The organism is Rhodovulum tesquicola (genome assembly GCF_024128855.1).
GTDB lineage: Bacteria > Pseudomonadota > Alphaproteobacteria > Rhodobacterales > Rhodobacteraceae > Rhodovulum > Rhodovulum tesquicola.
Genome location: NZ_JAMYDV010000001.1, coordinates 57,672 through 115,342, shown reverse-complemented (window position 1 = coordinate 115,342; position 57,671 = coordinate 57,672). Strand labels below are relative to the sequence as shown.

General features: G+C 67.6%; 45 protein-coding genes and 1 tRNA gene (2 of these 46 cut by a window edge). 20 read left to right on the top strand and 26 right to left on the bottom strand.

Annotated elements, in window-relative coordinates; translation table 11 throughout:
• The 5 genes from dapB to qhpR form a co-directional block, all read left to right on the top strand.
• A protein-coding gene (dapB, locus tag NHN26_RS00465) for a 4-hydroxy-tetrahydrodipicolinate reductase (protein WP_253087569.1) crosses the window boundary here: on the top strand, positions 1 to 508 show its 3' portion. Its footprint begins 302 nt before the window's first position; 508 of the gene's 810 nt are visible here — the last part of the coding sequence; the start codon falls outside the window, past its left edge; the stop codon is at positions 506 to 508.
• Between the two features lie 163 nt (positions 509 to 671).
• The gene (locus NHN26_RS00460; RefSeq protein WP_253087568.1) at positions 672 to 1,172 is read left to right on the top strand and encodes a TRAP transporter small permease subunit; all 501 of its coding nucleotides are present in this window, start codon (positions 672 to 674) and stop codon (positions 1,170 to 1,172) included.
• A complete protein-coding gene (locus NHN26_RS00455; protein ID WP_207894006.1) occupies positions 1,162 to 2,484 on the top strand; it encodes a TRAP transporter large permease in 1,323 nt (440 codons plus the stop codon). Before NHN26_RS00460 ends, NHN26_RS00455 begins: the two co-directional genes overlap by 11 nt.
• A gap of 27 nt (positions 2,485 to 2,511) precedes the next feature.
• Positions 2,512 to 3,600 carry a TRAP transporter substrate-binding protein DctP gene (gene dctP, locus NHN26_RS00450; RefSeq protein ID WP_253087567.1) on the top strand — a complete coding sequence of 363 codons (1,089 nt, stop codon included), beginning with the start codon at positions 2,512 to 2,514 and terminating at the stop codon, positions 3,598 to 3,600.
• A 161-nt stretch (positions 3,601 to 3,761) separates the two neighbouring features.
• Positions 3,762 to 4,733, top strand: a complete 972-nt coding sequence (gene qhpR, locus NHN26_RS00445) for an AraC-like transcriptional regulator QhpR (protein ID WP_253087566.1) — start codon at positions 3,762 to 3,764, stop codon at positions 4,731 to 4,733.
• Here the strand turns inward: qhpR and NHN26_RS00440 are convergent.
• The 6 genes from NHN26_RS00440 to peaA are packed head-to-tail and all read right to left on the bottom strand — an operon-like array spanning position 4,628 to position 11,469.
• On the bottom strand, positions 4,628 to 6,373 hold the full coding sequence (locus NHN26_RS00440; RefSeq protein WP_290442738.1) for an ABC transporter ATP-binding protein: 1,746 nt from the start codon (positions 6,371 to 6,373) through the stop codon (positions 4,628 to 4,630). The two genes, qhpR and NHN26_RS00440, sit on opposite strands and share 106 nt — an antisense overlap.
• Entirely contained in the window at positions 6,370 to 7,053 is a 684-nt protein-coding gene (gene qhpE / locus NHN26_RS00435) for a subtilisin-like serine protease QhpE (RefSeq protein WP_253087565.1), read from the bottom strand. Before qhpE ends, NHN26_RS00440 begins: the two co-directional genes overlap by 4 nt.
• A 3-nt stretch (positions 7,054 to 7,056) precedes the next feature.
• Positions 7,057 to 8,133, bottom strand: coding sequence for a quinohemoprotein amine dehydrogenase subunit beta (peaD, locus tag NHN26_RS00430; protein ID WP_253087564.1), 1,077 nt, complete (start codon positions 8,131 to 8,133; stop codon positions 7,057 to 7,059).
• A gap of 5 nt (positions 8,134 to 8,138) precedes the next feature.
• Positions 8,139 to 8,486, bottom strand: a complete 348-nt coding sequence (gene qhpC / locus NHN26_RS00425) for a quinohemoprotein amine dehydrogenase subunit gamma (protein ID WP_132695822.1) — start codon at positions 8,484 to 8,486, stop codon at positions 8,139 to 8,141.
• Positions 8,483 to 9,913 (bottom strand): quinohemoprotein amine dehydrogenase maturation protein, encoded by a 1,431-nt coding sequence (gene peaB / locus NHN26_RS00420; RefSeq protein WP_253087563.1) that lies wholly within the window; start codon positions 9,911 to 9,913, stop codon positions 8,483 to 8,485. The genes qhpC and peaB overlap by 4 nt, the downstream gene beginning before the upstream one ends.
• Before the next feature lie 5 nt (positions 9,914 to 9,918).
• Complete coding sequence (gene peaA, locus NHN26_RS00415) at positions 9,919 to 11,469, bottom strand: quinohemoprotein amine dehydrogenase subunit alpha (RefSeq protein WP_253087562.1); 1,551 nt, start codon at positions 11,467 to 11,469, stop codon at positions 9,919 to 9,921.
• A 220-nt stretch (positions 11,470 to 11,689) separates the two neighbouring features.
• Here peaA and qhpG point away from each other — a divergent pair, with 220 nt between their 5' ends.
• Entirely contained in the window at positions 11,690 to 12,982 is a 1,293-nt protein-coding gene (gene qhpG / locus NHN26_RS00410; RefSeq protein WP_253087561.1) for a flavin-dependent monooxygenase QhpG, read from the top strand.
• On the opposite strand, the gene queG is transcribed toward qhpG, so the two are convergent.
• The 5 genes from queG to NHN26_RS00385 form a co-directional block, all read right to left on the bottom strand.
• Positions 12,976 to 13,989 carry a tRNA epoxyqueuosine(34) reductase QueG gene (gene queG, locus NHN26_RS00405; protein ID WP_253087947.1) on the bottom strand — a complete coding sequence of 338 codons (1,014 nt, stop codon included), beginning with the start codon at positions 13,987 to 13,989 and terminating at the stop codon, positions 12,976 to 12,978. The genes qhpG and queG overlap by 7 nt on opposite strands.
• Before the next feature lie 26 nt (positions 13,990 to 14,015).
• A complete protein-coding gene (gene fzlA / locus NHN26_RS00400) occupies positions 14,016 to 14,681 on the bottom strand; it encodes an FtsZ-binding protein FzlA (RefSeq protein ID WP_253087560.1) in 666 nt (221 codons plus the stop codon).
• Between the two features lie 54 nt (positions 14,682 to 14,735).
• On the bottom strand, positions 14,736 to 15,476 hold the full coding sequence (gene mtgA, locus NHN26_RS00395; protein WP_253087559.1) for a monofunctional biosynthetic peptidoglycan transglycosylase: 741 nt from the start codon (positions 15,474 to 15,476) through the stop codon (positions 14,736 to 14,738).
• A gap of 102 nt (positions 15,477 to 15,578) precedes the next feature.
• Positions 15,579 to 20,117: a glutamate synthase large subunit gene (gene gltB / locus NHN26_RS00390; protein WP_253087558.1), complete on the bottom strand. Its 4,539-nt coding sequence runs from the start codon at positions 20,115 to 20,117 to the stop codon at positions 15,579 to 15,581.
• 149 nt (positions 20,118 to 20,266) lie between these two features.
• Positions 20,267 to 21,700, bottom strand: coding sequence for an NAD(P)-dependent oxidoreductase (locus NHN26_RS00385; RefSeq protein WP_253087557.1), 1,434 nt, complete (start codon positions 21,698 to 21,700; stop codon positions 20,267 to 20,269).
• A gap of 225 nt (positions 21,701 to 21,925) precedes the next feature.
• Between NHN26_RS00385 and NHN26_RS00380 the strand changes: the two genes are divergently transcribed.
• Positions 21,926 to 22,729: an undecaprenyl-diphosphate phosphatase gene (locus tag NHN26_RS00380; RefSeq protein WP_253087556.1), complete on the top strand. Its 804-nt coding sequence runs from the start codon at positions 21,926 to 21,928 to the stop codon at positions 22,727 to 22,729.
• On the opposite strand, the gene NHN26_RS00375 is transcribed toward NHN26_RS00380, so the two are convergent.
• A complete protein-coding gene (locus NHN26_RS00375) occupies positions 22,726 to 23,712 on the bottom strand; it encodes a complex I NDUFA9 subunit family protein (RefSeq protein ID WP_253087555.1) in 987 nt (328 codons plus the stop codon). The genes NHN26_RS00380 and NHN26_RS00375 overlap by 4 nt on opposite strands.
• A gap of 137 nt (positions 23,713 to 23,849) precedes the next feature.
• Between NHN26_RS00375 and NHN26_RS00370 the strand changes: the two genes are divergently transcribed.
• Together NHN26_RS00370 and NHN26_RS00365 are read left to right on the top strand one after the other, a co-directional pair.
• Positions 23,850 to 23,936: transfer RNA gene (locus tag NHN26_RS00370), tRNA-Leu, on the top strand.
• 86 nt (positions 23,937 to 24,022) lie between these two features.
• A complete protein-coding gene (locus tag NHN26_RS00365; protein WP_253087554.1) occupies positions 24,023 to 24,628 on the top strand; it encodes a DUF6538 domain-containing protein in 606 nt (201 codons plus the stop codon).
• On the opposite strand, the gene NHN26_RS00360 is transcribed toward NHN26_RS00365, so the two are convergent.
• The gene (locus tag NHN26_RS00360) at positions 24,561 to 25,487 is read right to left on the bottom strand and encodes a hypothetical protein (protein WP_253087553.1); all 927 of its coding nucleotides are present in this window, start codon (positions 25,485 to 25,487) and stop codon (positions 24,561 to 24,563) included. The genes NHN26_RS00365 and NHN26_RS00360 overlap by 68 nt on opposite strands.
• 580 nt (positions 25,488 to 26,067) lie before the next feature.
• Here NHN26_RS00360 and NHN26_RS00355 point away from each other — a divergent pair.
• The gene (locus NHN26_RS00355) at positions 26,068 to 26,397 is read left to right on the top strand and encodes a hypothetical protein (protein WP_253087552.1); all 330 of its coding nucleotides are present in this window, start codon (positions 26,068 to 26,070) and stop codon (positions 26,395 to 26,397) included.
• An 88-nt stretch (positions 26,398 to 26,485) separates the two neighbouring features.
• On the opposite strand, the gene NHN26_RS00350 is transcribed toward NHN26_RS00355, so the two are convergent.
• Complete coding sequence (locus NHN26_RS00350) at positions 26,486 to 27,064, bottom strand: recombinase family protein (protein WP_253087551.1); 579 nt, start codon at positions 27,062 to 27,064, stop codon at positions 26,486 to 26,488.
• A gap of 402 nt (positions 27,065 to 27,466) precedes the next feature.
• Here NHN26_RS00350 and NHN26_RS00345 point away from each other — a divergent pair, with 402 nt between their 5' ends.
• A complete protein-coding gene (locus tag NHN26_RS00345; RefSeq protein WP_253087550.1) occupies positions 27,467 to 28,504 on the top strand; it encodes a hypothetical protein in 1,038 nt (345 codons plus the stop codon).
• A 329-nt stretch (positions 28,505 to 28,833) separates the two neighbouring features.
• Here the strand turns inward: NHN26_RS00345 and NHN26_RS00340 are convergent, their stop codons facing one another.
• Positions 28,834 to 31,437 carry a hybrid sensor histidine kinase/response regulator gene (locus tag NHN26_RS00340; RefSeq protein WP_253087549.1) on the bottom strand — a complete coding sequence of 868 codons (2,604 nt, stop codon included), beginning with the start codon at positions 31,435 to 31,437 and terminating at the stop codon, positions 28,834 to 28,836.
• Positions 31,438 to 31,576: 139 nt separating this feature from the next.
• On the opposite strand from NHN26_RS00340, the gene NHN26_RS00335 reads away from it, so the two are divergent.
• Both NHN26_RS00335 and pbpC read left to right on the top strand, forming a co-directional pair.
• Positions 31,577 to 37,015, top strand: coding sequence for an alpha-2-macroglobulin family protein (locus NHN26_RS00335; RefSeq protein ID WP_253087548.1), 5,439 nt, complete (start codon positions 31,577 to 31,579; stop codon positions 37,013 to 37,015).
• Positions 37,012 to 39,036 (top strand): penicillin-binding protein 1C, encoded by a 2,025-nt coding sequence (pbpC, locus tag NHN26_RS00330; protein ID WP_253087547.1) that lies wholly within the window; start codon positions 37,012 to 37,014, stop codon positions 39,034 to 39,036. The genes NHN26_RS00335 and pbpC overlap by 4 nt, the downstream gene beginning before the upstream one ends.
• A 9-nt stretch (positions 39,037 to 39,045) precedes the next feature.
• On the opposite strand, the gene NHN26_RS00325 is transcribed toward pbpC, so the two are convergent.
• Entirely contained in the window at positions 39,046 to 39,867 is an 822-nt protein-coding gene (locus tag NHN26_RS00325; protein ID WP_253087546.1) for an ABC transporter permease, read from the bottom strand.
• 118 nt (positions 39,868 to 39,985) lie between these two features.
• Here NHN26_RS00325 and cysQ point away from each other — a divergent pair, with 118 nt between their 5' ends.
• From cysQ to NHN26_RS00290, 7 genes are all read left to right on the top strand, one after another.
• Positions 39,986 to 40,771: a 3'(2'),5'-bisphosphate nucleotidase CysQ gene (gene cysQ / locus NHN26_RS00320; protein WP_435594164.1), complete on the top strand. Its 786-nt coding sequence runs from the start codon at positions 39,986 to 39,988 to the stop codon at positions 40,769 to 40,771.
• Positions 40,771 to 41,571 carry a 3-deoxy-manno-octulosonate cytidylyltransferase gene (locus NHN26_RS00315; protein ID WP_253087544.1) on the top strand — a complete coding sequence of 267 codons (801 nt, stop codon included), beginning with the start codon at positions 40,771 to 40,773 and terminating at the stop codon, positions 41,569 to 41,571. Before cysQ ends, NHN26_RS00315 begins: the two co-directional genes overlap by 1 nt.
• A 258-nt stretch (positions 41,572 to 41,829) precedes the next feature.
• Complete coding sequence (locus tag NHN26_RS00310; protein WP_253087543.1) at positions 41,830 to 42,732, top strand: UTP--glucose-1-phosphate uridylyltransferase; 903 nt, start codon at positions 41,830 to 41,832, stop codon at positions 42,730 to 42,732.
• Between the two features lie 107 nt (positions 42,733 to 42,839).
• Positions 42,840 to 43,826: a glycosyltransferase family 2 protein gene (locus NHN26_RS00305; RefSeq protein ID WP_253087542.1), complete on the top strand. Its 987-nt coding sequence runs from the start codon at positions 42,840 to 42,842 to the stop codon at positions 43,824 to 43,826.
• 111 nt (positions 43,827 to 43,937) lie between these two features.
• On the top strand, positions 43,938 to 44,924 hold the full coding sequence (locus tag NHN26_RS00300) for a glycosyltransferase family 2 protein (RefSeq protein WP_253087541.1): 987 nt from the start codon (positions 43,938 to 43,940) through the stop codon (positions 44,922 to 44,924).
• Complete coding sequence (locus NHN26_RS00295; protein ID WP_253087540.1) at positions 44,921 to 46,618, top strand: beta-1,6-N-acetylglucosaminyltransferase; 1,698 nt, start codon at positions 44,921 to 44,923, stop codon at positions 46,616 to 46,618. The genes NHN26_RS00300 and NHN26_RS00295 overlap by 4 nt, the downstream gene beginning before the upstream one ends.
• Before the next feature lies 1 nt (position 46,619).
• A complete protein-coding gene (locus tag NHN26_RS00290) occupies positions 46,620 to 48,056 on the top strand; it encodes a nodulation protein NodH (RefSeq protein WP_253087539.1) in 1,437 nt (478 codons plus the stop codon).
• Position 48,057: 1 nt separating this feature from the next.
• On the opposite strand, the gene NHN26_RS00285 is transcribed toward NHN26_RS00290, so the two are convergent.
• The 10 genes from NHN26_RS00285 to NHN26_RS00240 form a co-directional block, all read right to left on the bottom strand.
• Positions 48,058 to 48,522, bottom strand: a complete 465-nt coding sequence (locus NHN26_RS00285; protein WP_253087538.1) for a PTS sugar transporter subunit IIA — start codon at positions 48,520 to 48,522, stop codon at positions 48,058 to 48,060.
• A gap of 58 nt (positions 48,523 to 48,580) precedes the next feature.
• Positions 48,581 to 49,144: a ribosome hibernation-promoting factor, HPF/YfiA family gene (hpf, locus tag NHN26_RS00280; RefSeq protein ID WP_253087537.1), complete on the bottom strand. Its 564-nt coding sequence runs from the start codon at positions 49,142 to 49,144 to the stop codon at positions 48,581 to 48,583.
• Between the two features lie 92 nt (positions 49,145 to 49,236).
• Positions 49,237 to 50,493 (bottom strand): RNA polymerase factor sigma-54, encoded by a 1,257-nt coding sequence (locus NHN26_RS00275; protein WP_253087536.1) that lies wholly within the window; start codon positions 50,491 to 50,493, stop codon positions 49,237 to 49,239.
• Positions 50,494 to 50,503: 10 nt separating this feature from the next.
• Complete coding sequence (lptB, locus tag NHN26_RS00270) at positions 50,504 to 51,268, bottom strand: LPS export ABC transporter ATP-binding protein (RefSeq protein ID WP_253087535.1); 765 nt, start codon at positions 51,266 to 51,268, stop codon at positions 50,504 to 50,506.
• On the bottom strand, positions 51,265 to 51,765 hold the full coding sequence (locus NHN26_RS00265) for an LptA/OstA family protein (RefSeq protein WP_253087534.1): 501 nt from the start codon (positions 51,763 to 51,765) through the stop codon (positions 51,265 to 51,267). Before NHN26_RS00265 ends, lptB begins: the two co-directional genes overlap by 4 nt.
• A 16-nt stretch (positions 51,766 to 51,781) precedes the next feature.
• Positions 51,782 to 52,390: a hypothetical protein gene (locus tag NHN26_RS00260; protein WP_253087533.1), complete on the bottom strand. Its 609-nt coding sequence runs from the start codon at positions 52,388 to 52,390 to the stop codon at positions 51,782 to 51,784.
• Between the two features lie 3 nt (positions 52,391 to 52,393).
• Positions 52,394 to 53,353 (bottom strand): KpsF/GutQ family sugar-phosphate isomerase, encoded by a 960-nt coding sequence (locus NHN26_RS00255; protein ID WP_253087532.1) that lies wholly within the window; start codon positions 53,351 to 53,353, stop codon positions 52,394 to 52,396.
• A 7-nt stretch (positions 53,354 to 53,360) separates the two neighbouring features.
• The gene (locus NHN26_RS00250; RefSeq protein WP_253087531.1) at positions 53,361 to 53,972 is read right to left on the bottom strand and encodes a ribonuclease D; all 612 of its coding nucleotides are present in this window, start codon (positions 53,970 to 53,972) and stop codon (positions 53,361 to 53,363) included.
• A gap of 234 nt (positions 53,973 to 54,206) precedes the next feature.
• Positions 54,207 to 56,711 (bottom strand): hypothetical protein, encoded by a 2,505-nt coding sequence (locus tag NHN26_RS00245; protein ID WP_253087530.1) that lies wholly within the window; start codon positions 56,709 to 56,711, stop codon positions 54,207 to 54,209.
• Positions 56,708 to 57,671, bottom strand: partial view of a hypothetical protein gene (locus tag NHN26_RS00240; protein WP_253087529.1) — the 3' portion only. It continues 452 nt past the right edge of the window; the window shows 964 of its 1,416 coding nt (coding positions 453-1,416); its start codon lies off the right edge, out of view; it ends in the stop codon at positions 56,708 to 56,710. Before NHN26_RS00240 ends, NHN26_RS00245 begins: the two co-directional genes overlap by 4 nt.

Sequence of the window (57,671 nt, the reverse complement as noted above, 5' to 3'; positions counted from 1 at the left end):
CACCACCGGATTCGGCCCCGAGCATCTGCACAAGATCAAGGCCGCCGCCCGCCATGCCGTGATCGTGCGCGCCGGCAACATGAGCCTTGGCGTGAACCTGCTGGTGCAACTGACCCGCAAGGTCGCCGCCGCGCTGGATGCCGATTTCGACATCGAGGTGGTCGAGGCGCATCACCGCCACAAGGTCGATGCCCCCTCGGGCACCGCGCTCATGCTGGGCCAGGCCGCGGCCGAGGGGCGCGGCGTCGCGCTGTCCGAGGTCTCCGAACGCGGCCGCGACGGCATCACCGGCGAACGCGGCCGCGGCGCCATCGGCTTTTCCGCGATCCGGGGGGGCGATATCGTGGGCGAACATGACGTGATCTTCGCCGGGATGGGCGAACGGATCGTGCTGCGCCATGTCGCGACGGATCGCGCGGTCTTCGCCCGCGGCGCGCTGCGCGCCGCGCTGTGGGGGCAGGACCGCAAGCCCGGCGAATACGACATGCTGGACGTGCTGGGTCTCTAGACGGCGCGTCCCGGGGGCCGGACCCCCGTTGACAGCGGCGCGCCAAAGGGTCTTTCTGAACACACGTTCATTTCCAGAAGGCGGAACCCGGGGAGGGGGGAATGCTCGGCAGGAACAGCGACAGGCCCGGCCCGGCCGAACGGGGCCGCGCAGGGGGGCGGACATGCTGATCCGCGCCATCGACGGGCTGAACGAGTTCGTGGGCCGCACGGTCGCGGTGCTCGCGCTCGGCTTCGCCGCCGTCATCATCTACGACGTCTTCATGCGCTACGCGCTGAACAGCCCGACGCGCTGGGCCTTCGACGTCTCCAAGCAGATGTTCGGCTTCTACTTCATCCTGCTGGGCGGCTATGCGCTGCGCCATCAGAGCCATGTGCGCGTGGACCTGCTGACCGAACACATGCGCCCCGGCACACGGCGCTGGGTCGATATCGCGGGCTACCTGATCTTCTTCTTCCCCTTCGCCTGGATCTTCTTCCGCCGCAGCTGGGATTTCGCCGCCCGGTCCTGGGCGCAGGGCGAAACCACCTATGGCGCGGTGCAACTGCCGGTCTACCCGCTCAAGGCGGCGATGTGCGTGGCGGCGGGCCTGCTGCTGCTGCAAGGCATCTGCGAAGTGCTGAAACTGCTCCTCAACCGCACGGAATCGCCCCATGGGACCTGAGCTGATCGCCCTCCTGATGTTCGGCCTGCTGCTGCTGGGGCTCTTCATGGGGCACCCGCTGGCCTTCGTGCTGGGCGGCGCGGCCGTGATCGGGGCCTTTGCGGCGGGCAAGCCGATGGTGCTGGGGATCGTGGTCAACCGCGTCTTCGGCGACGTGCTGGACAATTACACGCTGATCGCCATTCCGCTGTTCATCCTGATGGCGCGATTCCTGTCGGATTCCGGCGTCACCGACAAGATGTTCGAGACATTGCGCCTGTTGCTGGCCGGGCTGCCGGGCGGGATGGCGCTGGCGGTGGTGTTCATCTCGATCCTGCTGGCGGCCACCACCGGCATCATCGGCGCCTCGATCACGGTGATGGGCTTCATGGCGCTGCGCCCGATGCTGCAATACGGCTACAGCCCGACCATGGCCTCGGGCCTGATCGCGGCCTCGGGCTGCCTGGGCATCCTGATCCCGCCCTCGATCATGCTGATCCTGATGGCCAGCTATTCGCCGCTGTCGGTGGGCGAGCTGTTCGCGGGCTCCATGATCCCCGGCGTGCTGCTGGGCCTGCTCTATGCGGCCTGGGTCATGCTGGTGGCCTTCCTGCGCCCCGACATGGCGCCGCCCGTGCCCGCCGACGACAAGATCTCCCGCGGCGCGCTGTTCCGCATGCTCCTGCTCGAAGCGGTGCCGCCCCTGCTGCTGATCCTCGGCATCCTCGGCTCGCTGCTGGCGGGCATCGCCACCGCGACCGAAGCCTCGGCCATCGGCGTGTTCCTGGCGCTGATGATCGTCGTGGCGCGGCGCAGATTCGCGCTCAAGACCTTCTACAGCGCGCTGATCGAGACCGCCCGCACCTCGGCGATGATCCTGTTCATCGTCATCGGCGCCACCGCCTTTACCGGGGTCTTCAACATCACCGGCGGGCTGCGCGCCACGCAGGAGATCATCCGCGCCCTGGAAATGGAACCCTGGATGCTGATGACGATGCTGCTCTTCATCGTCTTCCTGCTGGGCGCCTTCCTTGACTGGACCGGGATCGTGCTTCTGTCCTTCCCGATCTTTCTGCCCATCGTGCAGGAGCTGAACATCGACCTTCTGTGGTTCGTGGTGCTGATGGCTGTGGTGCTCCAGACCTCGTTCCTGACGCCGCCCTTCGGCTATGCGCTGTTCTATCTCAGGGCGATCGCCCCCCCCAGCGTCAGGACCGCACAGATCATCGTGGGGGTGCTGCCCTTCATCGGGCTGATCCTGCTGATGTGCCTGGCCGTGGCGATGTTCCCGCAACTGGTGACCTGGCTGCCCGGGCAGTTCTACGGACGCTGAGACGACCAAAACCGGAGGAGAAAGACCATGAAGACCAAGACCACCCTGTTCACGGGCGCCGCCCTTGCGGCAAGCCTGTCGGTGCCTGCCATGGCCCAGGAGACCTGGACCATGACCACCACCTGGCCCTCGTCGCTGGAACTGATCGAAATCGACCGCCATTTCGCGGATCTCGCCAACAAGCTGACCGCGGGCGAGCTGACCATCGACTTCTACGAGGGGGGCTCGCTGGTGCCTGCGGGCGAGGTGTTCGGCGCGGTCGAAAGCAACACGATCCAGGCCGGCGGCGACTGGCCGGGCTACTGGGCCGGGCGCGATGCCGCCTTCTCGCCGCTGGCCACCACCGCCAGCCTGTTCAACGCGGTGGACTATGTGAACTGGATCCTCGAATGGGGCGGCGCGGCGCTTTATGACGAGATCTACGGCAATTACGGCATGGTCTACCTGCCCTATGGCGTCACCAACAACGAATCGGGCTTCCGCACCAATTCGCCGATCCGCACGCTCGAAGACCTTCAGGGCAAGCGGCTGCGGCTCTCGGGCCTCGAACAGGGCAGGATCCTCGAACGGCTCGGCGGCAGCCAGGTGTCCATGGCGGGCGGCGAGATCTACCAGGCCCTCGAACGCGGCGTGATCGACGGCGCGGAATTCTCCACCCCGAATGTGGACTGGTCGGGCGGCTTCCAGCAGGTGACGAAATACTGGGCCACGCCCGGCTGGCACCAGTCGGCCTCGGTCTTCGGGGTGATGATCAACAAGTCCGCCTGGGACGCCCTCGCCCCCGAGACGCAGGAAAAGCTGCGCGTGGCGGCCAATGCGACGCTGTTGTGGTCGCTTGCCTTCACCGAACGCCGCGCGACCGAAGCCTATGCCCAGTTCGACGAGGCGGTAGAGATCACCCGCTATGACGACGAGACGCTGGCCCGCGTGCAGGAAATCGCCAACGAGGTGATCGTCGAAACCGCCTGCGCCAACCCGAACTCGGCCAGGGTCTATCTCAGCCAGCTCGAATACCTGGCCGATTATGCCCAATGGCGCGACGCTTCCGCGCCCTTCAACCTCGGCCGCACGCCGAACGGCCCGGATATCGAGGCGATTCGCGCCTGCGCCAACTGACCGAACCCACTCGCGAAACGGGGGTCCGCAGCGATGCGGGCCCCTTTTTCGTGCAGTCGCGCCCGGATCGCGCGCCGGACCTGCCCTTGGGTCAACAAATTCGTAGGCCGCCACGGCCCCAAGCGGTTAACGTCTTCGTGAACGCCCGACAGGTCACACCCATGGACGCGTCCTGGATCCTCAGCCGCCCCTATACCGCGCTGGTCGCTCCCGCCCCGGCGCCCGACGACCCCGCACCCGCCATGGCGCTGGCCGAGTTCGTCTCGGGGCTGGAAGGGATGCGCGCCGACAGTTCCGATCCGCTGGTCTCCTGGCGCCAGGGCCTGTCGCTTGCCTTTGCCGATCTCGGCCCGCTGGGCGAGGCGGTGGCCCGCGCCACCACCCTTGGCGCCGCGCTGCGCTGTCTGGCGCAGGGCTTTCCCGCGCTGCAATCCGGCACACGCGCCCGGTTCGAGGTCGAGGGCGACATCGCCCGCTTCACCTATCGCGTGCTCGATTGCCGGATCTGGCCGCGCCGGGCCGATTCCGAACTGACGCTTGGTTTCGTCGCCCGCATCGCCGGGCATTTCGGCGCGCCCCCCACCGCCCTCAGCGACATCGCCTTCGAACACGCGCCCTGCGCACGCACCGCCCCCCTTGCCGCCGCCCTGCGCCGCCCGCCCCGCATGGCTGCGCCCGAAAACGCCATCGCCTTCCCGGTCCGTATGCTCGACCGCCGCGCCCCCGCCCCCGAGGGCTCCTTCCCCGAGGCGGTGCGCATGCTCGACCGCACCATCGCCGAGCATCGCCGCTCCGAACGGCTGTCCTCGCGGGTGCGCTTCGCCATCTTCGACCGGATCGGCCATGCGCCTGTCGATCAGGACGCCATCGCCCGCCATCTCGGCCTGTCGCGCCGCTCCCTGCGCCGCCATCTCGATGCCGAGGGCACCAGCTTTGCCGACCTTCTTGCCGAATGTCGCCGCGCCTGCGGCCACGCCATGCTGACCCGCACCGCGCTGCCGCTCAGCGAGATCGCGCTCGCGCTGGGCTATTCCGACCAGACCGCGTTCTCGCGCGCGTTTTCCCGCTGGTTCGGCGAATCGCCGCGCGAATTGCGCCGCTCGGGCGGGCGCGAGGAAAGCGTGATCCGCTGATCGAACGGCCCCGCGCGCGCCGGTCCCGCATGGGCGATGAAGACCCGCGTCCGGTCCGCGTAATGCGCCTCCAGCGCGTCCAGAATCCGCCGGGCAGAGGCCGCATCGACCTCCGACAGGCTTTCATCCAGGATCAGCACCCGGAACGGCAGCAACAGCGCGCGGGCCAGCGCGATCCGCTGCCGCTCGCCGCCCGACAGGTTGGCCCCCGTCTCGGTCAGCATCAGGTCCAGCCCCGCCCCCTGCGCCCGCACCCAATCGGCCAGGTCGGCCTGTTCCAGCACCTGCCACAGCCGGGCATCCGATGCCCCCGGATCGGCCAGCCGCAGGTTGTCGCCCAGGCTCATCGCCAGCAGCGTCCCGCGCTGCGGCACCAGCGCCACGGCCCGGCGCAGCGCCACGGGGTCAAGCCCCCGCACATCCACCCCGTCCAGCCTGACGCAGGCCCCCGGCGCGGGGGCCGCCAGCCGCAGCGCCAGATGCATCAGGCTGGATTTCCCGGCCCCCGAGGCCCCGTCGATCAGCACCCGTGCCCCCGCCGGGATCGTCGCGCTGACCGGCGCGTGATCCGCCATCGCCGCCCGCGCCGCCTCGAAGCCCAGCACGGCCCCCGGCGGCAGCGGCCTGCCCGGCGCCTCGGTCGCCTCGGCATCCATCAGGTCCGCCAGACGCCCCGCCGACACCCGCGCCTGCGCCTGCGCGTGATACAGCCCCAGCAGGTTGCGCAGCGGCCCGGTCAGCATCCCGATATAGGCCAGGAACGCGATCAGCGCGCCGATCTGCCAGTCGCCCTGCACCACCCACAGCCCGCCGATCAGCAGCACCGACAGCCGCACCCCCGCCGCGATCACCTGCGGCACCGCGCCCACCAGTTCCAGCCAGCGCCGCTGGCGTTCCAGCGCCGCGATCTGGCTTGTCTGCAACGGGTCCAGCGCCTCGGCCCGCGCACCGCCCGCGCCCAGCGCGCGCAGCGTGGGCAGGCTCGACAGGCTTTCGATCACGAAGCTCGACACCGCGCCGCGCATCTCGCGCACATCCTCGGCCCGCGCGGTCGTGCGCCCGCGTGCCCAGGCCAGGAAGGCCAGCTCCAGCGGCGCCGCCAGGATCGGGATCAGCGCCAGCCGCCAGTCCAGCACCACCAGCATCACGCCCCCGCCCAGCAGCCGCAGGATCGAGCCGAAGGCCGCCAGCAGCCCGTCAAAGGCGAAACGCTGGATCTCGGCCGTGTCCCCGTCGATCCGCGCCGTCATCTCGCCCACGGGTTTCGGCGGCGCCAGCGGATCGCGCAACAGGCTGGCCCGCATCGCCTGCCCGCGCAGATCGGCCAGCATCCGCGCCGAGAACCGCAGATGCAGCAGCGCATTGACCACGCCCATCGCCAGCGCCGCCAACCCCACGCCGAACGCCGCCAGGGCCCAGGTCCAGACCGCCTGCGCATCGCGCGCCACCAGCCCCTCGTCGATGAACTGCTTGGTCAGCCACGGCGTCGCCAGCCCCAGCACCACCGCCAGCAGCGACACCGCCAGCACCAGCGCGATGCCGCCCGAGGCCCGCGCGATCACCGGCCCCAGCCAGCCCGCCGCGCCCGGCCCGAAGAAGACCCGCGCCGCCCCCCGGCCGAAGCGTGCCGCCGCGTTCATGCGCAGCCCCGGCGTTCTGGCCCGTGAAACCGCGCCGCGCCCGTCAGCGCGTCCCGCGCCGCCGCGCCATCGGCAAACCGTGCCCCCGCCGCGATCCGCGCCGCCAGATGTCCCGCAACCCGCGCCGCGGCAAGGCTCGCGCCGCCCTGTCCCGTCCCGCCCTGTTCGGGCGATCCGCACCAGGCCCCGATCACGCCGCCCGCCAGCGCCGAAAGCCCGTCCCAGTCGCAGCGCGCATCGCCCGTTGCCGCGATCACGCCGGGATAGGCCGCCGGATAGCATGGCCCCCCCCGGGCAGGCGCCGCCGCGACCACGATCCGCCCCGCCGCCACCGCCGCCAGCGCCGCACGGCGCAAGGGCACCCGGTCCGCGGCCAGCCCCAGGCTCAGGCAGATCACATCCACCGACAGCGCGTCCGCCTTCTGCCCCGCCAGCCAGTCCAGCGCACCGGCCACCTGAATCGCGGTCGTCACGGGGCGGTCCTGAAACACCTGCGCATGAACCATTCGCGCCTCGGGCAGCGCGCGCCGGATCACATCGGCCACCGCCGTTCCATGCCCCAGCAGGTCAGGCCGCGCCGCGACCCAGGTGCCATCGGGCAGGAACAGCCGCCCCCCCACCAGATCCCCGGCCGGGCCGCCGCTGTCGATCACGCCGACGATCGGGGGGCGGCCCGTCACCGCCTACTCGTCGCGCGTGAACAGCCGCACCGAGGCCAGCGACATCGAATAGCCATCCGGCAGGTCGATCTGGCCCTTCTTCTCCAGCGTCTCGGCATCATAGACCCCGATATTGCCCAGCGTGCCGCCGATATAGACGGTGCTGCCATCGCTCGAGACATTCACCGAGTAATAGCTGTGCGGCAGGTTCACCCGCTTGATCGGCGCCCGCGTCTCCAGATCGAAACTGGCCAACTGGTTGTAGACCCCGAAGATGCGCCGCTTCTCCGGATCGGCCGCGGTCGAGAAATAGAAGATGTCGGTCGCTTCCGCATCCTTCATCACCATCTCGCCGGTCTCCAGATCCAGCGTCAGAAGCCCGGTGCGATAGGCTTCGGGATCGGCCGGGTCGCCGCCCTCGCGGAAGGTGTAGAAGGGTGTGGTCACCATCCCCGCCACCTCGAATTGCGACCAGGCATCCAGAACGTCGGGCTGGACATATTCGCCCTTGCCCCAGCCATGGATCGGCAATTCATCCACCTTCTGCCCGGTCGCGCCGTCGAAGACATGCATCTCGCGGCCCATCCCGTAGATCCGGCTGCCATCCTTCGAATAGGCGATCACGGTGACCTGCCGCGGCGCCTCGGCCCGGGCCTTCAGCGCGCCCGTCGCCGCGTCATACAGCGACAGCCGCGTGGGCCGCACCTCGAAATGGTTCTTGAAAAGCCCCACGGGGCTTTCATAGACCGCCAGCGTCGTGCCATCGGGCGACAGGTCCATCCCGAACAGCGCCTTCACCCGCTCCTGCTCGGTGCCCAGGATCAGGCGCTGCACTTCCTCGCCGCTTTCCAGGTCGATCTCGACGATCTCCTCGTTCTGCGCGACGATCACGAAGGCGCGGCGCCCATCCGCGCTGACCACGGGCAGGCTGGGCAGCGGCGCGGCCATGTCGATGGTGATGACCTTGTCCACCGCCATCTCCTCGGTATCGACGATCACCAGCCGGTCGGGCCGGGTCGGCGCGATCAGGTAGTCGCGGGCCAGCGCGGGCGCGGCGGCAGCCAGCAGGGCAGGGGCCAGCAGGGCAGTCAGCGTCTTCATCCTCGTCACCCTTTCAGCCGGGGAAAGACCGATTGCAACTGGCGCCAGTCCGCTTCCGAGGCGGGCGCGTTCTCGGTCCAGTTCGGATAGGTGGTCATCGTGTCGGGCACCTGCGCGGGCCACCAGCAGGGATCGGCGCAGCCGTAAAGATCGGCCTCCATCGGCTGGCACAGGTTGGCGACACCGCCAAAGGCGTCGATCTCCCAGCCCGGATCGAACGAGGTGGTGCAGCCCACCAGCGCGTTCATGGCCAGCACTTCCTCGGCGCTGCCCTCTGCGGGCGCGGCGGCTTCGGCCTCAAGGGCCTCGTCCATCGCCTTGGCCCGGGCATTGGCGGGGGTCAGGTGTTTCATTGGGCTCTCCTCGGCTGAAGATGGCGACGGAAGAAATCGGGATTGGCCTGCATGATGCGGGTATAGGCGGCGATCCCGAAATCGACCCAGTCCCGCATCAGGTCGCAATAGTGATAGACCGGCGCGAACGGATCGCCCTGCCGCGCATAGGATTCGTGATAGCACCCGCCCGCGCAGATCGACCGGATCCGGCAGGTCCGGCAGCCATGGCCGCTGCGATCCTGCGCCCCCTCGATGAAGCCTGCCAGTCGCGGCACGTCGATGCCGGTCTCGACATTGCCATAGGTCGGCTGGTCCGACCCGACGAAGCGGTGGCACAGATGCAGATCGCCCGCCTTGTCGACCGCCAGCATTCCCAGCCCGGCCCCGCAGGGCACCGCCTTTTTCGTGCCCTGCGCGATGTCCGTCAGCAGCTGGTGCATGTTCGAGAAGCCGATATTCTCGCCCCGTATCGCGGCCTCGACATAGCGCCGCCCGAGCGTCTTCATGTCCTCGAACACCTGCCCCAGCGCAGCACCTTCCAGGTTGAAGACCGATACCGGGCCGGATGTCGCCGGGCCGAATCCCACCTCGGCAAAGCCCAGATCGCCGCGCAGATGGTCATGGATCGCCAGCACATCGGTCACCCCGCGCGTCAGCGTCACCCGCGCGCCCACGGGACGCGAGCGATACCGCCCCAGCAGCATCCGCACATTCCGCGCCACCGCGTCATAGGTGCCCCGCCCGCCCACGTTCCGCCGGTTCACGTCATGCAGCGCCTTGGGGCCGTCCATCGACACGGTCAGCCCGAAGCGATGCGCATCCAGCCAGTCCACCAGCGCCTCGGACAGTAGCGTGCCATTCGTGGTCAGCGAGAAATCGACCGTCTTGCCCAGCTCCGCCGCCCGCGCCTCGGCATGGTCGACCACCTGCCGGATCAGCGCGATATTGGTCAGCGGCTCGCCCCCGAAGAAGACGACATTGACCCGGTCCCGCGCCGATGCCTGCCGCAGCAGCAATTCGAACGCCGCCACCGCCGTCTGGAAAGTCATCTTCTCGCCCTTGGCGGGCGTCGTCAGATCCTCCTTGTAGCAATAGGTGCAGGCCAGGTTGCAGCCCGTATTGACGTTCAGAACGATCGTCGACAGCGGCACATCCTCGACCCTGGCGATCCGGATCGGCGCGGCAGGCGTGGCCGCATCGCGCAGGATGTCGAGGGCCACGAAACTGGCGACGCAATCGGCCAGCGCGCCGGGCGCATGCCGTCCGCCCAGTTCCGCCCGCAGCGCCGCGGCATCCGCTACGCCCGACCGCGCGAACAGGTCGAACACATCGCGCGCCACCGCGTCCATTTCATACAGCCCGGTCGAGGGCACATGCATCAGCATCGCGCGCCCGTCCACCTCGACCCGGTGGGCATTCTCGGGGATGAAGGCCAGCATTCCCATCGCGCTCACCTTATCGGCGGATCGACGAAACGCTGGACCGTGGCGTAAAGCTGCGCGCGCCCCTCCAGCACCTCGCCCGCCTGTTCAAGCCGGGCCACCACCCACAGATTGCCCGCATTGTTCGTCATCATCGGCCGTTCCGGGTTCGGCCCCGCATCGCCCGGCGTAAACCGGCCCGTGCCGTCGATCACACCGGCAAAGCGCGCATCCTCCATCGCCGCGGCCACCTCGTCGAAATTCTCGGTGCTCCAGTCGGCGGGGAAATGGCCCACCAGGATGTCGTCCTCGGTACCCGGCTCGCCATCGGGACCGTTCAGATAGCCCAGCACCTCGAACTGCGCGGGCACCTTGGCAATCGGCCCGTCATTGCCGCCCACGCGCGAGATCGTGACCTCGGGCACCACCGCGATCCGGTCCAGCCGGTCATACAGAACCAGCGGCGCGGCCAGATCCCCCAGCCCAAGCGTGACAGGCCCCACCGCCGCCTCCTCCCCGGCGGTCACGCGCAGCACGACCTGCGTTGCGCTTTCCGACACCAGTTCGGCACTGACGCCTTCGGGCAGCACCGGCGCGCCCGACAGCCCCACGCCGGTCAGCGTGACCTCGGCCGCCTCGCCCAGCCGCAGATGGCCGGGGCTGATGCCCAGGATACGCGGCGCGGCATCCTCGCGCGCGGCCAGCATCCGCGCCCCGATCACGTCGCTTTCGGCATCGAACCAGCGCCCCGACAGCGCCCCATCCGCGCCCAGCGCCATGACCTGCCGGATCTCGGTCTCGCCATCCGACAGCGTCGCGCGCCACTCGCCCGCGCCATAGACCAGCCCCTGCCCGTCGAAATGCGCGTGGCTGCCATCGGCAAAGCCCATATCCAGATGCACCTCGTAGCCCGCGCCCTCGGCCATCACATGCATCGTCCCGGCATAATCGCCCCGCCCCGGCATCCGCCCGGCCACACTCCAGGCCCCCGACAGATCGGCGGCCACGGGCGCCGGGGCGTCGCCCAGCCCGTAAGTCCCGGCCAGGAAATCCAGCACCTCGCTCATCGCAAGGCCCCACCAGTCGCGATCACGCGCCAGCGCCTGGTATTCCAGCGTCGGATACTGCCCCAGATGGAAATGGATCATATGCGCCCAATCCTCGCGCGTGCGCCGTTGCAGCGCGACCCGGGCAAAGGAATGGCAGCGCGCGCACATCTCGGCCAGATCCTGGGTCGGTGCCAGATCCACCGAAACGGGTTCCTGTTCCAGGATATAGCGCCAGCCCTCGGTCTCCGCGACCGACAGCCCGCGCGTGTCGGCCAGATGGCGCACCATCGCCGCGCGCTCCTCGCCCGACAGCCGGACCCCGTGATTGCGCATCATCCGCACCAGCGTCATGTCCCAGCCTTCGGGCGTGCGGCGGCCATCGTCGATTCGCGGCAGGCTGCCATCGGCGCGCGGCGCGTGACAGGTGGTGCAGACGCGGTCCAGGATCTCCTGCGGCTCCATCGCAAGGGCAGGCAGCGCCAGCGCCAGCGCGGCGCAGGTCGACCAAAGGGCGGGGGCTGTTCGGCTCATCGGTGGCATGTCCCTGTTGCTTTGTCGGTGTCGCGCTCTTGATGTCGCGTGGCGCTTTGCCGCGCCGATCAAATCCTTGCCAAGCTCCGGCCGCATTTCTTGACATTTCCGGACAACCTCGCGCCGGGCGGGATGGATGCCGCAATGCGAGGCATCGCAGAATGTGCTATGTCTGCGCCGGTGGCGCCTTTGGTCCGCGAACAGGCAGCAGGGAAACCGGATGACGCAAACCCATGATCTGATCGTTCTGGGCGGGGGACCGGCCGGGGCGGTCGCCGCCTGGCTGGCCGCGCGCGACGGGCTGGACATCGTGCTGATCGACCCCTGCACCGCCGAGGACCGGATCGAGGGGATGAGCCCGCGGCTGCATCGCTGGCTGGACGGGCAGGGGTTGCTGGCCGGGTTCGCGGGGCTGGTCGGCCCGCTTTCGCGGATCAGCCACTGGGCCGCGCAGCCCACCAATGGCAATGCCGAATGGATCGTCCACCGCCCCGCGCTGGACACCCATCTGCGGCAGGCCGCCGTGGCGGCGGGCGCGCGGCTGATCCCCGGCACCGCCCGGGTCGAGGCCACCGGCCCCGAGGGCGTCACGATCCATCTCGACGGGGGCGCGCGGCTGACCGCAAGGCAGGTCTTCGACGCGCGCGGGCGCAAGGCCCATGCGGGCATCCGCGACATGCGCCGCGCACCCGCCACGCTGTCGATCTCGGGCTGGGCCGCGGCGGACCGCGCCGCGCCGCGCGGCGTGCGCGTGGTGCCCATCGCGCAAGGCTGGCTCTGGATCGCGCAGGGCTGGCCGGGCCGGGCCTGGGTGCAGTTCGTCACCGATGCGCAGGGCGACGCCCCGCCCGGCGCGCGCTTCGCCGCCGCCATCGCCGCCGCCACCGAAACCGCATCGCTGCCCGCCCTGCAGCCCGAGGGGCCGCTGGTGATCCGCGACTGCGCCCCCGCGCTGCCCCCCTTTACCGGCGATCTGGCCGTGCTGACCATCGGCGATGCGGCGGCGGCGGGCGATCCGCTCTCCGGCCATGGCCAGTTCTGGGCGGTCTCGGGCGCGCTGTCGGCAACCGCCGTGCGCCGCAGCCTCGCCGCCCGCCCCGGCCCGGAAACCGAGGCGCTGGCCCGCCGCTTCCTCGCGGACCGGCTGACCGAGACCTTCCTGCACCAGGCCCGCGTCGGCCGCGAATTCGCCCGCCAGGTCGCCGACCATGCCGATGCGCCCTTCTGGGTCCGCCGCCGCGACTTTCCCGACGATCTGCCCCTGCACCCGCAAGACAACGGCTTTCGCATCGACCGCGCCGTGGTGGTGGCCGACAACCTGCTCGAGGAACGCGAGATCCTGCGCACCCCCGCCACGCCCGCCGGCATCGCCTGGTTCGGCTCGATCCCCGCGGCCGAGGCATGGCGCGCCCTGCAAGACCGCGTGCCCTTGCCCGATCTCGTCGCCCGCTGGGGCAAGGCCGCCGAACATCTGCCCGACTTCCTGATGCAGGAGGCCGCGCCGCCTTACTGAGCCCGCGACAGCCGCGCCACCGCCCAGCGCGCGGCCTCGGCCACCGTCGGGTCCGGGTCGCAAACAAGGCTCTGCACGGGCTCGATCAGCGCCCTGTCACCCGAATTTCCGATGGCATAGCAGACATTGCGCACGAACCGATCCCGCCCGATCCGCTTGATCGGCGAGCCCGCGAACAGCGCCCGGAACGCCGCATCGTCCAGCCCCGCCAGATCGGCCAGCCTCGGCGCGACCAGATCGGGGCGGGCGGCATATTTCACCTCGCGCGCGGCCACCGCGAACTTGTTCCATGGACAGACCCCCAGGCAATCGTCGCAGCCATAGATCCGGTTGCCCATCAGCGGCCGCAGGCCCTCGTCCACCGGCCCCTTGTGCTCGATCGTCAGATAGGAAATGCAGCGCCGCGCATCCAACTGGAAGGGCGCTGGAAAGGCGCCGGTAGGGCAGGCATCCAGACAGGCGGTGCAACTGCCGCAATGCTCGGCCCCGGGCGCATCGGGCGGCAGTTCGACCGTGGTGAAGATCGCGCCCAGAAAGAACCAGTTGCCCAGACCCTGCCCCAGCAGGTTCGTGTGCTTGCCCTGCCAGCCCAGCCCCGCCGCCTGCGCCAGCGGCTTTTCCATCACCGGCGCGGTATCGACAAAGACCTTGATCTCCGCCCCCGGCGCCGCGTCGATCAACCAGCGGCCCAGCCGCTTCAGCCGCTTCTTCAGCACGTCATGGTAATCGCGGTTCTGCGCATAGACCGAGATCGCGCCGCGGTCGGGCCGCGCCAGCACCGCCAGCGGATCATGCGCCGGGGTATAGGGTTCGGCCAGCATCACCACCGACCGCGCCGCAGGCCACAGCGCCGCCGGATCGCCGCGCCAGCCCATGCGCTCGGCCATCCACCCCATCTTGCCATGCCAGCCCCGCTCGACGAACGCGGCCAGCCGCGCGGCGGCCTGCGGTATCGCATCGGGGCGGCAGACCCCCATCGCGGCAAAGCCCTCGGCCCGGGCCTGCATGGCAAGACGCTCTTTCAGCGCCCCGCTCAAAAGTCGAGATTGGCGTAGTGCCGGGGCGGCGGAAAGCCCGGCACCTGATCCGCCAGGATGCTGCGGAAGGCCGGGCGCGACTTGATCTTGGCATACCAGTCCTTGACCGCCGCATTCCGGTTCCAGTCCACATCCGAGATGTAGTCGAGGCTCGACAGATGCGCAGCCGCCGCGAAATCGGCCAGCGTCATCACATCCCCCGCCAGCCAGCGCCGCTGATCCAGCAGCCAGCCCAGATAGTCGAGATGGAACTTGATCGCCTGCGATCCCGCCTTGACCGCCCGGCTTTCGGGATAGCCCTGACCCATCACCTTCTTGTTGACCCGCTCGTAAAGCAGTTTCGAGGTCACCTCGTCATGGAACTTGTCGTCGAACCAGAAGCACAGCCGCCGCGCCTCGTAGCGTTCGGCGGGGGTGCCGGGCAGCAGCCGGGGTTCGGGATGGACCTCGTCGAGATATTCGCAGATCGCCTGGCTCTCGGCCATCGCGCGCCCGTCCATCCGCAGCACCGGCACCTTGCCCGCCGGGTTGCGCCGCATGAAATCGGCGTCGCGCTCCCAATAGCGTTCCTCGATCAGCTCCACCTCGATCCGCTTCTCGGCCAGCACCAGGCGGACCTTGCGGCAAAAGGGCGACAGGGGAACGTGATAGAGACGGTTCATGGGCTCGACCGGAAGTTGACCTGACGCCCCTCTTGCCCGGTCAGGCCCGGATTTTCAACTCTCGAAGCAGGCCGACCGCCCATCGGCGCGGATCGTCGCCGCCCCGTCCGAGATCCGCGCGGCCCGGCGTTGCAACTGCGGCGTCAGCCGGGCCGCGTTGCGCGTCTTCGGCGCGGGCAGCACCACGGCCAGCGCCGCAGCCTGCGCCGCGCTCAGCCGGTCCGGGGGCACGCCGAAATAATGCCGCGCCGCCGCATCGACGCCAAAGACGCCCTCGCCGAACTCGGCCACGTTCAGATAGACCTCCAGGATGCGCCGCTTGGACCAGGTCAGTTCCACCAGCGGCGTGATCACCGCCTCCAGCGCCTTGCGCGGCCAGCTTCGGCTTTGCCACAGATAGACATTCTTGACCGTCTGCTGGCTGATCGTCGAGGCGCCATAGCGCCCGCCCGCCTCCAGCGCGCCACGGATCGCGCGCATGTCAAAGCCCCAGTGGCGGCAGAAATTCGCATCCTCCGCCGCCACGACCGCGCGCCGCATCGCGGGAGCGACATCCTCGATCGCGACCCAGCGATGCTCGATCCCGCCCAGCCGCCGCCCCTCGGACCACATCGTATGGGTCAGGGGCGGGTTCACCACCTTCGGCGCGACGACGCCCAGCACCGCCAGCAGCACCATGCCCCAGACCAGACGGCGCAGCGTGATCCGCGGACGCGGCAGCGCGGGCAGCCTGAACCGCCCCCCGCCGCCCTTGCGGGCCGCCTTCCTGCGTGCCGGTGCCTTTCGCTTCGCCATGGTCCGCCTGATACCCGAGCGTGAAACGCTTGACCATCGCCCGAAATGAAACGGCCCCCGCGGATGGTGCCGCGGGGGCCGGATTTCGGGCCGGATCAGACCCTATTCCGCCGGAACCGCGCGTTCCTCGATGCCCAGCGGATGGGTCAGGTGGGGCAGCATCTCGCGCGGGCAGACCTGCAGGAAATTGCCCTTCTCCAGTTCCCAATGGTCCAGGATGTCGCGCGCCTTGTGGCTGCCGGTCTCCTCGGCATGGCGTTCGATCAGGCCCTTCAGCTCGGCTTCCCAATGCTGGACGCTGATCCGGCAGGTCAGCAGCGTTTCCATGTTCATCCGGTCGGCGGCCATCCCCTCGGGATCATACAGATAGGCCATGCCGCCAGTCATCCCCGCGCCGAAATTGGCCCCGATCCGTCCCAGGATCACCGCAATCCCGCCGGTCATGTATTCGCAGCCGTTCGAGCCGCAGCCCTCGACCACCACCTTGGCGCCCGAGTTGCGCACGGCAAAGCGTTCGCCCGCCCGGCCCAGCGCGAACAGGTAGCCGTCGGTGGCACCATACAGCACCGTGTTGCCGATGATCGTGTTCTCCGAGGGGTCCAGCGGCGTGTAAAGCGGCGGACGCACCACGATGGTCGCCCCCGACAGCCCCTTGCCGACATAGTCGTTGGCATCGCCCGCCACGATCAGCTTCAGCCCCGGTGCGCCGAACGCGCCCAGCGACTGCCCCGCGCTGCCGGCCAGCTTCACCGTCAGGTGGTCGGGCTGCAACTTGTTGCGCATCCCGAATTTCGTGACGATATGGCTGGATACCCGCGTGCCGATGGACCGGTGCGTGTTGCGCACCGCATAGGACACCTGCATCTTCTCGCCATCCTCGAAGAAGCGATGCGCATCGCGCAGGATCTCCGCGTCCAGCGTGTCGGGCACCGCATTGCGCGGCTTGTAGCGGTCCAGAACCGGCCGGTCCGACGGATCGACCTGGATCAGCAGCGGATTCAGGTCCAGATCGTCCAGATGTGCCGAGCCGCGGCTGATCTGGGTCAGCAGATCCGCACGCCCGATCACCTCGTCCAGCGACCGCGCCCCGATCTGGGCCAGGATCTCGCGCACCTCCTGCGCATAGAAGGTGATCAGGTTCACCACCTTGTCCGCATTGCCGGTGAACTTGGCCCGCAGCTTGGGATCCTGCGTGCAGACCCCCACCGGGCAGGTGTTGGACTGGCATTGCCGCACCATGATGCAGCCCATCGCGATCAGCGCGGCGGTGCCGATGCCGTATTCCTCGGCCCCCATCATCGCCGCCATGACGATGTCGCGCCCCGTGCGCAGCCCGCCATCGGTGCGCAGCGTCACCCGCTCGCGCAGGTTGTTCATGGCCAGGACCTGATGCGCCTCGGTCAGGCCCATTTCCCAGGGCAGGCCGGCATATTTGATCGACGTCGCCGGACTGGCCCCGGTGCCGCCATTATGCCCCGAGATCAGGATCACGTCGGCCTTGGCCTTGGCCACGCCCGCCGCGATCGTGCCCACACCGCTGGAGGCCACCAGCTTGACGCAGACCTTGGCGCGCGGGTTGATCTGCTTCAGGTCATAGATGAGCTGCGCCAGATCCTCGATCGAATAGATGTCGTGATGCGGCGGCGGCGAAATCAGCGTGACGCCCTTGGTCGAATGGCGCAGCCGCGCGATCAGTTCCGTGACCTTCATCCCCGGCAGTTGCCCACCCTCGCCGGGCTTGGCGCCCTGCGCGACCTTGATCTCCAGCTCTTCGCAATGGTTCAGGTATTCCGCCGTCACCCCGAAGCGGCCGCTGGCCACCTGCTTGATCTTGGCCGACGGGTTGTCCCCGTTCGGTTCGGGGTGGAAATGCGCCGGATCCTCGCCGCCCTCGCCCGAGTCGGACTTGGCCCCGATCCGGTTCATCGCCACGTTCAGCGTCTTGTGCGCCTCGGGGCTCAGCGCGCCCAGGCTCATCCCCGGCGTCACGAAGCGCTTGCGGATCGAGGTGATCGATTCCACCTCCTCGATCGGCACCGGCTTGCCCAGCGGCTTGATGTCCAGAAGGTCGCGCAGATGGATCGGCGGATGCGCCCGCATCGCGGCCGAGAACTGCTTCCAGATCTCGAAGGACGCGCTGTCACAGGCCTTCTGCAACAGCGCCATGGTCTTGGCCTCCCAGGCATGGGTCTCGCCCGAGCGCCGCGCCTTGTAGAAGCCGCCCACCGGCAGCACGTCGCGCCCCCCGCGCCAGCCCTGGCGGTGGACCTCCTCCAGCTTCTTCTGGATGCCCGAAACCCCGATCCCCGAGATCCGGCTGTGCATGCCGGGGAAATATTCCGCGCACATCGCGCGGGACAGCCCCACCGCCTCGAAGTTCAGCCCGCCGCGATAGGACGAGATCACCGAGATGCCCATCTTCGACATGATCTTGAGCAACCCGAGGTCGATCGCCTTGCGATAGCGCGCCACGGCTTCGGTCAGCGTGCAATCCAGCAGGCCGCGCCGGATCCGGTCGGCCAGCGTGTCCTCGGCCAGATAGGCGTTCACCGTGGTCGCGCCGCAGCCGATCAGCACCGCGAAATAATGCGGGTCGATACACTCGGCCGAGCGCACATTGACCGAGGTGAAGGTCCGCAGCCCCTTGCGCGTCAGCCAGCTATGCACCGCGCTGGTGGCCAGGATCATCGGCATCGCCACGCGGTCCTCGCTCTGGTGCTGGTCGGTCAGCACCAGATGCCCGGCCCCCGAGCGCACCGCATCCTCGGCCTCGGCCCGGATCCGCGCCAGCCCCTCGCGCAGCGCGTCCTGCCCCGCGCCCGCCGGGAAGGTGCAGTCGATCTCGGTCATCGGCGAGGTGAATTGCGCCGCGATCGCCTCGAACTGGGCATTGCCCAGGAAGGGGCTTTCCAGGACGATGATCCGCGTCTGGCTGCCATCCTCGTCCAGCACGTTCTTGAGGTTGCCGAACCGCGTCTTCAGGCTCATCACCCGGTATTCCCGCAGGCTGTCGATCGGCGGGTTCGTCACCTGGCTGAAGTTCTGGCGGAAGAAATGGCTGAGCGGCCGGTATTTCTCGGACAGCACCGCGCTGGGCGTGTCGTCGCCCATGGACGCCACCGCCTCCTTGCCCTCCTCGGCCATCGGCGCGAGGATCGTCTCGACCTCCTCGATGGTGAAGCCCGCCGCGATCTGCCGCTTGCGCAGCTCGCCCCCCTCGTACAGCGTCACCTCGTCCAGGCCCGACAGCGTGTCGTCCAGCTCGTGCACCTTTTCCAGCCACTCGCCGAAGGGCTGGCTGGCCGACAGCAGGTCCTTCAACTCGCTGTCATGGTAAAGCCGCCCCTCGCGCATATCGACCGCGATCATCTGCCCCGGACCCAGCGCGCCCTTCTCGCGCACGCTGGCCTCGTCGGTCGGCACCATCCCGGTTTCCGACCCCGCGATCAGCAGCCCGTCGCCGGTCACCACATAGCGCATCGGCCGCAACCCGTTGCGATCCAGCCCGCCACAGACCCAGCGCCCGTCCGTCATCGCCAGCGCCGCGGGGCCGTCCCAGGGCTCCATCACCGAGTTCACATAGGCATACATGTCGCGCCAGGGCTTCGGCAGTTCGACGGCCGCCTGCGACCAGGCCTCGGGCACCAGCATCGTCTTGGCCATCGGCGCATTGCGTCCCGCGCGCACCAGAACCTCGAACACGGAATCGAGCGCCGCCGAATCCGACGACCCCTGCGCCACGATCGGCTTGATGTCCTCGGCCAGATCGCCAAAGGCGGACGACGCCATCCGGATCTCGTGGCTTTTCAGCCAGTTCAGGTTGCCCTTCAGCGTGTTGATCTCGCCGTTATGGGCCAGCATGCGGAAGGGCTGCGCCAGCCACCATTGCGGGAAGGTGTTGGTCGAATAGCGCTGGTGATAGATCGCGAAGGCGCTTTCGAACCGCGGATCCAGCAGGTCGGGATAGAACTCGGCCACCTGCTCGGCCAGCATCATGCCCTTGTAGATCACCGACCGACAGGACAGCGAACAGATGTAGAGCGAGGGCACCTGCGCCGCGGCCGCCGCCTTCTCGATCCGGCGGCGAATGACGTAAAGCTCGCGCTCGAAGGTCTCCTCGTCCACGCCCTTGGAATTCGAGATCAGGATCTGCTCGATCTCGGGCCGTGTCGCATTGGCCTTCTCGCCCAGCACCTCGGTATTCACCGGGACGTGGCGCCAGCCATAGATGTAATAGCCCATCCGCAGGACTTCGGTCTCGACGATGGTTCGACAGGCTTCCTGCGCGCCGAAATCGGTGCGCGGCAGGAACACCTGCCCCACCGCGATCAGCCGGTCGGGATGCGGCTCATGGCCCGTGCGCCGGATCTGGTCATAGAAGAACGGCACCGGGATCTGCACATGGATGCCCGCCCCGTCGCCGGTCTTGCCATCGGCATCCACCGCGCCGCGATGCCAGACCGCCTTCAGCGCGTCGATCCCGTTCTCGACCACCTTGCGCGAGGGCTTGCCGTCCACCGCGACGACCAGACCCACCCCGCAGGAGGCGTGCTCGTCCTCGGGGCGGTAAAGCCCGTGCTCGGCGACAAAGGCACGCCGGGCTTCCTCGCGGGCCACCCAGTCGGCATCGAATTTCGTCATGGTCGGAACCCTTCTCTGATGGGTCAGGGCCTGTGCCCCATTCCTGTCTCGCTGATCGGGGGCGTCCGAAAAAGGTCCGATAAAAGTCCGATGAAAATCCGATGGATTTCCGATTTGACCGATCGCCCTGCAAACGCCCCCGTGTTCTGTCACTCCGCCGCGACCTGCGCGGGCTGGGAAAGGTAGGTCAGGATGCTGTCCGCCGCCTCGCGCCCGTCGCGGATCGCCCAGACGACAAGGCTTGCGCCGCGCACGATATCGCCCACGGCGAAGACGCCCGGCAGGCTGGTTTCATGGCTGCGGAAATCGGCCTTGATCGTGCCCCAGCGCGTCACTTCCAGCGCGGTTTCACCCCAGAGCGTCGGCAGGTCCTCGGGCTCGAAACCCAGCGCCTTGATGACCAGATCGGCGGGTTCGACATAATCCGCGCCCTCGATCACCTCGGGGCTCTGGCGGCCCGTGGCATCGGGTGCGCCCAGTCGCATCTTCTGCACCATCACGCCCTCGACCGGATTGCCGGCAAAGCCGTTGGGTGCGGTCAGCCAGACGAATTCGACGCCTTCTTCCTCGGCATTCTGCACCTCGCGCTGCGAGCCGGGCATGTTCGCCCGGTCGCGCCGATAGAGGCATTTCACCGATTGCGCGCCCTGCCGGATCGCCGTGCGCACACAATCCATTGCGGTATCGCCGCCGCCGATCACCACCACGCGCTTGCCGCTGGCGTTCAGTTCGCCCGACTCGTATTCGGCCACGCTGTCGCCGAACCCCACCCGGTTCGAGGCGGTCAGGTAGTCGATGGCCCGCACGATGCCCGCCGCGCCCACGCCCGGCGCCTGCATCGCGCGCGACTTGTAGACGCCCGTGGCGATCAGCACCGCGTCATGCTTGCCGCGGATCGCGTCGAAACTGATATCCACGCCCACATTGCAGTTCAGGACGAACTCGACCCCGCCCTGTTCCAGTTGTTCGACGCGGCGCATGACCACGTCCTTTTCCAGCTTGAAGCCCGGTATGCCATAGGTCAGCAGCCCGCCCGCGCGGTCATGGCGGTCATAGACCGTGACCTGCACACCGGCGCGGCGCAGCACATCCGCCGCCGCCAGCCCGCCGGGGCCCGCGCCGATGATGCCGACGCTTTCGGGCCGTTCCTCGCGGGGCGCGATGGGCTGCACCCAGCCATTATCCCAGGCGGTATCGGTGATGTATTTCTCGACCGCGCCGATGGTCACGGTGCCATGGCCCGACTGTTCGATCACGCAATTGCCTTCGCACAGGCGGTCCTGCGGGCAGATGCGGCCACAGATCTCGGGGAAGGTATTGGTCGCCTGGCTCATCTCGTAGGCTTCCTGCAACCGCCCCTCGGCGGTCAGGCGCAGCCAGTCGGGGATGTTGTTGTGCAGCGGGCAATGCGTCTGGCAATAGGGCACGCCGCACTGGCTGCACCGGCTGGCCTGCTCGGCGGCCTTCTCGGCGGCGTACTCGGCGTAAATCTCGTCGAAATCATGCGCACGCGAGTCTGCATCCCGCTTGAGGGGCATTTCCTTGGCGGTGCTGACGAACTGAAGCATCGGACGCTTCGACATGGCTGGCTCCCTGCGGACGGACTCCGTTTCCGGACGCCTCTATACGGATCTTCGAGAGCAATTAAAAGTCAGAAGTTATGACCCTTTCGGAATTATCTTTCCGCCCGCCCGCGCCCCGCCTCGCGATAGCGCCGATTCAAGGTCAGCAAGTGTGACCTGTAGGAGTGCTTTCCATTCCGAATCAAACCCGTATGCTGGCGCCGATTCCGCTGCGGGCCGGGTGACATGGAACTCTTCAACCTCCTCCTCCTTGCCGTGATCCAGGGGATCACCGAATTCCTCCCGATCTCGTCCTCGGGCCACCTGATCCTGCTGCCCTACCTGACCGGCCAGCCGGACCAGGGCCAGGTGATCGACGTGGCGGTGCATGTCGGCACGCTGGGGGCGGTGATCCTCTATTTCCACAAGGATGTGGCGCTGGCGCTCGGCGGACTGGGACGGGTCATCCGCGGCCGGATCGACACGCCCGGCGCCTTTCTCGCGCTCTGCCTGATCGTTGCGACCATCCCGGTCGTGATCGCGGGCCTCCTGATAAAGCTGGCGGGCGTCGAGGAGATGCTGCGCAGCATGGCCCTGATCGGCTGGACGATGCTGATCTTCGGCATCCTGCTGTGGTGGATCGACACCCGCGCGCCACGCACCCGCAAGGCCCCGCAATGGACGCTGAAACACGCCCTCGTCATGGGGTTCTGGCAGGTCATCGCGCTGCTGCCGGGCACATCGCGTTCGGGCATCACGATCACCGGGGCGCGGGCGCTGGGCTATGACCGGCCCGACGCGGCGCGGCTGGCGATGCTGATGTCGATCCCGACGATCGCAGCCTCGGGTGTGCTGCTGGGCGGCGAGGTGATCCTGAACGCCGATCTCGCCATCGCCCGCGACGGCGCCATCGCCGCCGCTTTCGCCTTCGTCTCGGCGCTGGCCGCGCTTGCGGTGATGATGCGGCTGGCCCGCTCGATCAGCTTCACGCCCTATGTGATCTACCGGGTGGTGCTGGGGATCATCCTGCTGGGCATCGCCTACAGCTAGCGCCGCATCCCCCCGGTCGCCTCCCGGCTGCCATGGAACTGCCCCGAGGTCCGATAGCGCCACAGGTATTCGGGCAGCACCGACTCCATCGAAACCGGCGCGATGCCCAGCTCGGCAAAGCCCGGCATGCCCTCGGCCACCACATTGTCCAGCGCGAGGTTCGTCACCTGGTCGCGGGTCAGGATCGAGTTGGTGAACAGCCCCAGCGACAGCCTTTGCAGCAGGTCGAACGCCGTTCCCATCGCGGCAGAGGCAAACAGCGGCAGGTTCAGCACGATCCGGTTCGGTCGGCCGATCACCTCCAGCATCTCCTCCATGAGATCGGCAAAGCGTCGCACCTCCGGGCCGCCCAGCTCGTAGATCCCCGGCGCCGCCTTGCCCGTGACCCCCAGCACCGCGGCTTGCGCCACATCGTCGACATAGACCGGCTGGAACAGGGTATTGCCGCCCGTCACCGGCAGCACCGGCGCGAACCGCGCCATCGAGGCGAAGCGGTTGAAGAACTGGTCCTCCGGCCCGAAGATCACCGAAGGCCGCAGGATCACCGCCTCGGGGAAGCTCGCCAGAACCGCCTGTTCGCCCTGTCCCTTGGTCTGGGCATAGGCGCTCTTGCCGTCCGGATCCGCCCCGATCGCCGAGACATGCACCAGCCGTCCGACCCCGGCCTTCGCGGCCTCCTCGGCGACATGGCGCGCGCCGTGATGCTGCACCAGACCGAAGGTGTTGCGCCCGACCTCGTTCAGGATGCCGACGCAGTTGACCGCCGCATCCGCCCCCTGCAGGGCGTCGGCGACCGAGGCGGGCTCGCGGATGTTGCACAGCATCGGCTCGACCTGGCCCACCGCGCCATAGGTGCGCACGAACAGCGCCTCGTTCGGACGCCGCACCGCCACGCGCACGCGCCAGCCCTCGGCCGCCAGGCGCTGCGCGATGTAACGCCCGACAAAGCCCGAGCCTCCGAAAACGGTCACAAGCCTTGCCATGCCCAGCCTCCCTCCCGGTATATGTCCTGTCCCCGAATATAGGGCCGGACCCGACCTCGCAAGTCATGCTGCGGTTCGCCGCGAATCGCCGTTGACACCACCCGCGGCCCTCTGTAAGTCACCGCCTCACGACACCTGCCCAGGTGGCGGAATTGGTAGACGCGCTGGTTTCAGGTACCAGTGGCTTAACGGCCGTGGAGGTTCGAGTCCTCTCCTGGGCACCACTTCCCTCGGAAGTGACCAAGTTTTCCAATGATTTCAGCGACATTGCGTTCCGTCCGGTGCACATTCAGGCACACACGGAGCACACATGGGGCTTGTCTTGAAATACGTCGAACGGACCAAAGCGGGAAGCTGGCAATACCGCCGGAGGGTTCCCAAGCAGGTCGCAGAGGTCATCACCAAGCGCGAGTTCAAGAAGAAGCTGGGCGACTCCAAGAAGGAGGCCCTTGCCGCCTATCCGAGGTTCCACGCCGAGGTGGAGCGGGAGATTGCCAAGGCCCTGCATCAGGTCGAGCACGGCGAGGCAGCCGACCGAGGCAAGGCAACAGAGCGGGAGGCGTATCAGGTCGCCCTTGCCCGTGCCGCCGAGTTGGCACCGGACGGAACCGCTTGGATCACCCGTGAGGCGATCATTGAACGCATCGCCAGCCGCTACCGACAAGACCCCGAGACGCTTGACCCCATCGGCGCGACGGACGTTGACCGGTTGACCATCAACCTTGTTCGGAATGGCGAGAGGGCGACGGCGCGGCCAGAGCCCACGCTTGAGGACGCCAAGCGGTTCTACATCAAGGAGCGCATGGGCGGAGATGAGGGCGACACAGGGGTCGCTCATCCCCCGCGCCTCACACCCGCACCAGACCCATGCGCACGGCAGCGCCGAAAGACACCTCGGGATGACCCGGAACGGTGATCCGCCATTCCTTCGACAGGCGGTCCTGGCGGATCATCTTGCGTTCCGCCGGGGTCATGCCTTCGACCATCTCAAGGAAGCCCTCGGGGTCCGTCTGGGGCATCTTCGCCAGCCGCTCCACGGCGACCCGGCCAAGTTCCTTCATGCGCTCTGCATCGTTCTGGATCGCGGCGTGGCGGGCTTGCCGCAGTTCCTCGTCAGTCAGGGTCTCGCTCAGCGTGGCGATGGAGGCCCCGACCTCGGACAGGGTGGCCTCGGACTGCGCCACATAGCCCGCGTAGACCTTGGCGACCATTTCCTCGGTCACGCCTTCGGGCATCCCCTCAGCGGTGGGGATTTCCCCGTGGTCGGCGGCATCGTGAAGGGCGCGGTCCACGGCATGGGAGCCGAGGGCCTGATCCGCGCCTTGCAGGATTTGCCCGGCCTCGTCGGCGGCGGCTTGCCATTCCGCCTCTGTCCGGCTCGCGGCCTTGTCTTCGGTGTCAGTCTGGTCGCCCGCCGCGTTCGCTTTCTCAGTCCCCGCGACGGGCTGTTCAAAACCCTGTTCGGGCGTCCAGCCCTGGGGCAGCAGACCACCGGCAATGGCGGCGTCAATCGTGGTCTCCCCGAAGCCGGGGATCATCACATGACCGGGGCGCAGTTGCGAGGGGACATAGGCCGTCCTGGCGCGATAGTCGGTCAGCGACTCGATCTGCCCGCCACGGAGCCTGATCTCGCCTTTCTGGGCGATGATGATGTCGGCCTTCACGGCATTCGGATCGGGCCTGTTGGGGTTCCTCGCCTCAAGCTCTTGTTGCCATTGGGCGAGTTGGTCGGCGCTGGGGGCGTCCGACATGTTCATTTCGATGAAGTCAGCCATGATCTTGGTCTTTCCTCTGGGGTTGTTGATGATGATTGGAGAGAGGGGACGCGGTAGGTGGGGGCACCTCACGCGGCAGCACATGGGACCGCTTGGGCACCAAGCCGGGCACCTCGTGCATCCCCGTGTAGGCAGCATGTATTTCACCCATTGGGGCTGCTGTCCGATGATAGGCCCTAATCACCCGAAGGTGGTCCGAAGGGTGTCAGAAGGTGGAGCCCACCTCCCCCGTCCTCCCCTCACCCCCCTAATCATGGTGTCAGCGCATTGCTGAGCGGATCAAGACCACCGCAGCCACTGGCGTTCACGAGTCCTCAGCAGCCCCGTAGAGGGCCACCAAGTGGTTCCGGCAGGTTTGGTAGCGGCGGGCCGCAGGTGGCCCTGTGTGGGCCGCTCAGAGTCGCCGTGGAGTGCCCTCAATAATATCCCAAGGTTGCATTCACCGACTCGCGGCAAGGACGCTCACAGCAGGATCGCCGCTTCGGTGTCGGCTTCGCGTCGAACGGGCACCTCTTGAGATTCTTGTGGAGCCGGAAGACTTTGACTATCAGTTCACGGAATCACCTGACCGGAGGTTGTCATGAAGAAGTTGTTGTTTATTGTTTTTCCGATGGGATTGGCTGGGTGTATGTCCCCAACTTCTCCGGTCCAAGAATACGCGTCTGCAAACTCAATTTCGTTGCGTTACAGTGCCTATGATAGCGTGCCGACACTCACCGCAGAGGCGCGCGACATGGCGATCGCGCATTGCGCTAAATTTGGAAAGTTCGCAAACTATCAGGGTGGGAACGCTGCGAATGCACTTACCGCAGAAGAAATCCACCGGTTCGCGTGTGAAAGTAGGAAGGCCGACGATAGCGCAGTTATTGCCGGGCAGTCAAAAAGACCCGGATACATATTTATCGATTAGTCCTTCCGTGAAAGTCTTGTTTCTCGCTGTTTTTCAGACAGATAGAAGCAAGTCCTTTCCAGAAGTTCGCATTTCGTGCCCGCACTTACTATTGGGCATCTTCGGTCGTGCTCTCACATTCGCTCAGGATGCGATAAACACTCGCCCTGGCGATGCCCACGCGGCGCGCAATCTCGGTCCCGCCCACGCCCTCCCGGTGCAGCTTCAAGACCTCATCAGCCTTCGCCCGTGCCGTGGGCTTGCGGCCCTTGTATTTCCCGGCGGCCTTGGCCTTGGCGATGCCCTCCCGCTGGCGCTCTAGCATGATCTCGCGCTCAAACTCCGCAACGCCGCCCAGAACGGTGAGCATCAACTTTCCCGTGGGGGTGCTGGTGTCTATGCCCATGCTGAGGATGCGCAGCGCAGCGCCGCGTTCGGTCAGGGTGTCGAGGATGTTCAGAAGGTGGGCCACCGACCGGGCCAGCCGGTCCAGCTTGGTGACAACCAGCGTGTCGCCCTCGCGGACATAGGCCAGCGCCTCGGCCAGCTTCGCCCGCTCTTTCACGTCCACCGATGAGACCTGTTCCACGAACAGCCGTTCGCACCCGGCAGCCCTCAAGTCCCGCTCCTGCCCCTCTAGGCCCGCTGTCTGGTCCAGCGTCGAGGTGCGCGCATATCCGACAAGCATCGTCCCGCCTCCTGCGTCTCGGAATGTGTCTCACAAGGTCTAGAACGTGATAGGCCGCGCTGTCTCAGAATGTCAAGGCTATTCCATTGGGACAGATTTCCGGGCAGCCAGAGACGACTCACTAGGGCAAGACCTGTGGGACAGAAGGAGGCAGCGCGAGCGTGGCGCGAAGGTGGTCCGGTGCGAGTGTCGCGCGGGAGTTCCGGGGGCCGGTGGGTGGGCCTCAGAGGCCGGGGACGAGGCGCGTGGGCGAGATGTCCGGCCAGTTTCACCGGGAACGCCACCCCCACGGGGGGACGCGCGGAGCATCAACCGTCGAGTTCGGGGGCTGAGGTTTTTTCGTCAAAATATGGATGACCTAGCCCAGCCCGCTACTGTATATAGCGTCCAAGGAGATTCGAAATGGCTATTGGTAACAAATGGGCTGGCAAGCTCTTTGGAACAAACACGGGCAATCTGTATGCCACTCTAGAGGGCGATGAAGATGCTCTAAAGGGCAGGATTCACCTGAACGATCCCGTTTTCGGGCTGGTGGTCTACGGGATCACTGCCACATTTGACGGCCAAATTCTTACCCTTCAAGGCGAACCTGAGAAGCAGATTGAAGGGGTGGAACTCGGCAATTTGCAAGCGACTGCCGAGCTGAACTCAAAAGGAGAACTTGAGGGGGAATGGAGCACGAACATCGGTTCAGCGGGAACCTTCATCCTGTTCCCACATGATCGCAAAAGCATAGCGGAGAAAGAAGACAACGCAGAACAGGAGCAACTTCACACCGCTCGCCATAACTTTGGCGCGGTTGCCGTAGATCGGGGTCAGCTCACGGAGCTTGCCGAAGAAGTGCAGCGTGACTTCAAGCACACACAAGTTGTTGTCACCGTTCTGGCGGGCACTGAAAAATCGCGTTTTCTAGAGGATTTTAAGAAGGCTCATTTCAAAGATCAGCGTGTGACGATATTCAAGATCTATGCGCGGGAGCGGCAAACAGTCGGAATTGATCGCATTGCAGTCATCGAGTTTGGTCCCGAAGTCAATTTTGCGATGACGCAAGGCGCAGACGAGGCTTGGGTATTGGGTATGCTGGAGAAGCTCAAGAACAGCGTTGAACCGCTGGAAAGGAAATACGCAACCAGCTTCAAGAAATTTGGCTTTGGTATAAACCAAGTCTTGCTCGTTGGTGCGGTGATCTATCTTCCTAGCCTAACAGAGTTGGAACTTCGAGCTGCGCTCATGATCGGGGTTCTTGCCATTATTGCCGCCGTAACATGGGCGCACAGTAGGTATCTCCCCTTCGCGGCACTTTTCCTCGGCAACAAGCCGAAGAGCTTCTTCACGAAGGTTTTCCCTAGTGCCCTATCGTGGATCATTGCCGTCACCTCGGCAGTCGCGGCAACTCTTCTCGCAACCTACCTACAAGGTTTGCTCCCCATAACCCCTTAAGAAGCTTGTTGCGGATCAATCAACACACCGCTACGCTCGGCACACAATTCCACCACGCGCGGCACACAAGCCGGGCAGCCGGGTTGAGCGCGTGTCGCGCAAGTTGTTGGAAGTAGGGCAAAATATGCGCCGGTCAGAGGTTCGATTTTGACTGAGCGTCCCTCTCCTGGGCACCATAAATCCCCGAAGAAAACGACACCCAAGGCGGACAGGCATCCCCTGTCCTGTCGAGGGTGACGCCTGCCTGCGGCCTCGGCGAGGCGGCGGCCTTTCCGCGCAGATCCATCCACCCGCGAAAGCAGCGGCAGGTCGGCCGTTCGGCGTGTGGCCTAGACCGCGCGCAGTCGCGCTGTTGCATCGGCGTCCCGGTCGGGGGTGCCGACGAAACCGTCCTCCGGCGACGGAGCGCAGGCCGTCTCTGCGCAGAGCGGTGCGCAGTCGGCCGGGCGATGCGCCTCGATCGCGGCGAGGATGTCGCTCTTGCGCAGCGGTTTGGTCAGGCAGGCATCGAGGCCCGCGGCAAGGATGTCCTCGGCATCGCCCTGCAGCGCATGCGCGGTCAGGGCGACGATGGGCACGCCCAGATCGCCATTCTCGGCCTCGATCCTGCGGATCGTTCCGGTGGCCTCCTTGCCGTCGCAATCAGGCATCGAGATGTCCATGAAGATCAGGTCCGGCCGGGCCTCGCGAAAGGCCGAGACCGCCTCGTGGCCGTTGGCGGCAAAGTGCAACTCGACATTCAGCCCCGCGACCATCTTGCCGAGAACCAGCCGGTTGGTGCGGTTGTCCTCGGCCGCGAGGATGCGCATGGGGCGCTCGATGACTGCGGGTCCGGGGGGCGCGGGGGCCTGCACCGACGGGGCCAGGGTCGAGATCGCCTCGTAGAGTGCGCGGCGCAGCACCGGCTTCTGCAGGACCAGATCGAGGCCCGCCTCGGCATTCTCGCCGGTTCTGCCCAGGCAGGCCGGGTTCGAGGTCAGCATCAGGATCGGCCCGGCATGGCCCGACTGTCGCAGCGCCCGGGCAAAGTCATAGCCGTCCATGCCGGGCATCCGGTGGTCGGTGATGATCAGGTCGGCATCGGCGGCGGCCCCCAGCGCGGTTTCGGCGGTCACATGGCAGGTCACGTCCAGACCGAGCTGCGACAACTGGCGGTCCAGGATCGTGCGGTTCACCTCCTGGTCGTCGACCACGAGGACGCGACGGACCGAGGCGGTCTCGGGTGCGGGCAGCGATTCGTGGGGTTCGGCGACGGGCAGGGGCAGGCGGAAGCCGAAACACGCCCCTTCGCCCTTTTCCGATTCCAGCCAGATCTCGCCGCCCATCATCTCGATCAGGCGCCTTGTGATCGCAAGGCCCAGCCCGGTGCCCTCGAACTTGCGGTTCTGCTGGTCCTCGACCTGGTTGAACTCGCCGAAGATGTGGTCCTGCATGTCGCGGGCGATGCCGATGCCGGTATCCTCGACGGTCACATGGACATGCTGAAGCACGCCGCCCTCGGCGTCGAAGCCGACGACCCGGATCAGCACATGCCCTTCCTCGGTGAACTTGACCGCGTTGCCGATCAGGTTGGTCAGCACCTGCCGGACGCGACCGCGGTCGCCGACGAAACGCGTGGGCATGAACATGTCGTAGTCGATCAGGACGTCGAGATTCTTGTCCCGGGCAGGGGCCTGCAACAGCATGACGATCTCGTAGATCGTGCGTTCCAGGTCGAAGGGCTCGGGGTGCAACTGCAGCTTGTCGGCCTCGATCTTGGAATAGTCCAGCACGTCGTTCAGCAGGCTCAGAAGCGCCTCGCCGGATTCCCGGATCGTCTGCGCGTAAAGCCGCTGTTCCTCGGACAGTTCCGTCTCGCATAACAGTTCCGCCATGCCGACCACGCCGTTCATCGGCGTGCGCAGCTCGTGGCTCATGTTGGCGAGGAAGGCGGACTTGGCGCGGTTGGCGGCCTCGGCGGCGACGCGGGCGCGGTCCAGCGCCTCTTGCTGGCGCTTCTGCTCGGTGATGTCGACGCGCAGCCCGACCAGCCCGCCATCGGGGGTGCGTTCCTCGAGGATGCGCAGCCAGCGGCCATCGTCCAGGCGCTGCTCGATCATGCCCTCGGGGCGCTGGTGACGGTTCATCCGCTCGGTCAGCCAATCCTCCTCGCGGCCCAGCGCCTCGGGATACTGGCCGTGTGCCAGCCCGTAGCGCAGGATGTCCTCGAACCTTGTGCCGGGCCGCATGATCGGGGCGCTTCCGGCATAGAATTCGCGGTAGCGGTCGTTGCACATCACCAGCCGGTCGTCATGGTCGTAGAGGACAAATCCGTCCGGGATCGCCTCGACCGCGGCCCACATGCGCATCATTTCGGTGATGTTCATCGACAGGCACACCATGTCCCCCGAGGGCGTTCGCCTGTCCATGAGCTTGACGTAATCGCCGCTCCACAACCGGATCACCCGGGTCGGCACCGGGTCCAAATGCCAGCGCGTCAGGAATTCCTCGATCCAGCCCGGCGCGTCATGCTCGCCGATATCGACGATCCCTTCCTCGACGCACAGGCGTATGATCTCGTCATATCGCACGCCGGGCACCACCGCCTCCAGCCCGTCGAAGACCGACAGATAGGCGCGGTTGGCGATCACCAGCCGGTCCTGGGCATCGAACAGCGCAAAGCCGTCCTTGACGGTTTCCAGCGAATCCCAGAGCCGCTGCTTCACGACATCGGCCTCGAGCGAGACCTCGGCAAGTTCGGTCAGGACCTGGGTGTTCTGGCCGCGCAGGTCCTCGGCGGTCTGGCGCGTCTCCGTGATCTCTTCGGAGAGGTGGAGCGCATGCTGGGACAGCCGGCGGTTCGCCTCGAACAGCTCGCGGCTTTTCTGGTCGAGCAGGCGTTCGGCGGCCAGCCGCTTGCGCCGCTCGGTCGCCAGTTTCTCGGTCATGTCCATGCGCGGATTCTCCACGGGTTTGCGCAGTCTGGTCGGATCGAGGTGAACAGCCGATTAACGGCGACGGAGGAATCGTTGCCATCCGCGGCAGGCCCGTGCCAGCATCCCGCAGCGAGGCGAATTGCAGAAGGAGACCGCGATGCGCCGGTTTGCCGTCCTTTTCTGTCTGATCTTCCTTGCCCTTCCCGCGCTGGCCCAGCCCATGCCCGGCCCGGTTCCCGACAAGCGGCTGGCGATCTCGCGCGATGTGGATTTTCCCGGCGGCGATCTGCGCGCCCTGTTCGATTCGGATTTCGAGGCCTGCGCGCGGGCCTGCCTGACCGATCCCGCCTGCACGGCGCTGACCTTCAACACCCGCTCGAATGCCTGTTTTCCCAAGGCGGCCGCCACCGGCAGCGTGCCCTATCAGGGGGCTCTGTCGGCCCGCGTGCTGCGCGCCGATCCGGCGGTTCTGGACGGCGTTGCCGCGCGGGTGGCCGAACTGGACTTCCTGAGGCCCGAGGATCTGGCCGCCGCGCGGATGGCGGCTGAGGCCCTGTCGCGGCGCCATCATGTGAATGAACGACCCATTGAGGACTGGCTTCAGGCCGCCACCGAGGCGCGCGCCGCAGGCCGGATCGCCGAGGCGCTGGGCTTTACCGGCGCGGCGCTGGTGCTGGCCGATACCGGCGCGCTCTGGGCCGAATATGCCCGCCTGACGCTGGCCCAACCCGCCCAGAACGCCGAGGCGCGGCGCAATGCGCAGACACGCGCGCTGTCGGCCGCGATCAACGCCCATCTGCGCAGCGCCGCGCCTGCGACGCGCGCGCAGGCGCTGGTCGTGATGGCCGAGGCGCTGGAGGCCGTGGGCCGCGGGCGCGAGACGGTTCCCGCGCTGCGGCTGGCCCAGGCGCTTGCCCCGCGCGAGGACATCGCCGAACGGCTGGACGCGGCGATCGCGAAGCACGGTTTCCGTGTGGTCGAGACCGAGGTGGAAAGCGACGCGCCCAGCCCGCGCATCTGCACCCGCTTTTCCGAACCGCTCGCCCGCGGCGCCGATTTCGCGCCCTTCGTGCAGCTTCCGCAGCCCGGGCTTGCCGTCACGACCGAGGATGACTGGCTGTGCGTCGCGGGCCTGCGCCACGGCGAAAGCTACCGGCTGACGCTGCGCCCGGGCCTGCCCGCCCAAAGCGGCGAGGTTCTGGCCCGCCCCGTGGAACTGACCCAATATGTTCGCGACCGCCGCCCTTCGGTCCGCTTCCCCGGCCGGGCCTATGTGCTGCCCCGCACGGGCGAAGCGGCGCTGCCCGTGGTGAGCGTGAACACCGACCGGCTGGACTTGCGGCTGCACCGGATGTCCGACCGCAACCTGTTGCGCGCGATCCAGGACGGCTATTTCGGCCGCCCCCTCTCGCCCTGGCAAGAGGATGCGTTCTCGGGCGACATGGCCGAACAGGTCTGGGCCGGCACAGGCGAGGTGGGGATTGAGCTGAACCGCGACGTCACCACGCGCCTGCCGCTGGCCGAGGCGATCGCCGGGCTGCCCGCGGGCATCTATGCGCTGCACGCGGCGATCCCCGGGGCCGATCCCTATGACCGTCCGGCCGCCACGCAATGGTTCGTGCTGTCCGATCTGGGGCTGGCCACGATGGCGGGGACGGACGGGCTGCATGTCTTCGTCCGGTCGCTGGCAAGCGCCGAGCCCAAGGCGGGGGTCACGGTATCGCTGATGTCGCGGGCGAACCGGGTTCTGGGAACGGCCGTAACCGATGCAGCGGGCCATGCGCAATTCCCGGCGGGACTGATGCGCGGGCAGGCCGGGGCGGCGCCCGCGCTGGTGACCGTGCAGGAGGGCGAGGGCGATCTGGCCTTCCTGTCGCTGACAGAGCCCGAATTCGACCTGTCCGACCGCGGCGTAGAGGGGCGCCCGCCCGCGCCGCCCATCGACGTCTTCCTGACGACCGAGCGCGGCGCCTATCACGCGGGCGAAACCGTGCGCGCCACCGCACTGGCCCGCGACGGGCGGGCCGAGGCGGTCGAGGGGCTGCCGCTGACCGCGATCCTGACCCGGCCCGACGGGGTGGAACATGCCCGCGCGCTGTCCCCGGGCGGCGTGGCGGGTGGCCATGTCCTTGCGCTTGGCGTCGCGGCAACCGCCCCGCGCGGCACCTGGACGCTGGCCGTTCATGCCGAGCCCGACGCGCCGCCGCTGGCCACGCAGAAGCTGCTGGTCGAGGATTTCCTGCCCGAGCGGATCGACTTCGAACTGTCGCTGGCCGAGGGGCCGCTGCGCCTGTCAGACCGGCCGGTTCTGGGCGTCGCCGCGCGCTATCTTTTCGGCGCGGTGGGGGCCGATCTGGCCATCGAGGGCGAGGTGCGGCTGGCGGCGGTGGACAGCCTGCCCGCCCATCCCGGTTTCCGCTTCGGCCGCCATGACAGCCGCGTCGCGCCGCAGCTTGCGGTAATCGAGAACGCGCCGCGCACCGATGCCGAGGGCCGCGCCGTCCTGCCGCTGGCCTTCCCCGGGATCGAGGCCGAGGGCAAGCCGCTGGAGGCCGAGATCGTGCTGCGTCTTGCCGAAGGCTCGGCCCGTCCGGTCGAACGCCGCCTGACCCGCGCCCTGGCGCCCGATGCGCCGCTGATCGGCATCAGGCCGCTTTTCGACGGCGTCGTGGGCGAGGGGGCAGAGGCCGGGTTCGAGCTGCTCGGCCTCGGCCCGGACGGGACGCCGCAGGAGATGCGGATCGACTGGGCGCTGAACCGGGTCGAGACGCGCTATCAATGGTACCAGATGCATGGCGACTGGGCGTGGGAGCCGGTGACCACCCGCAGCCGCGTCACCAGCGGCGAGGTGGTGCTGGAGGGCGGGCGGTTCTCGCTGGATCTCCCTGTCCAGTGGGGCCGCTACGAACTGGTCGTCACGCGCGCGGACGCCCCCTTTGCCGAAACGTCGGTGGCGTTCGACGCTGGCTGGTATGCCCCCGCCGACACCAGCCGAACCCCCGACATGCTTGAGGTCGCGCTGGACAAGCCCGCCTATGCCCCGGGCGAGACCGCGACGCTGAGGATCGTGCCGCGCGCGCCGGGCAAGGGGCTGGTCACGGTGATGTCGAACCGGCTGATCCACATGCAGCCCGTCGATCTGGTCGCGGGCGAAAACACCGTTGCCCTGCCCGTGACGGACGAGTGGGGGGCAGGGGCCTATGTCGCGGCGACGCTGATCCGGCCGATGGATGCCGAGGCTGGCCAGAACCCCGCCCGGGCGCTGGGTCTGGCCCATGCCACGGTCGATCCCGGCCCACGGCGGTTGCGCGCGGGCTTCGAATTGGCAGCCGAGGCCCAGCCCCGCGCACCGCTGGACGTGGCGCTGAAGGTCGAGGGCATCCGGCCGGGCGAAACCGCCCATGCCACCATCGCCGCCGTCGATCTGGGCATCCTGAACCTGACGGGCTTTGCCAGCCCCGATCCCGATGGCCATTATTTCGGCCAGCGGCGGCTGGGGATGGGCCTGCGCGATGTCTATGGCCGCCTGATCGACGGGATGAGCGGCGAGATGGGCCGCGTCCGCTCGGGCGGCGATGCCGGGGCCGGTCTGCGGATGCAGGCGCCGCCGCCGACCGAGGATCTGGTCGCGCTGTTCGAGGGGCCGGTTCAGGTGGGGCCGGACGGGTATGCCCGCGCCCGCTTCGATCTGCCCGCCTTCAATGGCACCGTGCGGCTGATGGCGGTGGTGTGGTCGAAGACCGGGCTGGGGCAGGCCGAGGCGGACATCCTTGTGCGCGACCCGGTGGTGTTGACTGCCAGCCTGCCGCGCTTCCTCGCCCCCGGCGACCGCAGCCGGCTGTTGCTGGAAATCGTGCATGCCACGGGTCCGGCGGGGCGGATGGGGCTGTCGGTGACGGGCTCGGGCGTCACGCTGGACGCGGCGGCGATCCCGCCGGACCTGGAGCTTGCCGAGGGGGGCAAGGCCACGCTGTCGATCCCCGTGATCGCGGGCGAACCCGGCCTTGCCGAGATCGCCGTCACGCTGACCACGCCCGATGACCAGACGCTGACCCGGCGGCTGGCGCTGCCGGTCGAGGTGACGGACCCCGAGGTGTTGCGAACCTCTCGCTTCACGCTGGCCGATGGCGACCGGTTCACCGCCGATCAGGCGATCTTCAGCGGCTTCCTGCCGGGCACGGGGCGGGCGACGCTGGCCATCGGCCCGATCGCGCGGCTGGATGCGGCGGGGCTTCTGGCCGCGCTCGACCGCTATCCCTATGGCTGCACGGAACAGGTGGCCTCGGCCGCGCTGCCGCTTCTGTATCTGGACGAGATCGCGGTCGCGATGGGGCTGGGGGCACGCGAAGACCTGCGCGCCCGCGTGGATCAGGCCATCGCCGCGGTGCTGGCCAATCAGGCGCCGAATGGCAGTTTCGGGCTCTGGCGGCCGGACGCGGGGGATTTCTGGCTGGATGCCTATGTCACCGATTTCCTGAGCCGGGCGCGCGCAAACGGTTTTGCTGTTCCCACCCATGCCTTCCGCGCGGCGCTGGACAACCTGCGCAACCGCATCGCCTATGCCCCCGATTTCGACGAGGGCGGCGAGGATATCGCCTATGCGCTGATGGTGCTGGCGCGCGAGGGGGCGGCGGCCATGGCGGACCTGCGCTATTACGCCGATGTCAAGGGCCGCGCCTTTGCAACCCCGCTGGCCGCCGGTCAACTGGGCGCTGCGCTTGCCGCCTATGGCGATCCGGTGCGGGCCGAGGCGATGTTCACCCATGCCGCGGGCCGGATGGGGGTGCGCATTGGGGCCGAGGAACCACCGCTCTGGCGCGCCGATTACGGCACCGACCTGCGCGATGCCGCCGGGCTTCTTGCGCTGGCGGCAGAGGCGGGCAGCGCGGCGGTCGATCGCACAATGCTGGCCGATTACGTCGCCGCGCCGGGCCGCGCGCGGTCCACGCAAGAGGCGGCGTGGACGCTGCTGGCCGCCCATGCGCTGATCGACCGGCCGGGGGCGGCGGGCTTCACCCTGAACGGCGCGCCGCTTGACGGGCCGCTGGTGCGGCTGTTGCGCGACGGCGACGCCCCGGCGGTGATCGGAAACGGCAGCGGCGCGGATGAGGTCCTGACGCTGACCGCGTTCGGCGTGCCCGAGGTTCCCGAACCCGCCGGCGGCAACGGATTCGCCATCACCCGCCGCCACTACACGCTTGATGGCGCGCCCGCGACGCTGGATGCGGTGCCCGCCGGAACCCGGCTGGTCACGGTGATCGAGGTCACGCCCTTCGCCCCGACCGAGGCGCGGCTGATGGTGGCCGACCCGCTGCCCGCAGGCTTCGAGATCGACAACCCGAACCTGATCCGCGCGGGCGATATCCGGGCGCTCGACTGGCTGGACGTGACCGAAGACGCCGCCCATACCGAGGCACGGCAGGACCGCTTCCTGGCCGCGGTCGACCTGCGTTCCGATGCCCCGATCCGGCTGGCCTATATCCTGCGCGCGACCGCACCGGGCAGCTATCGCCACCCCGCCGCCAGCGTCGAGGACATGTATCGCTCCGACCGCCGCGCCTGGACCGATGCGGGCCGCGCCACGGTCAGCGAATGAGGCGCCTGCCGCTGGTCCTGGTCGCTGTGCTGTTCATCGGCGCGGCGGCGCGGGATGCGGCGGATCGCTGGATCGCGGCAACCGACCTGCCGGTTCTTGTGGCCGAAAGCTCGGCCGAGGTGCTGGATCGCAACGGGGTGCTTCTGCGCGCCTATACCGTGGCCGATGGGCGCTGGCGGCTGGCGACCAGCCTGGATGCGGTGGACCCGGGCTATCTGGCCATGCTGATCGCGCGCGAGGATCGGCGGTTCTACCGCCATCCGGGCATCGATCCGCTGGCGCTGCTGCGCGCGGCGGGGCAGGCGGTCCGCCATGGCCGCGTCGTCTCGGGTGGCTCGACGCTGACGATGCAGGTGGCGCGGTTGCTGGAGGACAGCGGAACCGGGCATTGGGGCGGCAAGCTGCGGCAGATGCGGGTCGCGCTTGCGCTGGAGCGGCAGGTGGGCAAGGACGAGATCCTGACGCTTTACCTGAACCGCGCGCCCTTCGGGGGCAATCTCGAAGGGCTGCGGGCGGGCAGCCTGGCCTGGTTCGGCAAGCCGCCCCGGCGGCTGACACCGGCCGAGGCCGCCCTGCTGGTCGCGCTGCCCCAGGCGCCCGAGGCGCGCAGGCCCGACCGCGATCCTGCCGCCGCCCGCACCGGGCGCGACCGGGTGCTGGCGCGCATGGCAAAGGCGGGCCTGCTGGGCGCCGAGGAACTGGCCACTGCCATCCGCGCCCCCGTCCCGACGGCCCGCCACCCCTTCCCGGCGCTCGCTCCGCACCTTGCCGACAGGGCCCGCGCCGCCGATCCGGGCGCGGCGCTGCACCGGCTGACGCTGGAGGCGGGGTTGCAGGCCCGGCTGGAGGCGCTCTTGCGCCGCATTGTGGCTCCGCTCGGCCCCGCGGTTTCGGCCGCGCTGATCGTCGCCGATCACCGCACGGGCGAGATCCTCGCCCATCTCGGCAGCCCCGATTTCACCGACAGCGCGCGGGCGGGCTATGTCGACATGACCATCGCGCCCCGCTCGCCCGGCTCGACGCTGAAACCGCTGGTCTACGGCCTTGCCTTCGCCGAGGGGCTGGCCCATCCCGAGACGCTGATCGAGGATCGCCCGACCGCTTTCGGCACCTATCGGCCCTCGAATTTCGACGGGGCCTATCGCGGCACGATAACGGCGCGCGAGGCGCTGCAATCCTCGCGCAACATCCCCGTCATCGCGCTGGCCGAGGCGCTGGGGCCTGCGCGGCTGGTCGCGGGGCTGGAACGTGCCGGGATCGCGCCCGCGATCCCCGGCGGGGTGCCGGGTCTTGCCATCGCGCTGGGCGGGCTGGGGGTGACGCTGGAGGACCTTGCCCGGCTCTATGCCGCGATTGCGAATGGCGGGCGCGCGGTCGGGCTGCACTGGCAGGCCGGCGCGGGCGCAGCCAACCCCGGCCCCCCGGTCCTGACGCAGGAGGCCGCCTGGCAGGTGGCCGATATCCTGCGCGGCACACCGGCACCGCCCGCCGCGCCGCCGCGCCGGATCGCGTTCAAGACCGGCACCTCCTTCGGCCATCGCGATGCCTGGGCGGTGGGGTTCGACGGGGCGCATGTGATCGCGGTGTGGATGGGTCGACCGGATGGCACGCCGGTTCCCGGCACCTTTGGCGCCGACAGTGCCGCACCGCTTCTGTTCGAGGCTTTCGCGCGGCTGAAACCCGCCCCCGATCCGCTGCCGCCCCCGCCGCCGGGCACGCTGATCGCGGCCAATGCCGACCTGCCCCAGCCGCTGCGCCGCTTTGGCACCGCACAGGGCACCGGACCACGCCTTGCCTTCCCCCCCGACGGGGCCACGCTGGCCGCGGGGCTTGACCTCTTGCCCATCCGGCTGGAAGGCGGCACGCCGCCCTTCATCCTGCTTGTCGACGGTGTCCCGGTCGCGACCGGCCTGCGGCTGCGCGAAATCCAGCTGCCCGCCCCGGGTCCGGGCTTTTCCACCCTGTCGGTGATCGACGCCACCGGGCAGGGCGCGCGTGCCGGCATCCGTCTGGCGCCCTGAGCCGCGCCTTCAGCGGCGGGCGTACCAACTCGCCGAGGCGAATTTTCGCGTATAGAACTCCCCCATCAGCCCCAGCATGATCAGCGCAAGGCTGACGAAGAACGGATAGCTGATCGAGGTGAAATGCGGGCTGTAGTTGATGAAGGTGAAACCGCGCGCCTGGTCGATGCAATGGAACAGCGGGTTCCAGTCGAACAGCGCCAGCATGTAGCCGGGCAGCATGTTGGCCACGAACATCTTGCCCGACGCGATCATGTTCAGCCGCTGGAAGATCGTCGAGGCAAGCCCGACGACGCCCGGCGCCCAGGGCTTCGCTGCCAGGAAGACCATCCCGATCGCCAGCCCCGAGAACCAGGACAGCAGCACCATGGCCATTGCGCCGACCGGATCGTGGATCGTGATCGGCGTGACCGCCGCGTGATAGACGAAGCCGACCACGAACATCGACAGCAGCTGGATGTACAGCGTGCCGAACGCCGCCGAGCTTATCGCGACGATCGTGTTCATCGGCGCATGCTGCATCATCGGCGAGGCCGGCCCCTCGGACCCGATCACCGCCGACATCGTCTTGTTGAAGGTCAGGAAAAGGAAAATCCCGGTCATCAGGTAGAGCAGGAAGTCGCCCCTGATGGCTGCGCCGCGCAGTCCCAGCAGTTCGAACATCAGGAAGAAGGCGGCAAGGAAGATCACCGTCTGCATGATGTTCATCAAGAGGCCCACGACCGCGTTGCCGTGCCCCTTGCGCACATGGCGCACGCTGCCGTGATAGATCAGCACCAGCAGGCGCAGCCCGCCCATGGTCCTGGTTCGCGGTGTCCTGTCCTGAAACATTGGCCCGTCCGTTTGGCCGGGGCGTTCGTCGCCCTTGCCGTTGCCCAGGCAGGCAAGCATAAGAGCCTTGCCAATTCATTACAATCCGAGCCGAGGGAGACCCGATTTGGACTATCAGATGCTCGAAGCCGTGATGCGGCGGACCGCGCTTCTTGCCGGGGCGCGGATCATGGAGATCTACGGCTCCGAGGATTTCGAGGTGCGGTCCAAGTCCGATTCCAGCCCCGTGACCGAGGCTGACGAGGCCGCCGATGCGCTGATCTCGGCGGCGCTGGCCGATGCCTTTCCCGATGCGCTGATCGTCACCGAGGAACAGGCCGCAAGCCATGCCGAGACGGCGCGCGATTTCCTGATCGTCGATCCGCTGGACGGGACCAGGGAATTCATCCAGCGCCGCGGCGATTTCACCGTCAACATCGCCTGGGTCGAGAACGGCGTTCCGGTGCGCGGCGTGGTCTATGCCCCGGCCAAGGGGCGGCTGTTCTACACCCGCGCCGATGGCACTGCGGTCGAGGAGACCGGCGCGCTTGACCTTGACGCGCCGGGACCGCTCACGCCCCTTTCGGTTGCAACGCCCGACAATGACGCGCTGATCGTGGTCGCCTCGAAATCCCATCGCGACCAGGCGACCGACGACTATATCGCCCATTACGCCGTCAAGGACATGACCAGCGCGGGTTCGTCGCTGAAATTCTGCCTTGTGGCCTGCGGCGAGGCCGATCTTTACCCGCGGCTCGGGCGCACGATGGAATGGGACACCGCCGCGGGCCATGCCGTTCTGGCGGGCGCGGGCGGGCAGGTGGTGCGCTTTGACGATCACGCGCCGCTGACCTATGGCAAGCAGGGCTACGCGAACCCCTTCTTCATCGCCTTTGCGCCGGGCGTGGCGCTGCGGCCTGCCTGATGCCGGTTCTCGTCGTCATCCCCGCGCGCTATGCCTCCAGCCGCTATCCCGGCAAGCCGCTTGTCGCGCTCAGGGGCGCGTCGGGCGAAAGCCGCACGCTGATCGAACGCTCCTGGCGGGCGGCGCAGGCGGTTGCGGGCGTCGATCGGGTGGTGGTGGCGACCGACGACGCGCGCATCCGCGACGTGGCCGAGGGCTTCGGCGCCGAGGTGGTGATGACCGCTGAAAGCTGCGCCAATGGCACCGAACGGGTGGCCGAGGCGGTCGCGGCGCTGGGCGGCGGGTTCGAGATCGTGGTCAACCTGCAAGGCGATGCGCCGCTGACCCCGCCCTGGTTCGTCGAGGCGCTGGTCGCCGGGCTGGCAGCCGATCCCGAGGCCGAGATCGCGACGCCGGTCCTGCGCTGCGACGGGCGCGCGCTTGCGGCCCTTCTGGCCGACCGCCGCGCGGGCCGGGTGGGCGGTACCACCGCCGTCTTCGGCAAGCGGGGCCATGCGCTCTATTTCTCAAAGGAGGTGATTCCCTTTACCGGCCAGAGCTATGGCGAGGACGACCCGACCCCCGTTTTCCACCATGTCGGGGTCTATGCCTACCGGCCCGCGGCGCTGGCCGCCTATCCGCAATGGCAGCCCGGCCCGCTGGAAGGGCTTGAGGGGCTGGAGCAGTTGCGCTTCCTCGAACGCGGGCGCCCGGTGCTGTGCGTCGAGGTCGAGTCGCGCGGCCGCGAGTTCTGGGAGTTGAACAACCCCGAGGACGTGCCGCTGATCGAGGCGATGCTGGCCCGGATGGGGCTGGACTGATCGCGCCGTCGACCGGCACGCCCCCGGCGCCGCATTGGGGTCAGCGGACTCCGGCCAGGCGGTGTATAATCCGGAACGCAAGCCTGCCGACCCGTCCAAAGTCCTGACGGAAGCGAGCATTGGTTTCCCTGACGGAAAGTAGTATGCGTTTGGGCCTGACGTAACCTTTCTGATACCAACGTGATGCAGTAAGGTCATCATGCAGGGTGTTGCCCGGGCCGGTCTGGAAGAACCGAAAACGAAAGAGCGATTGATCGAATGAAGCGCAAGGTAACCAAGGCCGTCTTTCCCGTCGCTGGACTGGGGACGCGCTTTCTGCCCGCCACGAAGTCGATCCCGAAAGAGATCATGACCCTCGTGGATCGACCCCTGATCCAGTATGCGATCGACGAGGCCCGTGCCGCCGGGATCAAGGAATTCATCTTCGTTACCTCGCGCGGCAAAAGCGCGCTCGAGGATTATTTCGACCACTCGCCCACCCTCGAAGAGGCGCTGCGCTCGGCCGGCAAGAATGAATTGCTGGCAATCCTGAACGGCACCGACATGGAAAGCGGGGCGATCGCCTATATCCGGCAGCACAAGCCCATGGGGCTGGGCCATGCCGTCTGGTGTGCCCGTCGCCTGATCGCGAACGAACCCTTTGCCGTGATCCTGCCCGATGACGTGATCGCCGCCGAAATCCCCTGTCTGCAGCAGATGGCCGAGGCCTATGAGGAGACAGGCGGCAACATGGTCGCGACCATGGAGGTTCCGCACGAGAAGACCAAGGCCTATGGCATCCTTGACGTGGACCGCGACCTTGGCGACAGGGTGCTGGTCAAGAGCATGGTCGAGAAGCCCAAGGTCGAGGAGGCCCCCTCGAACCTGGCGGTGATCGGCCGCTATATCCTGACGCCCCGGGTGTTGCACAATCTCGACCAGAACCTTCGCCACAATCGGCTGGGTGCCGGTGGCGAGTTGCAGCTGACCGATGCCATCGCCGCCGAGATCGACGGCCAGGGCGTCTATGGCTATCGCTTCAAGGGTCAGCGTTTCGACTGCGGCTCGAAGGCGGGCTTCCTGCAGGCGACGGTGTCCTTCGCCATGGCACGGCCCGAACTTCGGGACGAATTCATGGATTACCTGGTGGATCTCGTCGCGATGCGCGAAGCGGCGCAATAGCCGCGCGGGGGTCCGTGCGACTTGCCGATGTTCCGTTGGTTCTTGCAGGGGGCGAGGCGCCCACCGCCCCGCTCTCTGACCCGCGCGGTCTGTGGACCGCCTACCGGATGCGATGGACCCGACGCCGCCTGTTGTTCCGTGCGCTGCGCAAGCGTGGACAACTGGCCGCCGTCACGGACCGGACCCGGGCGATCCGCCGAAACGACATTCTCTGCTTTGCGACTGTCCGCAACGAGGCCGAGCGCCTGCCTTTCTTCCTTGACCACCACCGGGGGCTGGGGGTCGGGCATTTCCTGATCGTCGACAACGCCAGCGACGATGGCACATGCGCGTTGCTGGCCGCCCAGCCCGACGTTTCATTCTGGCGGAGCGGGCACAGCTACCGGCTGTCAAGATTCGGGATGGATTGGCTGACCTGGCTGATGAGCCGGCACGGTCATGGCCATTGGTGCCTGACGCTGGATGCCGACGAATTGCTGGTCTATCCGCACCATGACACGCGGGACCTGCACGATCTGACCGCCTGGCTCGATGCCGAGCGTCGTCCCTCCTTCGGGGCGGTCATGCTGGACCTTTACCCCAAGGGGCCGCTGGGCGACCGGACCTACCGCGCCGGACAGGACCCGCTCGACGTGATCGACTGGTTCGACGCGGGCAACATCGTCACCAAGTACCAGCCCCCGCTGAAGAACCTGCTGGTCCGGGGCGGGGTCAGGCGGCGGGTGTTCTTCGGCACCGAACCCGAACGGTCGCCGACCCTGTCAAAGACCCCTCTCATCCGCTGGAACCGGCGCTACGCCTATGTCAGTTCCACCCATTCGGCGCTGCCGACCCATCTGAACCGCGTGCGCGGTCGCGCGGCAGGCGATGCGCCCTCGGGCGTGCTGCTTCACACCAAGTTCCTGCCCTCCATCATCGCGAAATCCCGCGAGGAAAAACGTCGCCGCGAGCATTTCGCCAACAGCGCGCTCTACGAGGACTATTACGATGCGCTGATCGGCAATCCCGACCTGTGGTTCCCCGACTCGACCCGCTACGAGGACTGGCGCCAGCTCGAGTCGTTGGGAATCCTGTCGCGCGGCGGTTGGGATTGACCGTGGCCATCCGATTTAACCGCCGGTTAGCCGCTTTCCGCTAGGCCATGGACAGACCCTTTGGGTTGGACACCGGCAGGAGGCGGATTGGGCGCGCTGTCCTCATATCGCATGCGACTTGAGCGCAAGTTGTGGAAGCTGCGCGCGCGCCGCAGGCGCTTGCAGCTTTCGTCCGTTGCCGACCGCACGGCCCGGATCGGCCCGTCCGACGCGCTGGCCTTTGTCGTGCTGCGCAACGAGGCCGTGCGCCTGCCCTATTTCCTTGACTATTACCGACGCCATGGCATCGGGCATTTCCTGATCGTCGATAACGGCTCTGACGATGGCTCGCGCGAATTCATGGCCGACCAGCCCGACATATCGCTCTGGTCGACGCGGGCGAGCTATCGCAAGGCCCATTTCGGAATCGACTGGCTGAACTGGCTGCTGATGCGCTACGGGCACGGCCACTGGACGCTGAGTGTCGATGTCGACGAGTTCTTCGTCTACCCGTTCTGCGACACCCGCTCGATCCCGGCGCTCTGTGACTGGCTCGACACCGCGGGGATCCGGTCCTTCGGGGCGATGCTGGTCGACATGTATCCCAAGGGTCCGATCGACGCGGCGCCCTACCGCCAAGGGCAGAACCCGTTCGAGATCGCATCCTGGTTCGACAGTGGCAATTACACGATCCACCGGAACGGCAAGTATCGCAACCTCTGGATCCAGGGCGGTCCGCGGGCGCGCGTATTCTTTCCGGACCGGCCCGAGCGGGCGCCTGCGCTGAACAAGATTCCCCTGGTCCGCTGGCAGCGCGGCTTCGTCTATATCAGCTCGACCCATATGCTGCTGCCCCGCGGTCTGAACCTCGTCTATGACGAGTGGGGCGGCGAGAAGGCCAGCGGGTGCCTGCTGCATGCCAAGTTCCTCGACTGTTTCGTCGACAAGGCCGCCGAGGAACTGACCCGCCGCCAGCATTACGCGGGCGGGCACGAATACCGGGCCTATCACGCCACGCTCAGAGACAATCCCGATCTGTGGTGCAAGTGGTCCGAGAAATACATGGGCTGGCGCCAGCTCGAGATTCTGGGGCTGATGTCCAAGGGGAACTGGGCATGAGCGTCGGGTTCGTCATGCTGGTCCATACCGCGCTGGACCGCGCCGCCGCCGTGGCCCGCCACTGGGCCGAACGGGACTGCCCCGTGGTGATCCATGTCGACCGGCGTGTGCCGCGCGCAGAGTCGCGCGCCTTTACCGTCGCGCTCGCCGGCCTGGCCAATGTGCGGTTCTGCCGCCACCACCGCTGCGAATGGGGCACCTGGTCGATTGTCGAGGCCACGCTTTCCGGCGCAAGGACAGCCCTGGACGAGTTTCCCGAACTCAGCCACGTTTTCCTGGTCTCGGGCTCCTGCCTGCCGCTTCGCCCGGTCGAGGAGTTGCGCGCCTACCTCGCCGAGCGTCCGCGCACCGATTTCATCGAATCGGTCACCGCCGACGAGGTCGACTGGATCGTCGGCGGGCTGGGGCGCGAGCGGTTCACCCTGCGCTTCCCCTTCGCCTGGAAGCGGCAGCGCCGTCTTTTCGACTGGTCCGTGCGGCTGCAACGCCGGGTCGGCTTTCGCCGCAGGTTTCCGGCGGGGATCGAGCCGCATCTTGGCTCGCAATGGTGGTGCCTGACCCGGCAGACCCTGACCGCGATCCTGACCGATCCTGCGCGGCACAGCCACATGCGCTATTTCCGGCGGGTCTGGATCCCTGACGAGAGCTATTTCCAGACGCTGGTGCGAAAGCATGGCGTCCGGATCGAAAGCCGCTCGCTGACGCTGTCGAAATTCGACTTCCAGGGCAAGCCGCACATCTTCTACGACGATCACCTTGAATTGCTGCGGCGGTCGGACTGTTTCGTGGCGCGCAAGGCCTGGCCGCGGGCGGACCGGCTTTACGACACGTTTCTGGGTGCGGGGGCGGTCGGGACGAACCGGGCCGAACCCAATCCGGCGCGCATAGACCGGCTGTTTTCCAAGGCGGTCGAGCGGCGGACGCGCGGCCGTGCGGGACTCTACATGCAGAGCCGTTTTCCCCGCGAGGGATGGGAGAATGGCCAGACCTCGGCGCCCTATTCGGTTTTCGAGGGGTTTTCCGAACTGTTCGAGGATTTCGAATCCTGGCTCGGCCGGATGGTCGGGGCGCGGGTGCATGGCCATCTGTTCCACCCCGACAGAGCCGAATTCGCGGATGGCGAGGCGGTCTTCAATGGCGGGCTGTCCGACAACGCGTCGCTGCGTGACCATGCACCAAGGGCCTTCCTGACCAACCTCGTCTGGAACACCCGCGGCGAGCGGCAGTGCTTTCAGTTCGGCCCGGGCGACCGGCAGGAGATCGGCTGGGTCCTGGCGCGCGATCCGAATGCGCAGATCTCGGTGATCACCGGGGCCTGGGCGGTGCCGCTGTTCCACTCGCGCCAAAGCTTCGTGGATCTGCGCAAGCGTGCGGCGCAACTCCAGCGGACCGAGGCGCGGCATCTCGAAATCCTTCGCTCGCCGCATACCCGCGCACGCGTGCGGATCTGGACGATGGCGGATTTCGTGCTGAACCCGATGGAACCCTTGCAGATCCTGATCGACGAGATCGCTCCCCGCGCCCAGCGCCGTCTGACCGAGGCGCCGCGCCTTGCCGATCTGGCGGGATTCGGTCAGTTCCTCCAGACCCTCAAGAACCAGGGGATGAAGCCCTATCTGATGGGAGATTTCCCCGCGGATGACGGGGCGCCGCCCGTCGCCGCCCGGCCGCGCCGGCCCTATCTGGTGCAGTGAGATGTGCGCCGCCGCCCCCTTCGAGTGTTTCGTGCTGCTGGCCGAAATGCGCACCGGCTCGAATTTCCTCGAGGACAATCTGAACGCGGTGCCCGGGTTGGCCTGCCATGGCGAGGCGTTCAACCCCCATTTCGTCGGCCACAAGGGTCAGCACACGCTGTTCGGTATCGATCAAGCCGCGCGCGACCGCGACCCGGGCCTTCTGCTCGACGCGATGCGGCGGGACAGTCCGGGGCTTGCGGGATTCCGGTTCTTTCACGACCATGACCCGCGGGTTCTGGCGCGCGTTCTGGACGACCGGCGCTGCGCCAAGATCGTGCTGACCCGCAACCCGGCCGAAAGCTATGTCTCGCGCAAGATCGCGGCCCGGACGGATCAGTGGCGGTTGACCGACATGAAGCACGCCCGCCGCGCCCGGATACGGTTCGACGCGGACGAGTTCGCCGATCATCTCGACCGGCTGCAGGGGTTCCAGTTGCGCCTGATGCGGACGCTGCAGACCAGCGGGCAGACGGCCTTTTACCTCGGCTACGAGGATATCGGCGATATCGCGGTGCTCAACGGCCTGCTGCGCTTTCTGGGCGTCGAGGCGCGGCTGGACGCGGTGTCCGACAGGCTGAAGAAGCAAAACCCCGAGCCCTTGTCCGAGAAGGTGGAGAACTTCGCCGAGATGGAGGCCGCGCTGGGGCCGCTCGATCGGTTCGACCTGTCGCGGACCCCCTGTTTCGAGCCCCGCCGGGGGCCGGCCGTCCCCTTCCATGTCGCCGCCCCCGAAAGCCCCCTGCTGTTCCTGCCGGTTCGTGGCGGTCCGGTGGCGCGGGTCGAGGCGTGGCTTGCCGCGCTCGACGGTGCGGGTCCCGATGCGCTGCGGCGCGGCTTCACGCACAAGACGCTGCGTCAGTGGCTGCGCCAGACGCCCGGCCACCGGGTCTTTACCGTTGTCACCCATCCTCTGGCCCGCGCCCATGCGGCCTTTGTTGCCCATATCCTGCCGACCGGACCGGGCAGCTTTCCGGTGATCCGCGCCGCGCTGCGCCGCAGCTATGGCGTGCCGCTGCCCGAGGGCGCGCCCGGGCCGGACTATGACACGGCGGCGCACCGGGCTGCATTCCTGGGCTTCTTGCGGTTTCTCAAGGGCAACCTCGCGGGCCAGACCGGGCTGCGGGTCGATGCCAGCTGGGCCTCGCAAACCCGCGTGATCGAGGGCTTCGGCGAAGTCGTCCTGCCCGACATGGTGCTGCGCGCCGAACGGCTGGAGGCAGAGCTTGCCATGCTGGCCGAACAGCTGGGCATGGCAGCGCCCGGCTTGCCCCCGGCGGAAATGGAAGATGACCCCATCCCGCTGGCGGCAATCTGCGACGACGAGATCGAGGCCGCCGCGCGCGCGGCCTATGCGCGCGACTATGCCTGCCTCGGCTACGGGGCGTGGGGTCGCTAGCTCAGGCCGCCTGCGAGGCCTGCGCCTCGGTCAGTACCGCGTGCAGCGTCGCGGGGTCGGTATTGGCGCGCAGCTTGCCGCAGACCGTCGTGTCGCGCAGCGTCCGCGAGACGAGCGCAAGGGCCTTGAGATGGTCGACGCCCGAATCCAGCGGCGCGAACAATGCGAAGATCAGGTCGACCGGAAGCCGGTCGACCGACCCGAAATCGATCGGTTTCTCCAGCCGGATGAAGGCGCCCTGGACCTTGTCCAGACCAGAAAGCCGGGCATGGGGCAAGGCGACGCCATGCCCGACCCCGGTCGGGCCGAGGCTTTCGCGCTCCTGCAGCGCGTCGACGACCTCGGTCGCCGACAGGCCGTAGACAGAATGCGCCACCTCGCCCAGTTCCTGGAACAGGCGCTTCTTGCTCGACATCGTGCCGAGAACCCGAACGGCTTCGGGTTTCAGGAGGCTGGAAAGCTGCATGTGCCTCTCGCTTCTGTCCTGCCGCGCCCGGCGCGGATTGCGTCAGGCGGCCTGCGGCTCAAGGGTCGATCCAGCCGACATTCCCGTCTCCGCGGGTATGCACGACGTTGATCTTGCCGGTCTTCTCGTTGCGGAAAACCAGCACGTCACTGCCCGATAGCTCCATCTGCATCACCGCTTCACCGACCGAGATCGAGGGGATCTGCGTCTCCATCTCGGCGATGATCATCGGCTGGAGCGTCTCGGGCTCGGCCTCTTCATCATGCCCGCTTGCCGCGAGGATATAGGACGATGCCTGCATCAGTTCGACCGGCTCGGCGCGGTCGCGGTGGTGATCCTTCAGCCGGCGCTTGTAGCGGCGCAGCTGCTTTTCCATCTTGTTGCAGCAGCTGTCGAAGGCCGCATAGATCTCTGTGGCGTGCGCCTTGGCCTGGGCCGTCAACCCGGTGGACAGATGCACGGTCGCCTCGCAGACATATTCATGCGCATTGCGCGAGAACACGACATTCGCATCGGTCGGCCGTTCGGCGTATTTCTTCACCGCCGCGTTCAGCTCGTCCTTGACGTGGGTCTGCAGCGCCTCGCCGATGTCGATCTGTTTGCCGCTGATCTGATACTGCATCTTGCCTCCTGAAGTTTCCTGCCTGTGCAGGATCGCCCCCCGTTAAAGCGCGTGCGTTGCGGGGTCAACGGGGTTCAAGGCCGGTTTCATCCTCATCCCCCCCTTAGCCTCCTGCGTTCGAAGGATGGCGGAATGGTCAGGCAGTTCCTGTATTTGGCGACAGTTCGCCGGGCGATGTCAACGCCCTCCCGCCGTAGCAACTCCGCGATCTCGGCATCCGAGAGAATGGCATCGACGGTCTCCGCCTCGATCAGCTTGCGGATCCGGCGCTGGGCGGCATAGGCGGTGACGCCGCGCGCGCCTGTCGCGGGCAACGCGGGCGATACGAACAGAGACAGCGGATGGACCGTCCCGCGAAAGGCCAGTGCCTTGTCGGCCAGCGCCCGGCCCACCGTCGAAGGATGCAGGCCCAGTGCGCCGGCCATCTCGGCGCGGGTCATGGGCAGAAGGTGCTCGGGGCCCTCGGCGAAAAAACGGTGCTGGCGGGTCAGGATCAGTCGCGCCACCGCTTCGAGCGTACGTTCGCGAAAGCGCAGCGCCTGGATCAGCGTCTGGGCGGCATCGCGCATCCGTCCGGCGGCGGAGCCGAGCCCATCTGCGAGGGCCGTATCGAACTGGGCATGCGGCAGGGCCAGGCGGTCGAGCACCGCGCAGAACTGGCCGTCCGGTCCTTGCTCGACCAGGATTTCCGGCACGGGCGGCAGCGGTTCGTCCCCGATCCCGTCGCCGGGCCGCGGCGTGAGGCCGGGCAGCGCATCGGCCATTTCCAGCAATTTCTGCGCATCGATATCGGTGAGAGCGGCCAGTTCGGCCAGCCGCCGCTCGGCCAGCAGGTCGAGCCGGGCGCAGGCGGCGCGCGCCTCGGCCTCGGAAAAACCGCGCTCGCGCAATTGCAGCGCAAGGCATTCCTCCAGATTGCGCGCGCCCACGCCCGCCGGTTCGCAGGCCTGAAGGGCGGCAATCGCTTTGGCCACCTGATCGGGCGCGATCCCCATCGCCTCGACATTTGCCTGCGCTTCGGGGTCGAGATAGCCGTGATCGTCGATATCCCCGGTCAGGAATCGCGCGATGGCCGAGACGGCGGCCTCCAGGGGCATCAGCGCGATCTGGCGGCGCAATCGCTCGCCCAGCGGGTCGGGGGCGGCAAGCGTATCGGTCCCGTGCCAGCCCGCGTTCCCCTCGGGGACATCCTCGGCAAGCCGGATCAGCGGGTTCTCGGCGGCGGCCCGGCGCAACTCGTCGGCCAGATCGGTGGCGGGCATCCGCAAGAGCGACAGGCCGGTGCGCAACGCCGGGGTAAGGCGCAGTCCGATCGACTGGCGAGGGGCGAGCGAGGGGCGAAGGTTCATCGGGCCGCCGTCACGATATGCGGAAGCTTTGGCCCAGATAGACGCGCCGCACGTTCTCGTCGCGGACAACCTCCTGGGTGGTGCCGCTCATCAGCACGCGGCCGTCATGCAGGATATAGGCGCGGTCGACGATCTCCAGCGTCTCGCGCACGTTGTGGTCGGTGATCAGGACCCCGATCCCGCGCGTCCTGAGATCGGCCACCAGCGCGCGGATCTCGCCCACCGCGATGGGATCGACCCCTGCGAAGGGTTCGTCCAGCAGCAGGTATTTCGGGTTCGCGGCCAGGCAGCGCGCGATCTCGACCCGCCGCCGCTCGCCGCCCGACAGCGACACGGCGGCGGCCCGGCGCAGATGCTCGATCGAGAATTCCGACAGCAATTCCTCAAGCCGTTCGCGCCGCTTGTGGCGGTCGCTCTCGACCAGTTCGAGGATCGCGAGTATGTTGTCCTCGACGCTGAGCCCGCGAAAGATCGAGACCTCCTGCGGCAGGTAGCCGATCCCCATCCGCGCGCGGCGATACATCGGCAGGCCGGTGACGTCGCGCCCGTCGATGGTGACCCGCCCACCCTCGGGCATCACCAGCCCCGCGATGGCGTAAAAGCAGGTGGTCTTGCCCGATCCGTTGGGCCCCAGCAGCGCCACCACCTCGCCGCGGTCGAGCGTCAGGCTGACATCGCGGATCACCGGGCGACGGCGGTAGTTCTTGCGCAGATCCGACACGCGCAGGCCGGGCGTTCCATCGGCCACCGTCAGTTCGGCGCGGTCTGCGGTCATCGCGTGCCGCCTGGTTGCAGCACGGTGCGTACCCGGCCTTCCATCGTGCCGGTGCCGCTGTCGAGATGGACCACTAGCCGTTCACCTGAAATCGCGCTCTGGCCCTGGGTCAGCAGCACGCTGCCGGTCATCACGATGGTGCCATCGTCGATCGAGTAGACTGCCTTGTCGGCCTCGGCGGCCTCGGCGCCAAGCGCAAGCACGACCTGGCCGCTGGCCTCCATCCGCGAGATGCGGCCCGACTCCTCGGCCTCGGCGGCATAGACCACCAGCACCTCCCGGGCCGAGAGGCGCATGTCGCCCTGGCCGACCAGCACGCCACCGGTAAAGATCGCGGTACCGTCGGCCTGGTCGACCGTCAGTCGGTCTGCCGTGACCTCGACGGGAAGGGTCTGATCATGGGCAAGCGCGCCGAATGCGATCTCGGCGCCCTGCGACAGGGACGCCGACGCGCAACAGGCAAGGGCCAGCGCGGCCAGAACGACGCGAAACGACAAGATCAGGACCTTTCCCCTACCGACCGGGTTCATATACCAGCTTGACGCCATCCTTGAAAACCAGAACGTACCGGTCATCGTTACCGGGATCTGTGCTCAACCGCATCGCGCCCGCCTCGATCCGGCCCGGCGGGCCTTCGGCCGTGACCGGTCCCTCGCCTACCACATCGGTCCGTTCCAGCATCGACGTGAGGCTTGCGGCCCGCACCCGGTAGCCGGTCGAGGTGTCGATCAGCGCCTCGCCCTCCAGCACTGCAAGCCCCGCGGCAGTATCGACAACGCCGCGCCGCGCGGCGATGTCGGCATGGCTGCCGTCCGGCATGTCGAGACGCGCGCGCACCGCCTCGGCCATGGCGCGCCCGGAAGCGTCGGTATCGGGGCGGGCGCTCTCGGCCCGGAACAGGATGGCTGTACCGTCCTGCGTCACGCCCGCATAGTTCGGCGCACCGATCCGCTGCTCGCGGATCAGTTCGTCAACCGCGACGCGGGAATAGGGCAGGTCATCCCCGGACGGCGTGTCCCGCGAGATCAGGAACAGCGTCGACAGGATCCCCAGCGCGGCCAGCGGCAGAACGATCTTGGCCAGCGCGATGAACCGGGAATAGGCGTTGTCATGCGAGGCCATGCCTCAGGCGACCCCGGCGCGCAGGCAGTCGTGGATATGCAGGATGCCCTGCGGCCGACCCCCGGCGTCGACCACGAACAGGCAGGTGATCTTGCGCCCGTTCATCACTGCGACGGCCTTTTCGGCCAGGTCGCCGGGTCCGATGGTCAGGGGGTCTGCGGTCATCACCTCGTCCACGCGGCGATCCAGCAGGCCCACCATGTGCCGCCTCAAGTCGCCATCGGTCACGACACCGGCAAGCGTGCCATCCTTGCCGGTGACGCCGACCACGCCAAAGCTTTTCTGGCTCATGGTCAGCAAAGCATCGGCCATCGGCGTGCCCGCCGCTACCAGCGGCAGTTCATTGCCCACATGCATCAGGTCGCCCACCCGCGACAGCCGCGCCCCCAGCTTGCCACCGGGATGGAAGGCGCGGAAATTCTCGGGCGTGAAGTGGCGATGCTCCATGAGCGCCACGGCCAGCGCATCGCCCAGCGCCAGCGTCATCGTGGTCGAGGTGGTGGGCGCAAGGCCCATCGGACAGGCTTCCTCGGCGGGCGGCAGCACCAGCGCGACATCGGACTGGCGCAACAGCGTGCTGTCCGCGCGCCCCGCCACCCCGATCAGCGGGATCCCGAAGCGGCGGGTATGGGCGACGATATCGGCCAGTTCCGGCGTCTCGCCCGAATTCGACAGAACCAGGCACACGTCGCCTTTGGCCAGCATGCCCAGATCGCCATGGCTCGCCTCGGCGGGATGGACGAAATGCGCGGGCGTGCCGGTCGAGGCGAAGGTCGCCGCGATCTTGCGCGCGACATGGCCCGACTTGCCCATGCCCGAGACGATCACCCGGCCCTCGGCGGCCAGGATCAACTCGACCGCGGCCGCGAAACTGTCATCCAGCGCCTCGGCCAGGCTGGCCAGCGCCCTGGCCTCGCTGGTCAGCACCCGGCGGCCGATGGAGATATAGGTGTCGCGGTTCATGGGTTGCTCAATGGGCAAAGATGTCGATCTCGGGCCAGCCTTCAAGATCCAGACGCGCCCGCATCGGCAGGAAGTCGAAACAGGCCCGCGCCATGTCCGCCCGCCCCTCGCGTGCAAGCATGCCGTCCAGCGCGGCCTTCAGCGCATGCAGGTGCAGCACGTCCGAAGCGGCATACTCAAGCTGCGCCGCACTCAGCGCCTCTGCCCCCCAGTCCGAGCTTTGCTGCTGCTTCGAGATGTCGACGTTCAGCAATTCCTGAAGCAGGTATTTCAGCCCGTGCCGGTCGGTATAGGTCCGCACCAGTTTCGAGGCGATCTTGGTGCAATAAACCGGCGCTGTCACGACGCCGAAGGCGTTCAGCAGCGCGGCGATGTCGAAGCGGCCGAAGTGAAACAGCTTCAGGACCGCCGGATCGGCCAGCATCCTTGTCAGGTTCGGCGCCTCTGTCTGGCCTATCGCGATCTGCACGATATGCGCATTGCCGTCCCCGCCCGAAAGCTGCACGACGCATAGCCGGTCGCGATGCGGGTTCAGGCCCATCGTCTCGCAATCGATGGCCACCATTGCCCCGAGATCGAGGTCGTCAGGCAGGTCGTTTCGGTAGAGAAAATTCGCCAATTCTGCCTCTGATCTGGGGGGAGCGGTGCCCGGGAGAAACCTTCGTTCCGAGACCCGAACCCCAAGGAATACCCGCACTCCCGGCGAACAGGCCCTCGACCCGGATCTGCGGGCGGACCATAGCGGCGGCGTCCCCGAGGGTCCAGATTATTTCGGCATCCCCCGATTGCAGGAGCATCGGCCGCAATCCAGGGCCCGCGAAGCACTTCGATGCAATGCCCGCCGACCGAAAACCTAGTCTTCGGGGCCGAAGCTTCGGGCCATGTAGCCGATCACCGGGTCGAACTCGGCCTTGAGTTGCTCGGGATAGATGATCTCGAACACCCGGATCAGATCGTCCGGTGTCAGCATGACCTTCCGGTAGAAGATACGGCCATCTGCCAGCCCGGAGAGCACATACCAGCCCGTACCCGAGGCGCGGTAGGTGATCCGCTCGCGGCCCAGGGTTCCCTCGTCCGCCTGCATTAGGTCGCCAAGGCTCTGGCCCAGGACGTTGAACTGGGCGAAGACAAGGAACCGCGCGGCGCCATCCGCGGAAGCGAAGCGGCGGCCGTCGCCGTTGCCAGGCGGCGGCTCGGGCTGAAAATAGCTGGCGGGATAAGTGATCTCGGTGCCGAACCGGGCATTGCGATAGCGCGCATAGCCGCCGCCGATGTCCTGAAAGAGGTCTGGCTCGGCATTCTCCGGGGGCGGGGGCGGCGGCGGGGGTGCAAGAATGGGCGCCGGTGTGACCACGGGGTCGGGGGCGGGCACTGGCATCGGCGCTGCAACGGGTTCCGCCTCGGGCTGAGGCGCTGGCGCTGGCGCCGCTTCGGGCATTGTTTCAGGGGAGGCCCCCCCGCGCGCGGCCAGCGCCGCGGCCACGATCTCGTCGGGCGTGCAGGGGGTCATGCCCTCGGGCCAGACGATATCGAACGCATTGCGCGCCCGATCGAGGCTGTCGCCACCGGTGAACCGCGTGACTCCGCCCCAGGCAAAGGCGACCGGCACCCCGCCGGGCAGACATTCGCGCGCGATGCGCAGAAAATGCCAGCCGGTGACCAGCCCGCCCCCGTCCATGAATTCGGGAAGCGTCCCGGGCCAGCCATATTCCGTCCATTCCTTGTGATGCGCCCCGCCGCCCCACGAGCCAAGCCGCCCCTCGGGCATCCGCGCAAGGATCCCGTGCGGCGGCATCACCGCGGGCCCGCGCGCCAGAGTCAGGAAGCCGCGCCCGTCCTCGGCCATCAGCGTCACGGCATCCGGTTCGGTCAGCAGCGTGAAGCCGTCGGGCAGGGTGATGCGGGCCATGCCGTCCAGCACCGTCACCGGACCGTCTGGCCCGACGGGGTCTGCGGGCGCCTCCGCGGCAACGCGAAGTGTCATCGTGCCCAGAATGGAGTCGAAGCCCGGCCCGTCGAGCGAACTGCCCTTGGCCTCGATCAGCAGATAGCCCTCGGGGCCGACCGGTGCGACCGAAGCCAGCAGCGTGCCATCGCTCACTGGCAGACGGTAGAACCGTGTCCCGTCGGCCAGCCGCAATTCGCCCCTGCGGGCGGCCGGACCGACCGGGTCGGGATGCAGGCGCATGGCCAGTTCGTATTCGCCTTGTCGCGACATCCAGTGCGACCACTCGCCGTCGCCGGGCAGGGCCGACCACCCCGCGTAAAGCGCGAAATCGAGAGGGCTGAAACTGTGGGGCGTCCAGCCGTCGCCTGGTAGCCTGGGCTGCACCCAGATCGTGTAGTGGCTTTCGATGCTCCGTTCTCTGCGCGGGGTGCCAGCTGGCGCGCCCTCGGGCAAGTCCTGTGCCGGGCAGGCCTCCCCGCTGGCAGTGTAGCTGATCGAATCGATCAGACGGAGCACCGCGGGATCGGCATGGAATCCGGGCATGCCCGAAACCTCGACCGAGGCGGTATCGCCACCCTCAAGGCAGGTCTCGAACACGAAGAACCGGGACTTTTCAAGGCTGTCGCGCCCATCGCTGTAAAGGCGCGATTTCGCCTCGCGCTCATAGAGGATCGCGTCCTGGTCCAGAAAAAGCACCGGCTGGCCCACTGTTCCGGCGTCGATCACGGGCCAGCCGCTGCGGTGGCCGCCCGGCGCGCGCGGGGGGTGGCGCATCAGCCGGACCGCGCCCTGAAGGCCGCGGCGTTCCAGCGTCACGGTGTCGTCATACTCGCTCATGTCCCAGCCCGGTGGCCGGACCACCCCGAACGCGCCCCCCAGTGCCGGGCGCAGGGCGGACTGGCCGGGTGCGGGCAGGCGCAGCGCGCCCAGCGCATTGTCGAACACGTCCCGATGCGCCGCAAAGGGCGTGTTGAAGCCGCTCATCAGGATGACGATGTGGTTCCCGTCGGGCATCGGCTCGGCCGAGATCAGGAATTCGCCCTCGATCACCATGCCTGCCTCGGGCGTCTCGCGCGCCGAAAACCGGGTGAATTCCAACCCGCTGTCAAAGACCACACGGCCCAAATCTGTCATCTCGCTGCCTTCGAACATGCGCTCGGGCCGAGGGGTCAGCGTGATGCCGAAGGCCGGGCCTGTGCGCGTCTCGGGATCACCGCCGAAAAGCGTGACGATGTCCCTGGCCCGCTCCATCTCGACCCAACCCTGGGGTACGGCAAAGACGATGCCCTGCAGGCTGTCGGCTTGCCAGCCGGGTGGCGGGTCGGCTGGGGCGATGGCCTGCTGTGCGGCGGCGGGACCGGCCAGTGCCAGAGCCAGAAGTGCGGAGCGCAGGAATGGGAACGGGGTCATTTCGGGGCTTCCTGGAAGCGGGCGACCTGGGACTTCATCCGTGACAGGATCGCGTCGGTAAAGGATTGACCCGCCTCGCCCTGCATCTGCGCGGCGCAGCGTTCCCAATACTTGGGATCGGAGGGCAAAGGATAGCGCATGCAGCCATAGCCCGACACGATGCAGGGATCGCCCGGCTTGTTGCAGGCATAGCGCTTGTCATATTCGCCCAGCGTGTCGGGATGGTAGAATTGCGCGGTGTGCGACCGGCCATAGGCGGCCGCATGGCACACGCAGGACAGGAAATCGGTGGATGGCTGCAGAACCAGTGCCTCCAGCGTCACCATCAGCTTGTCATGCGGCAGCTTCAGCACATCGGCCAGCCGCCCGGCATCGGCCGCGTCGCGCTCGTAAGGCTCTTCCAGGCCGGTGGGCAGACGCGGGATCGCCGCGGCCTTGCCCTCGCGTGTGATCTGGGCGCATTCGCCCCGCGCAATGGGCCAGGCATAGCGCGCCAGCGCCTCTTGCTGGGTGGCGTTGCGTGCCAGATCCTCGATAAGCTGGCCCGCGCTGCGTTCGTAGGACTCGGTGATCGCGGTCAGCTTGGCATACCGGTTGCTGATCGCGGTCTGTTCCCCATCCTTGTACTCCTTCTCGAAGACTTCCAGCTGACGGGAGCCTGCCAGGTCGCGTGGTCCGCCAAGAGCTTCGCGAAGGGCATCGATACGGTCGCCCTTTCGCCTTTCGAGACGCTCGAGTTCGGCCCTGAAGTCCTGTTCCAACTTCAGGATCTCGACTTCGGTCCTGTCGCCGAGGTCCTGCATTTCGGCGACGATTACCTGACCCCTGTCCGCAAGCTGCCGGGAGCGGTCGGAAACCAGCTTGGGATCCCATTTGTAGTCGATGCTTTTCTGGACGATTTCCTGGGTCCAGATCGCCTGGCGCTGTTCGAGCGAGCCGATGCTGTGCTCGACGAGCACG

Coding starts and splice junctions, on each gene's coding strand:
- NHN26_RS00385 (WP_253087557.1), bottom strand. CDS start 21,700: ATGTCGAAGCGTCCGATGCTTCAGTTCGTCAGCACCGCCAAGGAAATG.
- NHN26_RS00275 (WP_253087536.1), bottom strand. CDS start 50,493: ATGAACCTTCGCCCCTCGCTCGCCCCTCGCCAGTCGATCGGACTGCGC.
- NHN26_RS00360 (WP_253087553.1), bottom strand. CDS start 25,487: ATGGCTGACTTCATCGAAATGAACATGTCGGACGCCCCCAGCGCCGAC.
- dctP (WP_253087567.1), top strand. CDS start 2,512: ATGAAGACCAAGACCACCCTGTTCACGGGCGCCGCCCTTGCGGCAAGC.
- NHN26_RS00460 (WP_253087568.1), top strand. CDS start 672: ATGCTGATCCGCGCCATCGACGGGCTGAACGAGTTCGTGGGCCGCACG.
- NHN26_RS00350 (WP_253087551.1), bottom strand. CDS start 27,064: ATGCTTGTCGGATATGCGCGCACCTCGACGCTGGACCAGACAGCGGGC.
- queG (WP_253087947.1), bottom strand. CDS start 13,989: ATGCAGGCCCGGGCCGAGGGCTTTGCCGCGATGGGGGTCTGCCGCCCC.
- NHN26_RS00245 (WP_253087530.1), bottom strand. CDS start 56,711: ATGACCCCGTTCCCATTCCTGCGCTCCGCACTTCTGGCTCTGGCACTG.
- qhpG (WP_253087561.1), top strand. CDS start 11,690: ATGACGCAAACCCATGATCTGATCGTTCTGGGCGGGGGACCGGCCGGG.
- peaA (WP_253087562.1), bottom strand. CDS start 11,469: ATGAGCCGAACAGCCCCCGCCCTTTGGTCGACCTGCGCCGCGCTGGCG.
- NHN26_RS00290 (WP_253087539.1), top strand. CDS start 46,620: ATGTGCGCCGCCGCCCCCTTCGAGTGTTTCGTGCTGCTGGCCGAAATG.
- NHN26_RS00455 (WP_207894006.1), top strand. CDS start 1,162: ATGGGACCTGAGCTGATCGCCCTCCTGATGTTCGGCCTGCTGCTGCTG.
- gltB (WP_253087558.1), bottom strand. CDS start 20,117: ATGACGAAATTCGATGCCGACTGGGTGGCCCGCGAGGAAGCCCGGCGT.
- NHN26_RS00300 (WP_253087541.1), top strand. CDS start 43,938: ATGCGACTTGAGCGCAAGTTGTGGAAGCTGCGCGCGCGCCGCAGGCGC.
- pbpC (WP_253087547.1), top strand. CDS start 37,012: ATGAGGCGCCTGCCGCTGGTCCTGGTCGCTGTGCTGTTCATCGGCGCG.
- NHN26_RS00325 (WP_253087546.1), bottom strand. CDS start 39,867: ATGTTTCAGGACAGGACACCGCGAACCAGGACCATGGGCGGGCTGCGC.
- NHN26_RS00335 (WP_253087548.1), top strand. CDS start 31,577: ATGCGCCGGTTTGCCGTCCTTTTCTGTCTGATCTTCCTTGCCCTTCCC.
- NHN26_RS00315 (WP_253087544.1), top strand. CDS start 40,771: ATGCCGGTTCTCGTCGTCATCCCCGCGCGCTATGCCTCCAGCCGCTAT.
- NHN26_RS00305 (WP_253087542.1), top strand. CDS start 42,840: ATGCGATGGACCCGACGCCGCCTGTTGTTCCGTGCGCTGCGCAAGCGT.
- NHN26_RS00355 (WP_253087552.1), top strand. CDS start 26,068: ATGAAGAAGTTGTTGTTTATTGTTTTTCCGATGGGATTGGCTGGGTGT.
- NHN26_RS00285 (WP_253087538.1), bottom strand. CDS start 48,522: ATGCAGCTTTCCAGCCTCCTGAAACCCGAAGCCGTTCGGGTTCTCGGC.
- NHN26_RS00345 (WP_253087550.1), top strand. CDS start 27,467: ATGGCTATTGGTAACAAATGGGCTGGCAAGCTCTTTGGAACAAACACG.
- NHN26_RS00310 (WP_253087543.1), top strand. CDS start 41,830: ATGAAGCGCAAGGTAACCAAGGCCGTCTTTCCCGTCGCTGGACTGGGG.
- NHN26_RS00340 (WP_253087549.1), bottom strand. CDS start 31,437: ATGGACATGACCGAGAAACTGGCGACCGAGCGGCGCAAGCGGCTGGCC.
- peaD (WP_253087564.1), bottom strand. CDS start 8,133: ATGAAGACGCTGACTGCCCTGCTGGCCCCTGCCCTGCTGGCTGCCGCC.
- fzlA (WP_253087560.1), bottom strand. CDS start 14,681: ATGAACCGTCTCTATCACGTTCCCCTGTCGCCCTTTTGCCGCAAGGTC.
- qhpR (WP_253087566.1), top strand. CDS start 3,762: ATGGACGCGTCCTGGATCCTCAGCCGCCCCTATACCGCGCTGGTCGCT.
- NHN26_RS00260 (WP_253087533.1), bottom strand. CDS start 52,390: ATGGCCTCGCATGACAACGCCTATTCCCGGTTCATCGCGCTGGCCAAG.
- NHN26_RS00255 (WP_253087532.1), bottom strand. CDS start 53,353: ATGAACCGCGACACCTATATCTCCATCGGCCGCCGGGTGCTGACCAGC.
- NHN26_RS00295 (WP_253087540.1), top strand. CDS start 44,921: ATGAGCGTCGGGTTCGTCATGCTGGTCCATACCGCGCTGGACCGCGCC.
- cysQ (WP_435594164.1), top strand. CDS start 39,986: ATGCTCGAAGCCGTGATGCGGCGGACCGCGCTTCTTGCCGGGGCGCGG.
- peaB (WP_253087563.1), bottom strand. CDS start 9,913: ATGGGAATGCTGGCCTTCATCCCCGAGAATGCCCACCGGGTCGAGGTG.
- hpf (WP_253087537.1), bottom strand. CDS start 49,144: ATGCAGTATCAGATCAGCGGCAAACAGATCGACATCGGCGAGGCGCTG.
- qhpC (WP_132695822.1), bottom strand. CDS start 8,486: ATGAAACACCTGACCCCCGCCAATGCCCGGGCCAAGGCGATGGACGAG.
- mtgA (WP_253087559.1), bottom strand. CDS start 15,476: ATGGCGAAGCGAAAGGCACCGGCACGCAGGAAGGCGGCCCGCAAGGGC.
- NHN26_RS00375 (WP_253087555.1), bottom strand. CDS start 23,712: ATGGCAAGGCTTGTGACCGTTTTCGGAGGCTCGGGCTTTGTCGGGCGT.
- NHN26_RS00440 (WP_290442738.1), bottom strand. CDS start 6,373: ATGAACGCGGCGGCACGCTTCGGCCGGGGGGCGGCGCGGGTCTTCTTC.
- NHN26_RS00380 (WP_253087556.1), top strand. CDS start 21,926: ATGGAACTCTTCAACCTCCTCCTCCTTGCCGTGATCCAGGGGATCACC.
- NHN26_RS00365 (WP_253087554.1), top strand. CDS start 24,023: ATGGGGCTTGTCTTGAAATACGTCGAACGGACCAAAGCGGGAAGCTGG.
- lptB (WP_253087535.1), bottom strand. CDS start 51,268: ATGACCGCAGACCGCGCCGAACTGACGGTGGCCGATGGAACGCCCGGC.